The following is a 57671-nucleotide window of genomic DNA, read 5'->3' on the forward strand; positions in this document are numbered from 1 at the left end:
AAAACCCCGGGCCACCCACCCCGCCACACCGCCCCGCCCTCCCCCCGCCCCCCCCCGTCGGGCCCCCCCCCACGTCCGGGTGCGGGTCCGTTCCCCTCCCGGCCGGCGCCGGCGCGTCCGGCTCAGCCCGTCCCGCGCGACCGCGCCACGATGTCGGCGAAGCGCTGCGCCCGGCGCGGCAGCCCGGCCGGCCGGCTGCCGATCAGGAACTCCCCGACCGAGGACTCCGCCGTCCAGTCCAGCCCGAGCGCCCGCGCCGCCGCGTCGGTGTCGCCGGAGCCGAGCCCGCACGGCGCCAGGCCCATCGCCGTCGCCACCAGGTACAGCGTCTGGTAGACCACCCCGACGTGCTTGAGGGTCAGCGCGTACGCGATCTGGCTGTACTTCCAGGAGAGCCGCCCGAACCGCGAGGTGACGGTGAGCAGCACCTGCGGGTCCACCGTGCAGCCGGTCGCCCGCCACGCCGCCGTCATCAGCTCGCGGAACGCCGCCTCGTCGGCCGGTCCGGTGAACGGGCGGGGGCGCAGCCGGTGGGCGGCCGCGTCGTAGCGGTAGACGCCGGGCACCAGGCCCTCGCAGCGGATCACCGAGAGGTAGACCTCCAGTTCGCCGGTGGCGCCGCCGGCCGGGTAGGCGCGGTCGACCACGTCGTAGCCGTGCGGGTCGTCCGGGTCGCCGGGGATGATCCGGCGGATCCTGGCCACCCGGTAGAGCAGTTCGGCGAGCTGGTCGAGGGTGACCGGCGTCGCCGCGTAGGAGCGCACCGAGCTGCGGCCCTCCAGCACCTCGCTGAGCAGCGGGTCGCGGGCGAGCACCGCGTCCCAGTCGGGCACCGGCAGGTCGATCGCGGTGCCGTCCTCGCGCGCGCCGGGTCCGGGGACGGCCGGCAGCTGGGCCGTCCCGGGGTGCGCGAACAGGCCGCCGCTCGGGTAGTCGTGCCGTCCCGGGCGGCTGCGGGCGTGGAACAGCAGGTCGTGGAAGTCCCACAGCGGGGGCTCGCCGGCCGCGCCGTCGTCCAGGAACCCGGCGCCGGCCAGCAGTCCGGCCAGTGACCTGCCCTCGGCGGGGCCGAGCCCGGCGAGGGCCGCGGCCTCGTCCACCCGGCGGGCCGCGGTGACGGCGGCCACGAACGCCCCGGCCGCTGGCCGGTGCAGGGTGAGCCGGAACGGCGCCGTCGGGGACTCCAGGACACACGCCCCCGCGTGCTCCTCCGGCAGCCGGCGCAGGTAGGCGAAGCGGGAGAGCACCGCGGTGTCCAGCTGGGCGGGACCGGCGGGCAGGCCCGCCGAGCGGGCGATCGGGACGGCGGTGGCGAGCGGTTCGCCGAAGGTGTCGGCGAGGCTGGTGGTGACCAGGTACGGGAAGCGCCGCAGCAGGTGCAGCAGCCGTCCGCCGTCACCGAGCCGGCCCAGCTCGTCCAGGTCGGCGCTCTCCCTGGTGAGGGCGTCGAGCCGGCGGACGGTCTCGGCGCCGAGCGCGTGCACCCGCTGGCGGCCCCAGGGGTGGCTGAGTTCGAGGTCGTCGCCTTGCGCGGTGACGACGACCTCGGGGCGCAGCCGCAGCAGCGTCCGCGGTGGGGCGCCGTCGGTGGCGAGGCCCAGGGGCGGCTGTTCGGTCACGGTCATCGGGGTACCTCATTTCCGGCTGGGCGGGCGCCGCGCGCCTCCCGGCGAGGGGCGGCGGCGCCCGGCGGCGTCAGATGAAGATCGGGACGGGGTTGAGCTCCTCCTCCGGGGTGGGCCGGTCGAGCCACCCGAGGGCGAGCGGGACGTCGTAGAGGCGGCCGGGGGCGAAGCGGGCCCAGAAGTGCCGCATCCCGGGGACGATCACCTTGGCGACCGGCAGGCCGACGTCGGGGCGGGTCTGGTCGAGCACCAGGAACTCCATCCCCCGTTCCTCGACCAGCCGTCGGGCCAGCGCGAGGTCCTCGGCGAGGTCGGGTCCGGCCAGCCGCGCCCAGCGGCCGGGGCCGGCGGCGGGGGCGGCCGGGTCCGGCAGCAGGTACGGTTGGCCGGCCACGGTGGCGCTGGTCCACCAGGCCTTCTGCTCCGGGTCGGCGCCGGTGTAGTCGACCCGTCCGGTGGCGTCGCCGGCGACCGGGCCGAGGAACTGGTTCATCTCGGTGAGCGCCCTGGTGAGCGCGATGTGCGGGTCGAGGTGGGCGCCGAAGGCGATCAGCACGTCCTCGACCGGCTTGTCGGTGCGCCGGGAGAACGCCCCGACCACCGGGATGCCGAAGTCCGAGGTGAGGTCGAGCGCCCAGATCTCCCGGTTCAACCCCCGGTAGACCTCGCGCAGTTGCCCGATGTACGGGTCTCCGAAGGCGTCCAGGTCGACGGCCGGGCGGCGCACCCGGTTGTACCACCACAGGGCGACGGCGTCCCGCTCGACCAGTTCCAGGAAGCCCTGGAGGGCGGCGTCCTCGAAGGACGTCCCGGCCGCGCAGCCGTTGGAGTCCCCGGCCGCGAAGAAGCCGTTCGCATGCCGGTAGCCGTAGTAGAGCGACATGGTGGGCAGCCAGCGGGTGCGCCCCTCGGTGAGCGACCAGGCGGGCGACCACTCGATCCGCTCGTCCTCGCGGAAGCGCTCGGGCACCGTGTTGAACATCGAGCGCTTCTCGTTCCAGCGGGCCCGCTCGGCGTACTGGCGGTCGCTGTAGAGCAGGGTGCGGGCGGGGTGGACGGCGTCGTCGCCGAGTTCGCGGAAGCTCGCGGTGCGCCGGGCCTCGTCGCCCTGGAAGACGCCGGAGTGGCGCTCCATCGCCTCGCCGAGGGCGCTGGCCCTGGCCTGCACGTCGGTGCGGCCCTTGCCGCAGCTGAGCGCGCGCAGTCCGGTGCGCAGCTGGCGCAGGTCGCCGCTGTGCCGGGAGAGGTTCTGCCCGGAGACGTACACCCGCAGCCCTGCCGGGGTGCGTCCGGCGGGGACCAGTGAGGTCACCACGCCGGTGACCGGGGAGAGTTGGTGGCGGTAGCGGTCCAGCATGTCCTCCGGGGAGGCGGAGCGGTGGCCGCCGTCGGAGGTGAAGGCCTTGGCGCGGGACTCGAAGGCGACCGGGGCCAGCTGGCGGCGGGCCATCAGCCCGGCGTCGCCGCAGGCGCCGCACTGCGGGCGGCGGACCAGGCGGTGGCGCTCGGTCTCCAGCAGCACGGTGTCCAGGGTGAGCACCACCGGCTCGGCGGGCCGGAGCCCGGCCAGCCACTTGGCGGTCTCCAGGGCGGCGAGCTGGACGCCGGTCTGCAAGGTGGGCGCCAGCCCGGCGCCGGCCGTGGGGATCGGGCCGTCCTGGCCGAGCCGGTGCCGGAGGTAGCTGAGCGACTGCCGGTTGGCGGACAGCCGGTGGGCCAGGCACTCCCAGCAGCCGGTGGCGCCCTCGGCGCCGTCCGGTCCCGGCACGAACACCGGGCCGACCCAGACGATCGAGCCGACCGGGCGGGCGAGCAGCCAGGGCCGGCCCGAGGCGCGGGCGGCCGCGTCCCGCTCGGCGAGGCCGGGGTGCAGGTAGTCGTCGGTGAGGGCGACGGTGAACCCGGCGTCCGGCGTGACGGTGACCCCGGCGGCGGCCAGCGCGGCGAGGAAGGGCGCGGCGTCGATGTCTCCGTACACCTCGACCCTGACGGTGGCGGTGCGCAGCGTCTCGGCGGCCGCCGCGCCGTCCAGGCCGGCCATCGCGAAGTACGCTGCGGCGGCCGGGTCCCGGGGCCTGGCGGCCTCGGTCAGGTAGCCGCGTTCGCGCAGCCGCTCGACGGCGGTGCGGACCCGGTCGGCGGGAACGGTGGCGGCCAGTTCGCGGCCGATCTGCTCGGCGGTGCGGGTGCCGTCCAGCAGCGGGGCGAGGTCCCTGGCGAGGCGGCCGTCGACCACGGAGACGCCGCGCTCGGAGACCAGGTAGAGGGCCTCGTCCTCGACGACGTACGGGGTGTAGTGGGGCTGGAAGCCGATGGCGGGTGCGGGTGTGTCGGGCATGGCTGGTCCCTGGGGATGGTCGGTGGTCCTCGGTGGTGGTCCTCGGTGGCCCTCGGCCGTCGGCGGCGGTCCTCGGTGGTCCTCAGTGGTCCGGGGACGGCTGCCCCGGCTCAGCGCAGCGTGGCGAGCGGGGCGGCGGCCGGGTCGAGCAGGCGCAGCAGCAGCAGGCCGACGGCCGAAGTGCCGTCCAGGGTGCCGAGGTTGATCCGGTCGTCGGCGACCCGCTCGGGGTACCAGCTGCCGGTGGCGCGGTGGCGGGCGATCAGCTCGCCGGCGAGCAGCCCGGCCGCCTCCCGGCCGTCGTAGAACGGCCCCGGCAGCAGCGAGTCGGCGCCCTCCGGCAGGGTGTGCAGCAGCCCGGCCTCGGCCGCGGTGAGCGCCTCCCCCGCGGTGGCCACCAGCTCCCGCCCGCTGCGCGCGGCGATCCGGTGTTCGCTCACCTCGGGCGCCAGCAGGTCCAGTTCGTCCGGCGCGACGACGGCGGAGCCGAGTGCGGTGGCCGTCTCCAGGCAGGCGAGCCGGCCGGAGCGGGTGGCGGTGGCGAAGCGGTGGGCGCGCAGCCGTTCGCGGACGGCGTCCGGTGCGGCGAGCAGTCCCGACGCCTCGGCGGCGGTGCGGGCGAGGGCGGCCGCGATGGAGTCGGCGCCGGTCGGCACCAGGCCGAGGAAGCCGTCGCCGATCCCGTCGCCCTCCTCCTGCGCCGCGCCGAAGCCCTCCAGCAGCCCTGCGGCCAGGGCGCGGACGCCCTCGTCGGTGGGCCCGTGGCCGGCGCCGGCGGTCCGGCGCAGCCGCAGCAGGTTGAGCAGCAGTCCGGCGCGGCCGAGCGGGGCGTCGTCCCAGGAGTCCCGGGCCGGGCGTCCCGGCCGGGCCGGCGCGGGGGCCGCGACGGCGAGCGCCCCGGGCACCAGCGCCTGGGCGGCGGCGGTGAGTTCGGGTGCGCCGAGCAGGGCAGCGCCGCGGGCCAGGGCGTGGATCAGCGAGCCCGGTCCGGCCAGGCCGCCGGGCACGGGGTGGCCGCCGGCCAGCCGGGTGTCGGCGGCGAAGCCGAACGCGCGGGGGGCGTCCGGGTCGATGAACGAGGCGGCCTCGGTGAGCAGCCGGTGGGCGGCGCGGTGGAACCGGGGCTCGCCGGTGGCGGCCCACAGCTCGGCCAGGTACACCGCGAGCCCCGGGGTGCCGGTGACCAGGTCCAGGCCGAGCACCTCGACCTGGCGCAGCCCGGTGCCCGGGTACCAGCTCTGGCCGAGCCAGCCGGTGCCGCGCCGCTCGGCGAGGACGGCGTCGCCGATCCGCACCGCGTGGTCGAGCAGTTCGCCGTTGGAGGGCACCGAGGCGCGCACCGCCCTGGACGGCTCCCGCTCGCGGTCGGTGCCGGTGCGGGCCGCGTCCAGGCAGCCGGTGAGCACCGCGACCTGGCCTTCCAGGTCGAAGCCGGCCAGTTCGGCGACCCGCTCGCCGAGCCGCTGCCACCCGGTGCCGAGGAAGTGCCCGGGGATCTCCCGGCCGTCCGCGGTGAAGACCGAGGAGGAGGTGGTCAGCGAGCGGAAGAAGGGGATGTCGAGCTCGCGGAAGGCCTCGATCTCGGCGAGCACCACCTCGGCCAGGTCGGTGCGCCCCGGCACCTCGGCGAGCACCGGGGTGGTGCCGTGCAGCGCGCCGGCGAGCACGGTCTCCCTGGTGGCGCCGGAGTCGAGGGCGAGCGGGCTGGTGGAGGCCCTGAGGATCTTGTAGCCGTCCCAGGTGTGCCGCCAGATGTAGCGCACCCAGATGCCCCTGAACCCGGCCAACGGACCCTCGGGGTGGGCGAGTTCCTCGCGCAGCCGGCACAGGGCGGCGTGCATCTCGCGGTAGCCGGCGACCACCTCGTCGGTGTACTGCCAGGGGTCGGCGGTCTCGGTGCCGCCGTCGTCCGTCGCCAGCACCGGCCGGTACGGCGGCAGCGGCAGCGCGGGCACGCCGGGGGCGACCTCCAGGCTGCCGAGCCGGGACAGGCAGCCGATGTCGAGGGTGGTGCGGCCGCGCGCCGGGGTCCAGGACTGGAAGGCCATCGCGGTGCGCACCACGGTGGACTCCAGGTCGTCCAGCAGTCCGTGCTGCTCGGGCCGGACGGCCGGCGGCGGCTGGACCCTCGGGTAGAGCAGGCACTCCAGGTCGATCAGCGCGGGGTGCTCGCCGTCCGCGAGCAGGTTGTCCGCCCACAGGTCGCGGCCCTCCAGCAGCTGGACCAGCCGGACGGTCATGCCCAGGCGCCGGTAGAAGCGGGCGAAGCCGGAGCGGTCGGCGCAGGGCCGGTGCGGGACGAGCTCCTCCCAGCCGTAGTCCTCCTCGGCGGCGCCGGTCAGCGAGGCGGCGTGGCCGTCGTCGCCGCGGTCGCTGCGCAGCAGGACGGTGCGCAGCGGGAGGTCCAGCGACAGCTCCCGGTTGAGCCGCTCGACCAGGCCGAGGTAGGCGGTGGCGTGCCGCATGTCCTTGGGCTTGTAGACCACCGAGCGGCCGCCCGCGAAGTGCAGCAGGGCGACGGAGCGGCCGCCGGCGTGCCGGTCGCCGGCCTCGCCGCGCAGCGAGTCGAGCGCGCCCGGGTCCTCGCCCTGCCACATCCGCTCGACCAGCAGCGTACGGTCCGCGGCGAGCCGGGCGAACAGTTCGGTGTGGGTGTGCTGCCACTGCCGGCAGGCCGTCCCGACCAGGTGGGCCAGGCCGGGCAGCCGCTCCAGCCGGGCCAGCCAGCCCTCCCTGGAGGCGTCCAGGCCGCCGGCGGCGTCCCAGTCGGTGGCGCGCGGGCGGCCGGTGACGGACTGGAGCTCGTGGCAGAGCGCGAGGTTGGCGGCCTCGGTGAGCCGGCCGGTGAGCAGCCGCCCGAGGTCGGCGCGGGCCCGGTCGGTCAGCGGGACGCCGAGCACCCCGCCCGGCCCGTACGGCAGCAGGCTGTCGGCGGCGGCGGCGAAGGCCGCGGCGATCGCGCCCGGGGCGGAGGTGTCCGGGGTGGGCGCCACCGGCAGGCTGCGCAGGAAGGCGGCCAGCGCCAGCGCCCAGTCGGGCAGCGCGGCGTCGTCGGTGAGGACCACGGAGCGCAGGCCCTCGCCGAGCGGACGGCCGGTGGCGGCGAGGTGGTCCAGCAGGGCGGCGCCGCCGGCCGGGCTGCCGCCGCCGGCCCGGCGCAGCCAGGTGTCCACCGCGGCGCGGCGCTCGCGGCGGTCCTCCTGCTCGTCGGGGGCGAACGGCGTGCTGCCGTCCGGCCTGGCGGCGGCGCGTTCGGTGAAGCTCGCGGCGGCGGCGATCACCGCGCGCAGCCGTTCGTCGGCCCGGGGCGGGCCGGGGAGCAGCCGCTGCTCCCCGTCGTCGGGGCCGCTGACGACGCGCGCCTCGGGGGCCGGGGCGCCGTCGACGGCGAGCCAGGTGTGCAGGTCGAGCGACATCTCACAGCTCCTGGAGTCGGGCGAGTCGGGTGAACAGCGGGTCGTGGTCGAGGAGTTCGCGGTAGGTGCCGGTGGCCGTGAGCCGGCCGCCGGACAGCACGTGGATCCGGTCGGCGGTGCGGATGGTGCTGAGCCGGTGGGCGATCACCACCCGGGTGGTGTCCAGGCCGGCGACGGCGGCGGCGACCTGGCGCTGGGTCGCGTTGTCGAGTGCGGAGGTGGCCTCGTCCAGCAGCAGGACGGCGGGCCCGCGCACCAGTGCCCTGGCCAGCAGCAGCCGCTGCACCTGGCCGCCGGAGAAACCCTGGGCGTCCTCCCCGACCCTCGTCCCGAGACCGAGCGGCAGGCGCCTCAACTCGTCGGCGATCCCGGCGAGTTCGGCGGCCTCCCAGATCCGGTCGAGGGTGATCGCGTCCGGGTCGGCGCCGGCCAGGTTGTCCAGCAGCGAGCCGCGCAGCATCCGGCCGTGCTGGAGCACCGTGCCGATCCGGCGCCGCACCAGGCGGGCGTCCAGTCCGGCCAGGTCGCGGCCGTCGTAGCGCACCGCCCCCGACTCCGGCCGCTCGAAGCCGAGCAGCAGCCGGATCAGGGTGGACTTCCCGGCGCCGGACGGGCCGACCACCGCGACGAACTCCCCGGGCTCGGCGTGCAGCGACACCTCGTCCAGGGCGGGCGCGGTGCTGCCCGGGTAGCGGAAGGTCACCCGGTCCAGCGCGACCCCGCCGCGCAGCTCGCCGGGGTCGACGCCGGGGCCGGCCTGCGCCGGGCCTTGGCCGGTGCTGGTGCCGGTGCCGGAACCGGCCTGCGCCGGGCCGTGGCCGGTGCCGACCGGGGCGAGGATCGGCCGCAGCCGGTCCAGCACCGGGGCGATGCCGTACGCCGCCGAGGCCGCGTGGGTCACCTGGCCGATCGCCGCGGCGACCTGGCCGGCCGCCACCCCCGCGGCGATCAGGTGCCCGGACGGGGTGTCCCCCGCCGCCGTCGCCCCGGCCAGCAGGACCGCCAGCAGCAGCGGCTGAAGGCCCGCGGTGAGCGCGGCGGCGGCCGCGTCGCTGCGCTGGGCGGCGGCGTCCGCCCGCTTCTGGGCGGCGAAGGGCACCGCCCAGCGGGCGAAGGCCTGCACCTCGCGGCCCGCCGTCTGGATCTTGTCCACGCCGAGCAGCAGCCCGTACAGCAGGCCGTTGAGGTGTCCGTGCAGCGCGAACACCTCGCTCTCGTGGCGCTGGCGGCGGCGGCCGAGCAGGAGCAGCAGCCCGGTCACCGCCAGCACGGCGAGCAGCAGCAGCGCGCCGAGCCGAACGTCCACCAGCAGCAGGACGGTCAGGCCCGAGGTGGCGAAGACCGCCCCGAGCACCGCGCCCACCAGCACCTCGGAGAGCGCCTGCCTGGCCTGCGCAACCGCGTTCGCCCGGTGCACCAGGTCGCCGGTGGCGTAGTCGCGGAAGAACCGGGCGTCGTGACCGAGCAGACGGTCCCAGACGGCCGGCTCCAGCGCGGCCTGCACCCGGCCGGTGAGCCGGACGGCGGCGGTGTTGCGGACCAGTGACAGCAGCCAGGCCGCGACCACCGCCGTGCCCAGCAGCAGGGCCAGCCAGCGGACCGGGTGGCGGTCCGCGGCCAGCAGGTCGGGCAGCAGCACGCCGGTGCTCAGCGGCACCAGCAGACCGAGCAGGGCGGCGGCCAGGCCCGCCGCCGTGAGCCTGGCCAGGTCGCGCCGTGCGCCGGGGGTGCGGAGCACGAAGCGGACCAGGCCGGCCAGGCCCGTCTCCTCCTGCGGGAGCGGGAGGTAGAGCTGGAGCGCCCGGGTGGCCAGGGCCGGGCCCCGGTCGCGGCGGCCGCCGGGGTGGGCACCCGGGTCGACGCGGCGGTGGCCGCCGGACGGGCGGGGTACCAGGGCGACCGGCCGGCCGTCGTCGGCCGCGAAGCCGACCAGTGGTCCGGCCAGCCCGGCCGGGTCGCCGTGCCCGTCCCGGCCCTTCGGCAGGGACACCGTCCGGTGCCTGACCCCGGCCGCGCGCAGCAGCGCGGTCAGCGGGTCGGCGCCGTCGGGGCGGGCGGCCGGGGGGACGGGCAGGCCGAGCGCCGTCAGCACGGCCCTGGCCCGGTCCGCCGGGTCCGTCGCGCCTTCGCCGGCCTTCGCCAGCCGGGCGGGCGTGCCCGGGTGCCCGGGGCCAGGGTGCAGGGCGCCGAGCGCCTCGGCCAGGGCCGCCCGGTTGGCACGGACGGTGGCGTCCAGGACGTCGCCTCGGGTGGTCATTCCCCCTCCTCCTTCCTCGTCGTGGTGCCCGGCTTTCCTGCGGTGGCGGTGGCGGTGTCGGTGGTGTCGGCGGTGTCGGCGGTGTCGGCCGTCCCGGTCGCCGCCGGGGCGCCCGCCAGGTCCGCGACCAGCGTCCGGTACGGGCCCGGTACGGCGGCGAGTTCGGCCGGCGTGCCCTGCTGGACGATCCGCCCCCGGTCGAGGACGACCACCCGGTCCGCCGCCTGGACGGTGCTCAGCCGGTGCGCGAGCACCAGGCAGGCGGTGCCCCGGCGGCGCAGGTGCGCGTTGACCCGGGCCTCGGTGTCGGCGTCCAGCGCCGAGGTCGCCTCGTCCAGCACCAGCAGCACCGGGTCGATCGCCAACGCCCGGGCCAGTTCCAGCCGTTGGCGCTCGCCCCCGGAAAGGTTCCTGGCGTCCTCCTCCACCCGGCCCGCGTCCAGACCCCCGCGGCCGGCCACCAGGTCCGCCGCCTCGGCGTCCGCCAGGGCCCGCCGCAGCGCGTCCTCGTCGGCCGCCGGGTTCCAGAGCGTCAGGTTCTCCCGCAGGCTTCCCTCGAAGAGCCGCAACTGCTGCTCCACGTAGGCGATCCGCCCGGTGACCACGGCCCGCGGCCACTCCTCGCGCGGCCGGCCGTCCAGCAGCACCTCGCCCGACCAGGGGCGCAGCACCCCGGCGGCGATCCGGGCCACGGTGGACTTGCCGCTGCCGCTGCCGCCCACGACGGCGAGCCACTCGCCCGGGCGGACCCGCAGCGAGACCCCCTCGACGGTCGGCGGACGGTTCGGGTCGTAGCCGAACGCGACGTCGCGCAGCTCCAGTTCACCGCTCGGAGCCCGGTCGGCTCCGGCCGGCGGGGCGTCCAGGACGGGGGTGAGCCACGGGTCCGCCTCGGCCGACTCGACGTCCTCCAGCAGCGCGCTCTGCGCCCTCGCCATGGTGAACTCCGAGCCGATACCGACCAGTTGGGCGACCGGCTGGAGGAAGCCGTTCATCAGCAGCAGCACCGCCACCAGGGTGCCGAAGGACAGCGAGCCGCCGATCAGCAGCGAGGTGCCGATCACCACGACCGCCGCGGCGGCGGCCGAGTTGAGCGCCGCGGGCAGCGACAGCGGCACCAGCACCGCGCTCGTCACCCGCTGCCCGGTCTCCATCGCCCTGGCCTGCCAGCCCGCCCAGGAGCGGAAGAACGCGTCCTCCGCTCCCTCCGCCTTCAGGGTCTCGATCGCCGACACCCCCGAGAAGGCGACACCGTCCCGCTTGTAGTGCTCCGCGTGCAACCGGTGCAGCAGACCGCCACGGCGGCGTTCGGCCAGCCGCAGCGCCAGGACGTCCAGCACCGCGACGGCGACGGGCACCGCGGCCAGCCGCGGCTCCAGCAGGAACACGGCGCCCAGGTGCACGGCGGCCGCGGCGACCGCGGCCGCGGCGCCGACGGCGCGGTGCGAGAGCAGCACGGCCAGGCCGTCGTTCAGCTGCACCCTGGTGACCAGGCCGCCGAGCTGACGGCGGTGGAAGAACTCCCCCGGCAGCCGCAGCATCCGCCACAGGAAGCCGGCGGAGGAGCGTGCCGCCATCGCCTCCAACACCCGGTTCACCACCGTCTGCTGGAGCCAGGAGCCGAACAGCACGGTCGCCGCGACGCCCGCCGCGGTCAGGGTCAGCGGCACCGCCCAGTCCTGGGCCCCGCCCACCACGACCGAGGACAGGTAGGCGCGCAGCAGGAACGCCGCCGCCACCCCCGGCACCGCGAGCAGCGCCGCCAGCACCACCGCCAGCAGCAGCGCCCCGGTGTACGGGCGCAGCCGCGCGGCCAGCGCCCGCAGCAGCGGGAAGCGGCGTCCGCCGGCCAGGAAGTCCGGTCCCGGTTCGAAGCCGACCGCGATCCCGGCGAAGGAATCCCAGAACTCCTCCGGGGTCGCCGAGTAGCTGCCCATCGACGGGTCGTTGATCCGCACCCGGCCGCGCCGCACGCCCTCGTAGACGGCGAAGTGCGGCCCGGTGACCAGGACCATCGACGGCACGTGCAGCCGCTCCAGGCCCTGCAACCGCCCCTCGCCCCGGACCACCCGGCGGCCGCGCGCGACCAGCCCGTACCGGCCGGCGGCCCGCGCCACGGCGGCGGCGCTCACACCGTCCCGGCTGACCCCGCAGGCCCGCGAGGCCTCGTGCAGCGTCACCCGGCGGCCGAAGGCCCCGAGGACGACGGCCAGGCAGGCCGCGCCGCAGTCCTGTTCCTCCATCTGCGGGACGACGGGCGTGCGCAGATGGCGCCGGGGGCGGCTGGGGCGGCTGGGTCTCTCGGAGCTCTCGGAGCTCTCGGGGCGCTTCCCGTAGCCGCCCCCGCGCTCCTTCCGGTCCTCCCCTTCCGCCCGCTCCGCCCGCGGCTCCCCGACATCGAGGCTCATCGCCCGGCCTCCGTTCCGAACACGGCCTGGTAGGGGTGGCGGGCGCCGAGGTCGACCTCGGCCGTCAGCGGCACCGGTCCTGCCACCCGGCCGACGGAGCCGGGCAGTTCGGCGTACGCGCGCCACACCGGCGCGCTCCCTCCGGGCAGCCCCGGCACCGGGACGGCGAAGGTCCCAGTCAACGAGTCGGCCCGGACGGGCAGTTCGTCCACCGCCGTGATCACCGCGCGCACCGTGCCCGCGCCCGGCACCGGCACCCGCACCTCCCGCCCCGGCACCAGCTTGGCGGCCTGCGGCAGGTCGGTCGCGAAGAGCCGGACGGTGGCCGGCTCCCCGGTCTCGTCCAGCGCCATCAGCCCTGCCCCGGGCGCCACCTGTTCGCCGGGCGCGGCCAGCAGCGTCGTCACCGTCCCGTCGGCGGGGGCGGACACCGGCACCTCGGCCCCGTCGGGCGTGCGCAGCAGCGCCACCGGCTCACCGCGGGCCACCGTCCGCCCCGGCTCCGCCCGGAACCCGAGCACCGCACCGGCCTGGTCCGCCCGTACGGTCGTCGGCGCCTTGCCGTGTGCCACCACCGCCGGGACGGCCACGGTGGCGGGCAGCTCCCCGAAGACCACCCAGCCGGTTCCGGCCGCCACCACCAGCACCAGCGCCGCGACGGCCGCCAGGCCCCTGGCCCCGACCAGCCGCACCGGCCGGTCCTGCCCGGGCTCCAGCACGGCCGCCGCGCGCGCGGCGGCGACCGCCGCGACGGCGCCGCCGGGTTCGTCCTGGTGGCCCGTGGACTTCACGTCCGTCCCAGGCTCCTGCCCTGCGGTGACCTGGCCCTTCTCCCGCTCCGCCGCCTTCACGGCCGCCCCGCCCCCGCGCCGGCCGGCTCCCGCGGCGGGGTCCGGACGGGCAGTTCACGCAGGCCGCCGAAGACGAACTGCGGGGACCAGCGGACGGTCCCCTCGTCCAGCGGCGTGGTCAGCTCCCGTGTGGCGCCGGCCGCCGCGAGGGTGCGCAGCACCGCGGCGCCGGCCATCAGGGACAGCGGGGCACCGAGGCAGTGGTGCGGACCGTGGCCGAAGGCCAGATGGCGCAGTTCGGCCCGGTCCGGGTCGAAGCGGTCGGGGTCGGCGAAGCGGCGGGGGTCGCGGTTGGCCGCCGCGTAGAGCAGCAGGGCGACCCGGCCGGCCGGGATGACGGTTCCGCCGACCTCGACCTCGCGGGTGAGGGCGCGGGCGCTGGCGCGCACCGGGCTGCCGAGGCGCTGGGCCTCGTCGAAGACTGCCTCGGCCCGCTCCGGGTGCTCGCGCAGCAGCTCGGCGAGCCCGGGCCGGCGCAGCAACTCCCAGACGGCGACGGCGAGTCCGGAGGTGAGGGTCTCCAGCCCGTTGGCCAGGAGCATGACCACGAAGGCCAGCAGGTCCTGGTCGTCGAGCCGGCCCTCGGCCCTGGCCACGGTCAGCCGACTGATCAGGTCGTCGCCCGGCGCGGCGGCGCGGGCGGCGCAGAGTTCCTCGACGTACGCGCGGAACTGCTCGAACTCGGCGTCGAGTTCGGCGATCCGCTGCTCGTCGGTGGTGGTCTGCCCTTCGGCGGCCCGCTGCTCGTCGGTGGTGCGCTGCCCTTCGGCGGCCCGCTGCTCGTCGGTGGTGGTCTGCCCTTCGGCGGCCCGCTGCTCCCCGGCGGCCGGCCCGAAGTCGTCCAGCAGCGAGCGGGCGACCAGCCGGGCCCAGCCGGTGACGCGCTCCTGCTCGCTGTCCGGGATGTCCAGGATCGCACAGGAGACGGCGACCGGCAGCGGCACCGCGAGGTCCGCCACCACGTCGAACTCCCCGGCGCTCAGAAGGGGTTGGAGCATCCGGTCGACGGTCGCGGTGATCCGTCCACGCATCTGCTCCAGCCGGCGGGCGCTGAACGCCGTGGTGGCGAGCCGCTTCAGCCGGATGTGGTCGGCGCCGTCGCGCATCGGGAGCATCCTGGCGACGACCCGGGCGAGCGCGGTGGCGCCGCTGCGGGGCAGGCCGACCGCGGTGGGGTCGACCACGGTCCCCGGGTGGGTGAGGACGGTGACGATCTCGGAGTGGCCCGAGACGACGTGGACCCGCCCGAGGTCCAGGACGGGCGCCTCGGCCAGCAGCCGACGGTAGAGCGCGGGTGGGTCGTGCTGCGCGGCGGGCTCCTGGATGAACCGCGTCAGCGCGTGCCGGAGGCTGTCCATCGCCCGGCTCTCCTCACTGGTCAGGTCCTGCTTGCGGAACGGGGATCGCAGATCGCCGGGGAACGGCGGAGGGGTGCCGCGGTGGCCCCGCCGGAGCGGGCCCACCGCGGCACAGATCCCTTACTCCGCGGCGGTCTCGACCGCGTTGGAGACCGAGCTGAAGCTGGAGACCGGGCAGGCTGCGCAGGCCAGCGAGCTCACGCTGACACCCGCGTTGACGCCGTCCAGCTCCTCGATCTCGATGTCGAACTGCTCGTTCTCGGCGATCTCCTTGTTGTCCGCCATGGCGGTCTCCTCCCGGAACGGTCCGCCGGCCCCGGCGGGGCCGGTCGGATTCCTCGCCACCGTTTCCGCTTCCGGTTTTCCCGGCTGCTCCCGGCGACGAGGAAAACTATGCCCGGCCCTTTCCGAACGCCCCAGTAGGAGATGTCAGGAAAACCCCCATGGAAAAACTCACAGCCCTCGGCATGACATTTTGAATATGCTCTGACCTGCAATTTTGTCGCGCACTTGCGCTCTCTCCACCATCCCCCGCAGGCTGCTCCCATGACATCAGACAAAGGCCTTTCCGAGCGGCGGGAAAAGGCCGTGGAGGTGCACCGGCTGCACCATCGCCACGGCGACCACGAAGCCGTCCGGGGAATCTCCTTCAGCGTCCCGCACGGCGAACTCCTCGCCCTGCTGGGTACCAACGGCGCCGGCAAGACCACCACCCTGGAACTGCTCCAGGGCTACCGCCCGCCGACCGCCGGCACCGTCCGCGTCCTGGGGCTCGACCCGTACGCGCAGGGCACGGCCGTCCGGCGCCGCACCGGGATGATGCTCCAGGAGGGCGGCTTCTTCCGCGACCTGACCGTCCGGGAGACCGTCGACGCCTGGCGGACCTTCACCACCGGTGCCCGGCCCACCGGCGAGGCGCTGGAGCTGGTCGGACTCACCGACCGCGCGCGGACCCGGGTCGGGCAGCTGTCCGGCGGTGAACGACGGCGCCTGGACCTCGCGCTGGCGGTGCTGCGCACCCCCGAGGTGCTCTTCCTCGACGAACCGACCACCGGCATGGACCCGCAGGCGCGGCAGGCCACCTGGCAGACCGTCCGCGACCTGCGGGCGGCGGGCACCACCGTCCTGCTGACCACCCACTACCTGGAGGAGGCCCAGCAACTCGCCGACCGGGTCGCCATCCTGGACCGGGGCCGGCTCACCGCGCTCGGCACCGTCGCCGAGGTGCTGTCGGGCCGCGGCACCCGGATCACCTTCCCGCTCCCCGCCGGCGTCGGCGCCGACCGGCTCCCGCTCGTCCCCGGCGGGCACGCCAGGGTCGTAGCCGGAACGGCCGAGTACACCGTCGAGCGCACCGGGCCGGCGCTGGCCGCCCTGCACGGCTGGGCCGCCGGCCTCGCCGTCGAACTGGACGGCCTGGAGGTGCGCGGCGCCTCCCTGGAGGACGTGTTCCTGGACCTTCCCGGGCTGGAACTGCCCGGAGCGGAGCCGCCCGAGGCGGCGAGGCCCGGAGCGGAGCCGCCCAGGACTCGGGAGGTGTCGGCCCGGTGAACCGTTCCCCGATCGCCCCCGCCACCCCCTCCTCCTGGATGGCCCTCCCCTCCTGGACCGGCTACGCCCTCGCCCAGTTCCGGCTGTCCTGGAAGGTGTTCTGGCGCAACCGCCGCTCCACCTTCATCGGCTTCCTGCTCCCCGTACTGCTGACCCTGGCCGTCGCGGCGCCGCTGCGCGGCCGGGAGATCGCCGGCGTGCCGGCGGCCGGGTACGTCGCGCTGGGCTTCGTCGGCTTCGCCCTGGTGACCGTGTTCATCAACCTGCTGAACGGCCTGGTGGCCCGACGGGACGACCTGGTGCTCAAGCGCCTGCGCGGCACCGAGGTCCCGCCCGACGCGGTGCTGGCCGGGCAGTTCGGCGCGGCGGGCGCGGTGCTGCTGGTCCAGACCGTCCTGCTGGGCGCGCTCGCGGTCGGCTGGTTCGGCGCGCCGCTGCCCGCCGACCCGCTGCTGCTGCTCGTGTTCCTCGCGGCGGGCTTCGCCCTGTTCGCCCTGCTGGCCGCGGCACTGTCCGGGCTGACCCCGAGCGCCGAGGCGGCCCCGCTGGTGGCGACCCCGGTGCTGCTGCTGTCGATGTTCGCGGGCGGGGTGGCGACCCCGCTCGGCTCGCTCCCCGGCTGGTTGCAGGCCCCGGCCCACGCGCTGCCGCTGACCCCGGTGGTCGAGGGGCTGCGCACCGCCTGGTTCGGACGGGCCTTCGGCACGGAGACCTGGTCCGGGCCGCCACTGCCCGAACTCGGCCTGTTCGGCGGCTGGCCCCACACGGTGGGCTCGCTGGCCCTGCTCGCGGCCTGGACCGCGGGTGCCGCGATGCTCACCCGCCGGCTCTTCCGCTGGGAGCCCCGCCACGGCTGACCGCCGGCCCTCCCGATCCGGAGCCTTCCCCACCCGGGGACCGCTCCGGACCGGCCCGGGCCTGCCTACGACCGTGTCCTCAGCCCACACCGAGCCCGGCGTCCGGCGTCTTCCCGGACTGCGCCTGCTCGATCCGCTTGACCAGCATCACCGCGAGCCGCCGCGTCCTGGCCACGTCCACCGGGCCGCCCTCGCTGGTCACGCTCGCCACCACGGTGCCCGAGCGCAGCACGATGCCGACGCCTTCCCCCTCGGCCAGGGGCCCCTGGAAGGCCTGGCTCTCGCTGCCCAGCGCCGGCATGTCCAGCTTCGTGAACTGCCCGGCGGCGTACGAGGCGTAGCTCTCCTTCAGGCGCTGACCGGCCGCGTCCCGGCTGGGCAGGGTGTCCACCAGGAAGCGGACCACCACGTCCCCCGAGGAGAACCGGACGGACCCGCTCAGCGGCTTCCCGGCGCAGGAGGCGGCGGCACCGGCGCAGGTCACCTTGTGGTCGGCGGTGTCGACCCGGCGCTTCTCCTCCTCCCACCCGGCCATCACGGTGGCGTCCGGCAGCACCTGCGCGACCACCTTGTCGTCCAGCAGCGCCGCCTCCAGGTCCCCGCGCGGCGCCTCCGCGGCCGCCGGCGCAGCCGGGGCCGACGCGGACCCCGACGCCGCCGGAGCCGTGGCCCCGGTCTCGGTGGCCGCCGCCGAGGCGGGCGCGGACGCAGCCGCGGACACAGCCGCCGACGCGGACCCGGACACCACAGCCGCCCCCGCCGTCGCGGCCGGCCCCGACCCGGACCCCGCCGGAGCGACCGCCCCACCGGCACTCTTCGACCCCCCGGAGGAGCACCCCACCAGCACACCCGTCAGCATCCCGGCCACCGCCACCGCGGCAACCACCCGCCGACCACCCATCCCCATCGCCCTCCCTCGACCTGTCAGTGACCCCTCAACATAGCGACCACCCGACCCCCACCCCGCCCCGGGGCCGCCCCGCGAACTTCCCATCAGACTGTCCGATCGTGCGACTATCCTCCCGTCCCATGTCTACCGACGATCCGCCGACAGCGTTCGCACGCACCCGCGATGCCCTCACCCGCTCGGACCTGGTCGGCCTGCTGGGCTCCCTGCACACCCACCGCAACGCCACCGCCGGACGCCCGAGCCGCCACCAGCCGCTCTCCCTGTTCTGGGCGATCACCCGCGTCGCGGCGGACCGGCCCCGGCTGGCGCCCTGGTCCGAATTCAGCGGCGAAGTCAAGCCGCTGCTGGAGGAGTTCGGACTGAAGGGCTCCCGGCCGACGCCTCAGTACCCCTTCTGGTATCTCCAGGGCAGCGGCCTCTGGGAGGTGCACGGCGTCTCCGGTTCCGACGGCCGCTCGATGCCGGACACCGCGTTCTTCAACCGGAACCAGCCGACCGCGGGCCTGACCGAGGAGGCCACCGAGCTGCTGCGCGCCCCGGCCACCCGGCTGGAGGCCCTGATCGTCCTACGCGACCGCTACCTCCACGACATCGACCTGTCGGCCCTGTTCGACCACGTCGGGATGCCCGGCTACACCACGGCGGGCAGCCTCACCGACCGGCCGGCGGACGAACCAGAGGAAGCGTCCGTCCCTCCGCAGCGGTCCGGCGGCCCCGCCCCGCGCAAGGAGGCCGCCACCTCCCGGATCGTCCGGAACACCGCCCTGGCGAACCGGGTGAAGGAGATCCACGACTTCCGTTGCCAGGTGTGCGGTACCCGGCTGGCCTCCCGCCGAAGGCCCTACGCCGAGGCGGCCCACATCCAAGGCCTCGGCAACCCCCACCAGGGCCCGGACGAACTGCACAACCTGCTGTGCCTGTGCCCGAACCACCACGTGCTCTTCGACGGACTGGAGATCCACGTCAACGCCGAGGGCGTCGTGCGCGAGACCCACGGCAACGGTGATCTCGGCCCGCTTCGCCGCCACCGGGACCACCCCGTCGACGAGGCGTACCTCCGCTACCACCGGAACCTGTGCGGCCTCAACCACTGAGCAGCGCCCGCACGGTACCGCCCCCGGAACGCCGGCGGGGCGGTGACCGACCGGTCACCGCCCCGCCCTGCTGCTCCTCTGCCTGCCCTACCGGTGGATCAGACCGCCGGGGCCGGGAAGGTCGGGTACTCGACGCCCGAGATGTACTGCACGACCCGGACGACCTGGCACGAGTAGCCGAACTCGTTGTCGTACCACAGGTAGAGGATCGCGTTGTCGCCCTCGACCTTGGTCGCGCCGGCGTCCACGATCGAGGCGTGGCGCGAGCCGATGAAGTCGCTGGAGACCGCGTCGGGCGAGTCGGTGTAGTCGATCTGACGCTTCAACGGCGAGGTCAGCGAGATGTTCCGCAGGTACTCCAGGACGTCCTCGCGGGTGGTCTCCCGCTTCAGCTGGAGGTTGAGGATCGCGATGGAGACGTCCGGCACCGGGACGCGGATCGAGCTGCCGGTGATCTTCGCCTGGAGGTCCGGCAGGGCCTTGGCGACGGCCGAGGCGGCACCGGTCTCGGTGATCACCATGTTCAGCGGCGCCGAGCGGCCGCGGCGGTCGGCCTTGTGGTAGTTGTCCAGCAGGTTCTGGTCGTTGGTGAACGAGTGGACGGTCTCCACGTGGCCGCGGACCACGCCGTACTCGTCCTCCATCGCCTTCAGCGGCGGGACGATGGCGTTGGTGGTGCAGGAGGCGCAGGAGATGATCTGCTCGTCCGGCTTGATCATGTCGTGGTTGACGCCGTGCACGATGTTCGGGACGTCGCCCTTGCCCGGCGCGGTCAGCACGACCTTGGCGATGCCGGGGCGCAGGTGCTTCGACAGGCCCTCGCGGTCGCGCCAGCGGCCGGTGTTGTCGATCAGGATCGCGTCCTTGATCCCGTACTCCGTGTAGTCGACCTTGGTCGGGTCGTCGGAGTAGATCACCGTGATCTCGTTGCCGTTGACGACGATCTTGTTGTTCGCCTCGTCGACGGTGATCGTGCCCTGGAACTGGCCGTGGATGGAGTCCCGGCGCAGCAGCGAGGCCCGCTTGACCAGGTCGTCGCCGCCGCCGTTGCGCACGACGATGGCCTTCAGCCGCAGGCAGTTGGCCGAGGCCTTCTCGACCAGCAGCCGGGCGACCAGCCGGCCGATCCGGCCGAACCCGTACAGCACGACGTCCTGCCCGGACCGGCGCTCCAGCTTGTTCTCACCGGTGGCGCCGGCGACGGCCTGGGCGGTGAACTCCGCCACCGACAGCCCGCGGTCGTCCGCCCGGTACGTCGCGGCGAGCATGCCGAGGTCGATCTGCGAGGGGCCGAGGTCCAGGGTGGTCAGGGCCTCCAGGAACGGCATCGTCTCGGTGACCGAGAGCTCCTCGCCGGCTATCTGCCGGGCGAAGCGGTGCGTCTTGAGGAGGCTGACCACCGACTTGTTCACCAGGGACCGGCTGTGGAGCAGGACGGTGACGTCCCGCTCCCGGTGCAGCCGCCCGATGATCGGGATCATCGACTCCGCGATCTCCTCGCGGTTCTTCCAGTCCGTGAACACGTCGTCGTTGACAGTCACAAGTCCATCTTTCGAGCTGAGGGTGTTGCCCACATGGTAGCTTCGCCCGCCCGCGCCCCGACCGCCGGTCCCTCCCCCACCCTCTCCACCCGAGCCCCCCACCTGCGCCTTCACCCCTCACCCCGCTCCGCGAAGGTGATCACCGCCACCTTCAGCCGCCCCCGGGCTCGCGGGGGCGGCGGCCCGTGGAGACGGCTCAGGCGTCCTCGTCCAGGGCATCCGTCAGCCGGTCGCGGAGGCGCAGCGCACCGGGATCGGTGAAGTCGCCGATCAGGGTCAGCGCCTCGCGTCTGTGCTGCCGCACGATGTCCTGCGTCCCGCCGCCCTCCAACGAGTCGGCGAGGTGGCCGAGGGCCACCGCCCACTGCCACCGGTCACCCAGGTCACGGTGCACGGCGATGGCACGGCGATGGAACCCGCTCGCCTCCTGGGCCCGGCCGAGTTCCAGGTACGTCCGCCCGGCACCGTCCCAGGCGAGTGCTTCGCGGCTGCGGTCGCCGAGGCTCCGTTGCAGGACGGCTGCACGCTGGTAGGAGGCGAGGGCGTCGGGGAGTCGGCCCGCCGCGCGTTGGGCATCTCCGAGCTGCGCCAGCCAGTACGCCTCCGCGACGGCGCTGTCGAGGTCCACCGCGAGGTCGACGGCGCGCTGAGCGCTCTCCAACGCCTCGTCCGTCCGCCCGCCGTCGAGCTGGATCCGGCTGAGGATGCGTAGCGCGTTGCCCTCGGCCCAACGGTCGGCCGCCTCGTGGAACGCCTCCAGGCCCGCACGGGCCGCCCGCTCCGCGTCCGGGAGCCGGCCGAACTCCGCCTGGGCCTCGGCGAGGTTGACCGCCGTCCGTGGCTCCCAGTAGGCGTCGCCGAGGGCCTGGAACAGAGCACGAGCCCACTCGAAAGCCTCCTGGGCACCCGGGAGTTCGCGCCTGCGCAACCTGAGGAGGCCGAGTCCGTTGAGGGTCAGCGCTTCGCCTGCCGGATCGTCGATTTCACGGCGGATGGCGAGTGCGGCCTCGTACTGTTCGGCGGCCTGGTCGAGGCCGCTGGACTGGGTGTACGCCATGCCCAGACTCTCGTGCAGCTCCGCCCGCGCATGTCTGTCGTTGCCGCGCCGAGCGGCCTCCAGGCCCAGACGCGAGGTCGCGAACCAGTCCTGGAAGGTGTTGCGCGACATGTAGAAGGCCCGGAGGACGATGGCGAGTTGCCAGACGTACTCATCCAGGCCCAGGGCAGCCGCGGTCCGCGTCGCCGAAGCGAGGTTGTCCCGCTCCGCCTCGAACCACTCCCGGGCGGCAGCCGCATCACTGAAGGCCGCGGCCTCCACCGCGGGGTCGAGCGGGGCGAGCGCGACCCGGGGCTCATGGGGAGCAGTGCACGCCTGGGCCGCGTCGGCCGCGTGGAGGTACCAGGCCAGCGCCCGCCGGACGGCCCGCTCGCTCTCCTCCGGCTCCTGTTCACGCTTCACCTGGTCGACGGCGTAGGCGCGCAGCAGGTCGTGGAACCGGTAGCGGTCCGGTGCGGTCTGCTCGACCATGTGCGTCGCGACCAGCCCGTCGAGCAGCCGACCCGTCTGCCGCGCGCTGCTCGCGACCAGCGCGGCCGCGGCCGCGGTACTGAACTCACCGGTGGGATGGAGGCCGAGCATCCGGAAGAGCCGTGCCGCGCCGGCGGGCAGTGCCCGGTACGACCAGGCGAAGACGGAGCGAACCGCCTCCGACTCCTCCTCGTCCTCACTGGACAGCGCGTCCCACAGGCTGGATTCGTCCCGCAGGTCACGGATCAGGTCGTTCAGCAGCATCCGCGGCCGGCCGGCCGCGCGTTCGGCCGCGATGCGCAGGGCCAGCGGCAGGCGGGCACAGAGCCGGGCCAGCTGCGCGAGCTCGTCCGGATCGTCCCCGCCCCGGTAGTCCGCCGTGACCGCGCGCAGCAGTTCGACGGCGTCGTGCTCCGCCAGTACCTCCAAGGTCAGGTGCCTGGCCCCCTCCCGCACGCCGAGGCCGGAGAGGCGGTGCCGGCTGGTCGCCACGACCAGGCACCCGGGAACACCCGGCAGCAACGGGCGGACCTGGGCGGCGCTCGATGCGTTGTCCAGGACGATCAGCATCCGGCGGCCGGCCACCAGGGAGCGGTAGGCCGATGCCATCGCCTCGGGGTCGGTCGGTATCGCCGGCGCCGGCACGCCGAGCGCGCGCAGGAACCGTTCCAGCACCTGCGCGGCGGCCACCGGCTCCTGCGGATCGTAGCCGTGCAGGTTCGCGTAGAGCTGCCCGTCCGGGAAGCGATCACGGACGGCGTGCGCCCAGTGCAGGGCCAACGAGGTCTTGCCGACTCCGGCCGTGCCGGTGAGCACCAGGACCTGGGCCGCGAGCGGGTGCTCGGCCAGCAGGCGGTCCATGGCTTCCTGTTCCACGATCCGGTTGACGAAGCCGCGGACGTCCGTGGGCAGTTGCCGGGGCACCGACTCGCCGTACCGGGCGGCAGGGGGCGGCGCCGCGTGGAAATGGACCGGTCCCTGGATGTCCCGAGCCTGCACGACGTGCCCGGTGGAGGACCCCGACAGCGACGAGCCGACGCTGCCGGGGGACACCTCGGGGCTCCCTCGCTCCACCGTTCAACCCTCCACCGGGACGCGGGCCGTGAGGGTCTCGATGCCCTCGCCGTGGTCGTACAGGCGGGCGATGAACTCCGCCACCCGTGCCCTGGCCGTGTGACCGGTGGAGCGAATCGCTCCGCTCAGGACGCCGGCCTCGTCGTACGCGACGCGCACGCGCGGCACGGCGTCGGGATCAGCGTCCCAGGGCTGGCGCATCATGCCTCCGGAAGGTCGCGTGAGCGGCTGGCTACACACCGTACAAATCCGCTCGACTCCACGTCAACGAAATACCCACCCGCCCGACCGTGATGGCACGTCGGTCCGCTGTCGGCCGGTGCCGGATACGCGGCTCCGCGCACGACGGGCCGAAGGGGAGATCGCCGCCGCCACGCGCTGGGGCAGGGCGGACATCCTGTCCGGCGCCGACCGGCTCGCCGAGCGGGCGATCGACCTGTGGCCGGCTCCCGTCGGTTCCCCGGCGGCCGTCCGCCCGTGCCGCGGGTGATCACTCGGCCAGTACAGTGAGGCGGACTGCCCGGCCGCGCGGGCGGGCAGGGGCGCGAGGGGGCCGGGGTGGCGACGCTGGGCATGCACCGGGACTTCCTGATGGAGTTCGCGGCGCTGGAGAAGCCGGTGCAGCGGCGGGTCTTCGAGACCTTCGAGAAGTTCACCGAGGCCACCCACGCCGGCCTGCACCTGGAGAAGCTCACCAACCAGCGGGACCCCCGGATACGGACCATCCGGATCACCGACTTCTGGCGCGGGGTCGTCCTCAAGGCCGACCGGGGCGACGGCTACCTCCTGCTGAAGGTCCTCCCGCACGACAAGGCCAACGACTGGGCCTGCAAGCACCGGGCCTCGGTCAACGCCGCCACCCAGGGCGTCGAGATCCGCAACGACGTCGCGCTGGAGCGGGCCTCCCGGTCGCTGAAGGTGCTGGCCGCCGACGAGCCCAGGAGGCTCTTCGCCGACCGCTCCGACAAGGTCCTGCGCAGCCTGGGCGTCGACGAGGAGATCCTGCCGATCATCCGGCTGCTCCCCGACGAGGCCCACCTGGAGGCGCTCCACCGCGTGCTACCGGAGCAGCAGTTCGACGTCCTGATCGGCCTGGCGAGCGGGATGGAGCCGGCCGAGATCGACCGCGAGATCGTCCGGGCGTACGTCCGGACGGCCACCCCCGCGAGCGTCGGACAGCCCGCCGGCGGACTGCTCTCGGCCATGGTCCGCGCGCGCGGCAGGGTCGCCCTGGTCTCCGGGCCCGACGAGCTGCGGGAGATCCTGGCCCGCCCCTTCGACGCCTGGCGGATCTTCCTGCACCCGGCCCAGTACCGGGTCGCCTACCGGGAGTCGTACAACGGGCCGGCCCGGGTGACCGGCGGTCCCGGGACCGGGAAGACGGTGGTGGCCCTGCACCGGGCCCATCACCTGGCCCGCCGGCTGCCGGCGGACGCGCCTGACGGATCGATTCTGCTGACCACCTTCTCCGAGGACCTCGCCGCGGAGCTGGAGCGCTGCCTCGCCCTGCTCGTCACGGACGAGCGGAGCCGGGCGAAGATCCGGGTGGTCACCGTCGACGCGCTCGCCGACGAGGTCCTCCGGCGCACGCGCGGCGGCGCCCCGCAGAAGGTCCTCTTCCAGCAGCACGCGGTCCTCGCCCGCTGGGGACGCGTCGCCCGCCGGCTCGGCTCGGAGTTCACCGACGTGTTCCTCGACCAGGAGTGGCGTCAGGTCGTCCTGGCCCAGGTGATCGAGAGCCCCGAGCAGTACCTGCGGGCACCGCGGTCCGGCCGCGGCAAGGCCATGGGGCCGAAGGAGCGGGCCCGGCTGTGGCGCGTGGTGGCCGCGTTCGAGGAGGAGCTGCGGAAGGCCGGGGAGCTGACGTTCCTCCAGGTCTGCGCGCAGGCCGCACGGGTGCTCGACGAACGGGACGAGCGCCCGTTCCGGCACGTGGTGATCGACGAGGCGCAGGACCTGCACCCCGTCCAGTGGCGCTTCCTGCGCGCGCTCGTGGCCGCCGGGCCGGACGACCTGTTCCTCGTCGGCGATCCGCACCAGCGGATCTACGGGAACAAGGTCTCGCTGCGCTCGCTCGGCATCCAGGTGGTCGGCCGCTCCTCCCGCCTCCGGATCAACTACCGGACGACGCAGGAGATCCTCAGCTGGTCCGCCTCCCTGCTCACCGGCGAGCGCCCGGACGACATGGACGGCGGGACGGAGTCACTGGCCGGCTACCACTCGACCCTGCACGGCGCGCACCCCGAGGTCCACGGCCATCCCGACAAGGCCGAGGAGATCCGGGCCCTCGTCGCCCGCGTCGAGGAGTGGATCGCCTCGGGCGCGAGCCCCGAGGACATCGGAGTGGCCGTACGGAGTGGCCGGCTCGGCCGCGACATCGCCCAGACCCTGGAGCGGAGCGGGATTCCCGCCTCCCCCCTCGGCAACGCACCGTCCCCCGGCGTCCGGGTCGGCACCATGCACCGGATGAAGGGGCTGGAGTTCCGCTGTGTCGCCGTGGTGGGCGTGAGCGACGGCCTGATTCCCCTGCGCAGCGCGATCACCCCGGCGGACACCGACCCGCAGCAGCACCAGGAGGACCTCGACGGCGAGTTGAGCCTGCTCTTCGTGGCGTGCACGCGCGCCCGGGAAGCCCTCGCCGTCTCCTGGCACGGGGCACCCAGCCCGTTCCTCGAACCGGTCGTCGCGCAGCGGGTTCCGGTGCAGGAACGGTTCGGCGTCCTGACCCTCTGACACGGACGGACGGCTGGCCTCGCACACGGACGGCCGGCAGGCCGCCGGCCCGGCAGGTCGCCGACCCGCCGGCCGTCGGAATCCGCCCACCGCCTCCGGTCCGGCCGGACTTGCCCGGGGCCGCGGGCGGTGGGGTAATGGGAGGCGGCCGGTGTTCGAGCGTGTGACGAGCAGCTCCGGGAGCTTGGGATGAGCGGTGGGCCGGAACCGATCAGTGCCGAGGGCCTGCGTGCGGTGCGGGAGGAGTTGGCGCAGCTGCGGGCGGAGCGGGGGGAGGTGGCCGCGACGCTGCGCGGGGTGGAGCCGGTGGGGGACCGGGCGGACGCGGCGGACGAGTTGCAGCGGGCGTCGGAGGTGACCCGGCTGGACCGGCGGATCACCGAGCTGGAGGTGCGGCTGCGGGAGGCCGAGGTCGCCGGGGAGCCGTCCGCGCGGGTGGTGGGGGTGGGGTCGACGGTGACCGTGCGGTTCGACGACGGCGCGGAGGAGACCGTCGAGATCTCCGAGCTGGCGGAGGAGCGGGATCTCACCCTGGTGACCTTCGACAGCCCGCTCGGGAAGGCGCTGCTCGGGCGGCACGCCGGGGACACGGTGCACTACGACACCCCGGCCGGTGCGGCCAGCGCGGTGGTGCTGTCGGTGGGCGCCACGGCATAGCCCGGTCGGAATTCCCGATCGCATTGTTCAGGATATTCCGAGGGCATTTCGATGGCATGCCGGACAGTGCATTCGGGAATTCTTCGATAGGCGCCGCCTGTCAGCTCAAAGGAACGGCTTCTTTGACGCCCCGCGACGACGGACCACACACTGGACCTGCGGAGATCCAGGAATGGCCGGAAAGTCGGAAACGGGGCAGAACAGCGCATGGGCGGCACCGAAGATATTCCCGTTCCGCGCTCCGCCCGCCGCTGGTTTCCGGCGGCCGCCGCCGTCGCCGTCGCCGCCTGGGGCGCCAACCAGTTCACCGCGCTGGCCACCGTGTACCGGGCGCGCACCGACTGGTCGGCGCTCTCGCTGGCCGCGATGTTCTCGGTCTACCTGGTCGGCCTGGTGCCCGGGCTGCTGCTGGGCGGCCCCGCCGCCGACCGCTACGGGCGGCGGCGGACGGTGCGCGGCGCGCTGGCGCTGTCCGCCGCCGCCAGCGTGGTGCTGGCCCTGGCGGACGAGCCGGGCGTGTACGCCGCCCGGCTGGGCACCGGCTTCGCGGCCGGGCTGGCCTTCCTGGCCGGGACGGCCTGGCTGCGCGAGCTGTCCGGCCCCGGGACGGCACCCGAAACGGCGGCCCGCCGTGCGATGTACGCCACCGGTACGGGCTTCGCGGCGGGGGCGCTGGTCTCCGGGGTGGTCGCCGAGTGGCTGCCGGGACCGATGGTGCTGCCGGGCCTCGCCCACGCTCTGGGCTGTCTGCTGGTACTGCGGGCCACCCGCGGGCTCCCGGAGACCGCCCGGCGCGACCGCGGCACGCCACCGCACGGCACACCACCGCACCACACGTCACCACACCGCACGTCGCCGCAGCGCACCGCGGCCGTCCGCCACCCCCGGTTCCGCTACGTCGTGCTGCCCGCCAGCCCTGCCGTGCTCGGCGCCGCCACCGTGGCGTACGTGGTGCTGCCGCCGCTGGTCGCCGACCGGGTGCCCGGCTACGCGCCGCTGTTCAGCGGCCTGGTGGCGGCGCTGACCCTGGCCACCGGGGTGGTCGCCCAGCCCTTCGCCGCCCGGCTGGACGACGCGGACAGCGCCCGGGCCACCCTCACCGCGATGGCCACGGTGATCGCCGGACTGCTGCTCGGTGCCCTCGCCGTCGTCCGTGACTCGGTCGGCCTGGTGGTGGTGGCCGCCGTCGTCCTCGGCACCGGGTACGGGCTGACGCTCGGCGCGGGGCTGCACGAGGTGGAGCGGCTGACGGCGCACTCCTCCGAGCCGACCTCCGCCTCGCTCTACCAGAGCACCACCTCCAGCGGCTTCCTCACCCCGCTGCTGCTCGCCGGCACCGCCGGTCACGCCTCCTATCCGGCGCTGCTGGCGGGCATGGCGGCCATCGGCCTGCTCTGCCTGGCGGTCACCGCCGCCCACGGCCGCCGCCATCTGCCCGGCCCGTCGGGCCGGGACGACCTACCGGGTCAGGCCAGCGCGACGGGCCGGGACGGCCTGCCCGAGCAGACCAACCAACCCGACCAGCCCCGCCTGCCCGGCCCTCCCGGCCCGCGCGCCGCCGCCAGGAGGGAGGATTCATCCGTACAGACCGGAGCGACACCACCGAGGAGCCGACGACCATGGGCCGAGTGACCGTACCCCGCAGAGTGCTGCGCCTGCGCCAGGGCGTGCCCTCGTACCGCCCCGACACCCTGGCCGCCGAGGAGCCGATGGAGATCCGGGTCGGCGGGCGCCCGCTGACGGTGACCATGCGCACCCCCGGCAGCGACTTCGACCTGGCGGCCGGCTTCCTGGTCAGCGAGGGCGTGGTGCACGCCGCCGGGCAGGTCGCCGGCATCCGCTACTGCGCGGGCGCGACCGCCGACGGCGGCAACACCTACAACGTGGTGGACGTCCTGCTCGCCCCCGGCGTGCCCGCCCCCGACGCCTCGCTGGAGCGCAACTTCTACACCACCTCCTCCTGCGGCCTGTGCGGCAAGGCCAGCCTGGACGCGGTGCGCACCACCGCGCCGTGGAGCGTCGCCGAGGACGGGCTTCGCGTCACCCCCGCGCTGCTCTCGGCGCTGCCCGACCGGCTGCGCGCCGCCCAGAAGGTCTTCGACAGCACCGGCGGCCTGCACGCGGCGGGCCTGTTCGACGCCGACGGGCGGCTGCTCTGCCTGCGCGAGGACGTGGGCCGGCACAACGCCGTGGACAAGGTGGTCGGCCACGCGCTGCGCGAGGGGCTGCTGCCGGCTCGCGGCACGGTGCTGATGGTCAGCGGCCGAGCCTCCTTCGAGCTGGTGCAGAAGGCCGTGATGGCGGGCATACCGGTGCTCGCGGCGGTCTCCGCGCCGTCCTCGCTGGCGGTGGACCTCGCCGAGGAGACCGGGCTGACCCTGGTCGGCTTCCTGCGCGGCGACTCGATGAACGTGTACACCCGCACGGACCGCGTCGACACCGACCGCACCGGCACCGACCGCGTCGCCACGGACCACGTCGACACCGCCACCAGGGCCGAGTAGCAGATGCTCTTCCGCCAGCTGGAATACCTCGTCGCGCTCGCCCACGAGCGCCACTTCGCCCGTGCCGCCCAGGCCTGCCACGTCTCCCAGCCCGCCCTCTCCGAGGCCCTGCGCAAGCTGGAGGACGAGTTGGAGGTGCTCCTGGTGCGGCGCGGCCGCGCCTACGAGGGCCTGACCCCCGAGGGCGAGCGGATCGTGCTCCGGGCGCAGCGCATCCTGGCCGACCGGGACGCCCTGCGGGACGAGGTGGACGCGCTGCGCACCGGCCTGGGCGGACGGCTGCGGATCGGCTCGGTGCCGACCGCCTCGGGCGCCGTCCCGCTGCTCACCGCGCCGTTCTGCGCCGCCCACCCGCTGGCCTCCGTGGAACTGTCCACCGATCTGCGCTCCGACGAACTCCTGTGCCAGGTACGGAACTTCGAGATCGACGCGGGCATCACCTACCTGCCGGACCCGGGCGCCGACAACACCGGCAAAACCGACGACACCGGCAACACCCACGACACCCACGACACCCGCGACACCGACGGCCTGCGCGCGCTCCCGCTCTACGAGGAGCGGTACGTCCTGCTGACCGGCCCGGCCGACGAGCTGGCCCGGCACCCGCGGGCGACCTGGGAGGAGGCCTCCCGGCTGCCGCTGTGCCTGCTGGAACCCGGCATGCAGGGCCGTCGGGTGCTGGACGGGGTGTTCGCCGGCCTCGGGCTGGCGCCGGCGCCGAGCGTCGAGACCGATTCGGTGGCCTCGCTCTTCGCCCACGTCCGCACCGGCCACTGGGCGAGCATCGTCCCGTACGCCTGGCTGCACGTGTTCGGCGTGCCGCGCGGGATGCGGGCCGTCCCGCTGGCGGAGCCGGCGCACAGCGCGCCGATCGCCCTGGTGACCGCCGCCCGGGAGCCCGGCTCGGTGATGGCCCGCGCGCTGCTGGCGGTCGCCCGGCGGACGGATGTCGCCGCCGTCCTCGCCACCCTGCCGGAGGAGTGAGCGCTCGGCGCGCGGCCCCCGACCGCCGGACGTAGCGTCGACCCCAACGCCGGGTGCCCGACTCCCGAGCGACGGAAGGCGACCACCGTGACCACCTCCGACGACACCGCCCCCACTCCCCCACGGGAACCGCAGGGACCGCAGGGACAGCAGGAACAGCAGGAACAGCAGGGACCGCCACCGGAACAGCCGCGGAAGCGGCCGAAGAACGACGGCCCCTCCCCCGCCGGCCCGCCCCACGTCCAGCCGTACCACCACCCGGCCGCCGGCTGGGGAGCAGCGAAGAGCGTCACCCGTTTCCTGCTGCGCGAGGGCGCGTACCTGGACGGGCCGCGCGCGGTGATGCGGATGAACCACGAGGACGGCGGCTTCGACTGCCCCGGCTGCGCCTGGCCCGACGACACCAAGGGCCTGCACCTGGACATCTGCGAGAACGGCATCAAGCACGTCACCTGGGAGATGACCCGCAAACGGGTCGGCCGGGAGTTCTTCGCCGCGCACTCGGTGACCGAGCTGTCCGGGTGGAGCGACTTCGCGCTGGAGGACCAGGGCCGGCTCACCGAGCCGATGGTCTACGACGCGGACACCGACCACTACGTGCCGATCGGCTGGAAGGACGCGTTCGCCCTGGTCGGCGGCGCCCTGCGCGGGCTGGACGACCCGAACCGGGCCGCGTTCTACACCTCGGGCCGGCTCGGCAACGAGGCGACCTTCCTCTACCAGCTGCTGGCCCGCGAGCTGGGCACCAACAACCTGCCCGACTGCTCCAACATGTGCCACGAGGCCAGTGGCCGCGCGTTGCAGGCCGCGCTCGGCACCGGAAAGGGGACGGTCGACCTCAAGGACTGGGAGGTCACCGACGCGCTGTTCATCCTGGGCGTCAACGCGGCCTCCAACGCGCCCCGGATGCTCACCTCGCTCGCCGAGGCGTACAAGCGCGGCGCGCAGATCGTCCACATCAACCCGCTGGTCGAGGCGGCGGCGACCCGGACGATCATCCCGCACGACTTCACCGACATGGCGCTGAACCGGGCGACCCGCACCGGCACCCTGAACCTCCAGCCGCGGATCGGCGGCGACATGGCGCTGCTGCGCGGCATGGCGAAGGCGATCCTGGAGCAGTCCGCGACCGACGAGCGGGCTCTGGACCGGCTGTTCGTCGAGCGCCACACCAGCGGCTTCGAGGCCTACCGCGACGTCTGCGAGAGCACGCCCTGGGAGGAGATCGAGCGCCAGAGCGGGCTGGACCGGGCCGCCGTCCTCAAGGCGGCACGGGTCTACCGGGAAGCCGACCGCTCGATCTTCAGCTGGTGCCTGGGCGTCACCCAGCACGAGCACGGGGTGGACACCGTCCGGGAGATCGTCAACCTCCTGCTGCTGCGCGGCAACCTGGGCCGCGAGGGCGCGGGGCCCTCCCCGGTGCGCGGGCACAGCAACGTCCAGGGCAACCGCACCTGCGGCATCGACCACCGGCCCGCCGACGCGTTCCTGGACCGGCTCGCCGAGGTGTGCGGGATCGAGCCGCCGCGCGAACACGGGCTGGACACCGTCGGCACGATCGAGGCGATGCGGCGCGGGGAGATCGAGGTGTTCGTCGGCATGGGCGGCAACTTCGCGCTCGCCGCACCGGACACCCCGTACACCCACCAGGCCCTGGCAGCCTGCGAGTTGACCGTCCAGGTGAGCACCAAGCTGAACCGCAGCCACCTGGTGCACGGGCGGCGGGCGCTGATCCTGCCGTGCCTGGGCCGCACCGAGAAGGACCACCAGCGGGCCGGGGTGCAGTCCACCTCGGTCGAGGACTCGATGAGCATGGTGCACCTGTCGGTCGGGATGAAGCGCCCGGCCTCGCCGCACCTGCTCTCCGAGCCCGCGATCGTCGCGGGGATCGCCCGCGCCGCGCTGCCGGACAGCCCCACCCCGTGGGAGTGGTACATCGAGGACTACGACCGCATCCGCGACACCATGGCCCGGGTGCTGGACGGCTTCGAGGACTTCAACCGCCGGGTGCGGCTGCCGCTGGGCTTCCGGATCAAGCAGCCGGCCCGCGAACTGGTCTTCCTCACCCGCTCCGGCAAGGCCGAGTTCTCCACCGCCCCGCTGCCGGACGTGGTCCCCGCGCCCGGCACCCTGGCGCTGGGCACGATGCGCTCGCACGACCAGTGGAACACCACCATCTACTCGGACGACGACCGCTACCGGGGCGTGAAGAACCTGCGCACCCTGGTGTTCATGAACCCGGACGACATGCGCGAGCGCGGCCTGGCCGAGTTCGACCGGGTGGACGTCACCAGCACCGCCGGGGACGGCAGCACCCGCTCGGTGCACGGCTACCTGGCCGTCCCCTACGACATCCCGCGCGGCTGTGCGGCCGGGTACATGCCGGAGCTGAACGTGCTGTGCGCGATCGGCGACTTCAGCACCCAGAGCGACCAGCCGATCATGAAGCACCTGAAGGTGACCGTCGAACGGGCCGGAAGGACGGGCTAGCCGCCGGAAGGACGGGCCGGACGGACCGGACGGACCGGACGGACCGGACGGGCTAGTCGGAGGGCTGAGGCGTCCAGCGGTGCAGGCCCTTGCGGTCGTAGTAGCGGGTCATCCCGAAGCCGAACAGCAGGGCCAGCACCACGCCGACGCCGATCATGATCCACCCGCGGGTCAGCCCGGCGTCGGCCCTGGCGTCGAAGAAGAGGATCGCCCGGATGCCATCGCTGAGCTGGCGCATCGGCTCGAAGACGCTCAGGAAGCGGTAGAAGCCCGGCACCGCCTGGAGCGGGACGGTGGCGCCGGAGGAGGGCAGCGCCAGCGCGATGAAGACGAACATCGACACCAGCTGCCCGATCCCGCCGAACGCGGCGTTGATCGCCTGCACTCCGAGGCCCACGGCGAGGCTCGCGCAGTAGGCGAAGATCCAGAGCAGGGCCTGGTGCGGGGCGTCCATGCCGAGGATGCCGACCGAGCAGAGCAGCACCAGTGAGGTGGTGAGCAGCATGATCCCGGCCGTCATGACCATCTTCAGCAGCAGGGTCTGGGTGCGGCTGATCGGGACGGTCGGGCGGCGGGTGTGCCAGGGGCCCAGCTCGCTGTCGCTGTAGCCGAGCGCGCCGTCGACGCCGTTGTGGATGATGTTGCCGCCGATGAAGCCGGTCAGCACGGCCAGCAGGGTGTAGTAGAAGGCGCTCAGGCCGAGCCCGCTGTGGCCGCCGATCGGGTGGCCGACCCGGGTGGTGACGGCGATCGGGTCGGCGAGCAGCAGTCGCGCGGTGGCGCCGGTGTCCGGGCCGGGGACGCCGGAGGCGGGTACGGCGGCGAGCAGCTGTTTACCGGCTGCCAGCGAGGCCTGGTGGGCGGCGTTCTGGGCGATCTGCGCGGCGATCGAGGCGCCGAGGCTGCCCATGCCGGGGTTGGTCAGCACAGTGACGGCCGGCCGTTCGGTGGCCCCGCCGGTGGCCAGTGCGGTGACGGCGGCGCTGAAGTCCTTCGGGACGACGAGCGCGCCGTAGACCTTGCCGGAGGCGAGCTGCTCGCGCAGCCCGGCCGCGTCGACCTGCCGCCACTCGACGGTGCCGTCGGGGGTGCCGGCCACCACGGCGCCGGCCAGCTGGGCCCCGAGGGCGGCCGGCTGACCGGGCGGCGGCGGGCCCTGGTCCTCGTTCACCAGGGCGATCGGCAGCCGGTGCAGGTGCCCGCTCGGGTCGAGGATGCCGCCCATGTAGAGCAGTGAGAGGACGACGGCCAGCAGGCCGCACAGGAGGCTCGGGAAGAGCCAGAGCTTCGGGTGGCGGGCGAGCGTCAGCGCCCGCGCCTGCCGGGGGGACCCCTGGGAGTCTGCGGTCGCCATGCCATCCCTCGGGTTCGGGCACACCCTGGTGCCGCTGCGGGTACGGCGGGAAGTCGTTCCGTGACGGCCGGAGGGCCAAACCCCCGTCACCCGGCCGGCCGCCGTACCGAAGCACCCACAAAAGGTAAAGATTTAACCAAGTGCGCAAGTATCACCTCCGGGTGGGGCTAGGCTCTGACGAGTTGGGGTGAACCGGCGGTCGCGTTCCGCGGGCCGGTGAACTCCTTGCCGCGTCGATGACACGCACCACGGGGTGCGCCGGCCGGGAGGAGGCGAGAGACATGGATTGCAGTAGTCCGGGCCACAGTCGCCCCTACCCCCGCCTGTCCTCGTGCACCTCCGGCATGCGGTAACACCTTTCCCTGCACGATGTCCTGACGATTCGTCAGCTAAGACGCCACGTCGTTCCGCACGCGACTCCGCCATGCCCGCACGCCTTCGTCCGGGCCGCTCCGCCGCGCGCCGACGCGCCGTGCCCGCCCGCAGGGATCGCTGCCGCCTGCCTCCGACCCGCCCCGGGCCGCCCGTCCGGGCTCCAGGAGGAAACCCATGACCACTCAGACCGCCCCCGCCACCGCCACCACCACCACCCACGACTCCATCGACTCCCTCGACTCCACGGCGCCCGAGCCGCGTTCGGCCGTCCTCGACGACGCGCACGTCGGCGACATCAGGGGCGCGCTCGGCACCATCCGGCTCGACGACACCACACCCCGCCACGGCCTGTCGGCGCGGCTGAAGACCCTGCTCGCGGTCGTCGGACCCGGCCTGATCGTGATGGTCGGCGACAACGACGCCGGCGCCTTCTCCACCTACGGACAGGCCGGGCAGAACTACGGCACCCGGCTGCTGTGGACGCTGCTGATGCTCGTCCCGGTGCTCTACGTCAACCAGGAGATGGTGCTGCGCCTCGGCGCTGTCACCGGTGTCGGCCACGCCCGGCTGATCCTGGAGCGCTTCGGGAAGTTCTGGGGCGCGTTCAGCGTGATCGACCTGTTCCTGCTGAACGCTCTGACGCTGGTCACCGAGTTCATCGGGGTGACCCTCGCGGCCGGGTACCTGGGGCTGCCGAAGGCGGCCTCGGTGGTCCTGGCCGCCGGGATCATCATCGCCTCGGCGTTCACCGGCTCCTTCCGGCGCTTCGAACGGGTCGCCGTCACCCTGTGCCTGGGCTCGCTGCTGCTGGTGCCGGTCTACTTCCTGGTCCACCCGAAGACCTCTCAGCTGGCGCACGACTTCGTGGTGCCCAGCATGCCCGGCGGCGCGGGCGAGCTGGCGGCCGTGATGCTGGTGATCATCTCCATCGTCGGCACCACCGTGGCGCCCTGGCAGCTGTTCTTCCAGCAGTCCTACGTCATCGACAAGCGGATCACCCCCCGCTTCATGACGTACGAGAAGGCCGACCTCTGGATCGGCATCGTGATCGTGATCGTCGGCGCCGCCGCCATGATGGGCTTCACCGCCGCCGCCTTCGCGGGCACCGACGGCGCCGGCCAGTTCTCCGACGCGGCCGCCGTCGCCCGGGGCATCGAGGACAAGGCCGGCCGCCTGGCGGGTGTGCTGTTCGCCATCGCGCTGCTGGACGCCTCGATCATCGGCGCCTTCGCGGTCTCCCTGTCCACCGCGTACGCGATCGGCGACGTCTTCGGCATCAGGCACTCGCTGCACCGCGGGGTGAAGGGCGCCAAGGGCTTCTACGGGATCTACGCGGGCCTGGTCGTCGCGGCGGCGGCGATCACCCTGCTCTCCACCGACCGCGCCCAGGGCCTGATGACCCAGTTCGTCCAGGTGCTGGCGGGGGTTCTGCTGCCCTCCGCGACCGTCTTCCTGCTGCTGCTCTGCAACGACAGGGCCGTGCTCGGCCCCTGGGTGAACGGTCCCAGGACCAACGCCTTCACCTCAGCGGTGGTCGGCGTCCTGGTGACGCTCTCGCTGATCCTCACCGCCGCCGTGGTCTGGCCGGACATCAGCTCCGGGGCGATCCTGTGGATCATGGCCTGCTGCGGCGTCGCCGGGGTGCTCGTCGCCGGGTACTCCTTCACCTCCGGACGCCGCGGCACCAAGGAGGACCCCATCGACCGCACCGGCCGGGAGAACTGGCGGATGCCCCCGCTGGAGACCCTCGACAAGCCGGTGATGTCCACCGCCCGCAAGATCGGCATGGGCGCGCTGCGCGCCTACCTGCTGCTCGCGATGGCCATGGTCGTCGTCAAGATCGTCCAGACCGCGCTGGACCGCTGAGCCGTCCGGCCCGCCGCGTGCTCCCCCTCTGCCCGCCGTCCCGTCACGGAGGTGACCTGCCATGACCATCGTCGCCGTCTTCCGGCCCACCCGTCCGTCCACCGACCGGGGCCGACCGCGCTCCGCCCTCTCCACCCTCTTCACCGTCGGCCGACGGCTGGCGGCGAGCCCCCTGGAGACCCCCGTCCTCCAGGCCCTCCCGGCCCTCGCCGCGGACCAGGAGGACGGGGGCGCCGGCCCGGCGGGCACCGGCATCGGCACCGGCACCGGCGGGCTGCGGGCCCGCTGGCGGGCCGTCACCGCGCCGGACGGAACCACCCGGCTGGAAGCCCGCTGGCACCCCGACCGCTGAACGGCCCGCCCCGTCCGGGCTCCCGCCGCCACCCGACCAGACCCCGAAGGAGGACCCCTCGATGACCCGAACCGTCCTGTTCCCCCGGACCGGCCGAGGGACCGCGCTGTGCGGCGTCCTGCTGCTGATCACCACCGAGGGCCTCGCCGTCGGCCTCGCGCCCCACCCGCTGCGGCTGTTCCTGTCCGGCGCCTTCCTCGGCGCCTCGGTCGCCGGGCTGCTGCTCGCCCTGCTGCTGGCCGGCACCCGGCGGCGGACCGGCACTGCCACACCGGCCCCGCCGGTCACGGCGGTCACGGCGGTCACGGCGGACCGGAGGCAGCGCCGGGCCGGGCCGGCCCGGTAGCCCCCGGGCGGGACGCGGTGCCGGACGGGACGCGGACGGGTTTGCGTACGGACGTACCGAGGGAGCAGACTGCCCGGGTTTGCGCCGGAGGTACCGCCATGACCCTGCCGAAGCCCGCCCCGGGCCGGGCCCGGAGCCAGTTGCCGGGCCAGTCCCGGAGCCCGTTGCCGGGCCGGTCCCGGGGATCGCTGCCCGCGCGGGCGGCGAGCCGCCTCGGCGGGCGGGTCTGGGTCGACCTGGTCGTCGCGGCCGCCGTCCTGGTCCTGCTCTACCTCGTGCTGCGGCTCGGCCAGGGCGGTTCCGTCCGGTTCTCCACCGCCCGGGACGCCGCCGTCGACACCGACCCGGCCCGGCTGCCGTACGACGCGGCGCGCTCGCTGCTGCGGATGTTCGCCGCGCTCGCCGTCTCGGTCGTCTTCACCTTCTGCTACGCCTACGCCGCCGCCCGCAGCCGCCGGCTGGAGCGGGTGCTGATCCCTGCCCTGGACATCCTCCAGTCGGTGCCGGTGCTCGCCTTCCTGAGCGTCGCGGTCTCCGGCTTCCTCGCGCTCTTCCCCGGCTCGGTGCTCGGCCTCGAATGCGCCGCCGTGTTCGCCATCTTCACCTCCCAGGCCTGGAACATGACCTTCGCCTTCTACCAGGCGCTGGTCTCGTTGCCGACCGAACTCGACGAGCTGTCCCGCTCGTTCGGGTTCAGCCGGTGGACACGGTTCTGGAGGGTCGAGCTGCCCTCGGGCATGATCGGCCTGGTCTGGAACGGCATGCTCGGCTTCGGCGGCGGCTGGTTCTTCCTGGTCGCCTCCGAGGCGATCACCGTGGACGGCCGGCGGTACGCGCTGCCCGGGGTCGGCTCGTACGCCGGTGCGGCCATCGCCGCCGGGGACCTCGGCCGGGTCGGCTGGGCGATCGCCACCATGATGGTGCTGGTGATCGGCGTCAACTTCCTGTTCTGGCGGCCGCTCACCGCCTGGGCCGAGCGGTTCAAGAACGAGCAGTCCGAGGCCGCCGAGGTGCAGCGTTCGGTCGTGCTGGACCTGCTGCGCCGCTCCCGGCTGCCCGCCGCGCTCGGCGGGGCGCTGCGCCCCGCCGGACGGGCGCTGAACCGGGCCGGGCGGGTGTTCGGCACCGCCGGCCGCCCGACGGCCGGCCGCCCCGGCCGGCGCCGGGCCGGGGACCTGGCCTTCGCCCTCGTCCTGGGCGGCGTCGTGCTGTGGGGCGTCGTCGACCTCGGCCGCTACCTCGCCGGCCGCACCGGCCTCGGCGTCTTCGGCGAGCCGCTGCTGCTCGGGCTCGCCACCCTCGCCCGGGTGGTCGTGCTGGTCGCGGTGGCCACCGTGGTCTGGGTGCCGATCGGCGTGAAGATCGGCTTCTCGCCCCGGCTGACCAGGATCGCCCAGCCCGTCGTCCAGGTGCTGGCCGGCTTCCCGGCCAACTTCCTCTTCCCCCTGGTGGTCTGGCTGCTGCTGCGCACCGGGGTGTCGATCGACCTCGGCGGCATCCTGCTGATGGCCCTCGGCTCCCAGTGGTACATCCTGTTCAACGCGATCGCCGGCGCCATGGCCGTGCCCGCCGACCTGCGCGAGGCGATGGACGACCTCGGCGTGCGCGGCCGGCAGCGCTGGCGGCGGCTGATCATCCCCGCGATCTTCCCGGCGTACGTCACCGGCGGCATCACCGCCTCCGGCGGCGCCTGGAACGCCTCCATCGTCGCCGAGGTGGTCACCTTCGGCTCCACCACCCTGACCGCGACCGGCCTCGGCGCGTACATCGCCAGGGCCGCCGAACACGGCGACCACCCGCGCCTGCTCGCCGGGGTCGCGGTGATGAGCCTGTACGTCGTCATCCTCAACCGTCTGCTCTGGCGCCGGCTGTACCGGCTGGCCGAGCGCCGATACTCGCTGTAGTCCGGAGTCCGCCGATGCGCTTCCCGTTCCGCCGCCGCGCCGCCGCGCCCGTTCCCGTGCCCGTTCCCGTGCCCGTTCCCGTGCTCCAGGGCGAGGAGGAGGTGCTGCTGGAGGCCGTCGGCCTGACCAAGGCCTACGCCGGGGCGGCCGGCGAACTGCCGGTGCTCTCCGGCATCGACCTCACCGTGCGGGCCGGCGAGATCGTCGCCGTGCTCGGGCGCTCGGGCTCCGGCAAGTCCACCCTGCTGCGCTGCCTGGCCGGCCTGATCCCGCCCAGCTCCGGCACCGTCCGCTACCGCGGCACCCCGCTCACCGGCGCCAACCCCGGTACCGCGCTGGTCTTCCAGACCTTCGCGCTGCTGCCCTGGCTGACCGTCCGGCAGAACGTCGAGCTCGGTCTGGAGGCCCGCGGGGTGCCGCCCGGGGAACGCGCCCTGGCCGCCGCCCAGGCCATCGACCTGATCGGCCTGACCGGCTTCGCGTCCGCCTACCCCAAGGAGCTCTCCGGCGGGATGCGCCAACGGGTCGGCTTCGCCCGGGCACTGGTCGTGGAACCGGACGTGCTGATGATGGACGAGCCGTTCTCCGCCCTCGACGTGCTCACCGCCGAGAACCTGCGCGGCGAGCTGATGGAGCTGTGGGACTCCGGCCAGTTCCCCACCCGGGCCGTCGTCCTGGTCACCCACACCATCGAGGAGGCCGTGCTGATGGCCGACCGCATCGTGGTGCTCGGCGCCCGCCCGTACGGGACCATCCGGGAGACCGTCGAGGTCGCCCTGGAGCGGCCTCGGGACCGCGACTCGGCGGCCTTCGACGAACTGGTGGACCGGGTGTACCGGATCATGACCGGCCGGCCCATGGACCCCCGGCCGCCCGGCCGCGCCGGCTCCGATCCCGATCGGCGCACCGTCGCCGGCACCCCGCTGCCCCCCGCGAGCGTCGACGGCCTCTCCGGTCTCGCCGAGACGGTCGCCCACCGGGGCGGGAGCTGCGACCTGGCCGGGCTCGCCGACGAACTCGGCCTGGACATCGACGACCTGCTCCCCCAGGTCGACGCCCTCGACCTGCTCGGCCTCGCCGAGGTCCACGGCGACGACCTGCTGCTCACCGGGACCGGCGCCGCCTACGCCGGGGCCGACGCCCAGGACTCCCGCGCGGTGTTCGCGGCCGCGGCCCTGGAGGTCCCGCTGGTCAAGCTGATCGCCAACAGCCTCGGCGACCGGCCCGGCGCCACCGTCCGCACCGGCTTCCTGCGCGACCTCCTCGGCCGGCACTACACCGTCGAACAGACCGACCGGCAGCTGGAGACCGCGACCGACTGGGGCCGCTACGCGGGGCTCTTCGCGTACGACGCCGACCGGCAGGAGTACCGGCTGGAACCCCCGGCCCGCTGACCGGTCAGCCGGTCGCCGGGCGGTGGCGCACCGCGCGGGCGGTACGGGCGAAGGGCTGCGGGGCGGTCGCGCCGGCCGGGGCGGCACCGTCGCCGCCCCCGCCGTGACGGTCGGGCAGGTCCTGGGCGATCAGCGCGGCCTCGGTGAGCAGCCCGCGTACCTCGGTGGCCCGGTAGAAGATCCGCGTCCCCTCCCGCCGCGCCACCACCAGCCCGGCCGCCCGCAGTTTCGCCAGGTGCTGGGAGGTCGCCGCCACGTGCGCCCCCAGCAGCTCGGCCAGCTCGCTCACCGGCAGTTCCCGGGCGCTCAGCGCCCACAGCAGCCGGTAGCGCGACGGGTCCGCCACCGCCTTCAGCACCGCCACCGCCCGCTCCGCCGCGTCGGCGTCCCAGGCCTCGTCCCGCGTACCACCCATGAAGGGATCGTACCGAGGTGTGCCCGCGCGCCCGGAGCCGGGAATGCCCGGCCAGGGCGCCGGGGTGCTTCCACGCCGGCCGGGGCCGGGGCCGGGCCCCGGCCGAGGACCGGGCAGCGGGCGCCCGCCCTCTGGCCTACGTCAACGATGTCGGCATAGCCTCTCGGCATGAGCGATCGCGTAGTCCCCGAACCGCAGCGACGTCGGCGCCGCCCCACCAAGCAGGGCGTCGTCCTGTCCGCCGAGCTGATTGTCGCCACCGCGATCCGGCTGGTCGGCCGGCACGGCGCCGAGGCGCTCACGGTGCGGCGGCTCGGCGCCGCGCTCGGCGCCGACCCGAGCGCGGTCTACCGCTACTTCCACAGCACCGACGACCTGCTGCTCGCCGTCGCCGACGAGCTCATCGGCCGCGCCCAGCACGGCTGGCAGCCCACCGGCGACTGGCGCGCCGACCTGCGCGCCATCGGCCTGCGCATCCACGCCAGCTACCAGGCCCACCCGCAGGCCGCCATCCTCGCCGCCCACCGCACCACCGGCCGCGCCCACGAGATCGCCGCCGTCGAGACGATCCTCGGCATCCTGCGCACCGCCGGCTTCCCCGACCCGGAGGCCGTCCTGATCTACCACGCCTTCGTCGACCAGAGCCTCGGCTTCGCCGCCCTGGACGCCGCCGCCCTCGCCCTCCCGGACACCGCCAGGAACGCCGACCACCAGGTCTGGCAGGCCTCCTACGCCCGCCTCGACGCCGTCGGCCACCCCAACATCGCGGCTACCGCCCACCTGCTCACCGCCGACATGAACCGCAGCGGGTACCCGTGCGCCCTCGACCTGCTGCTGGAGTCCGCCGAGGCGCGGCTGCTGGCGGCGCGGGGCTGAAGGCCCCCGTGGCAAGGCCGGTGGTGGTGAGCCCCCGTGCGCTCACCACCGCCGGCCGGTCCGTCTCGCCTCGTCTCGTCTCGTCTCGCCCCGTCTCGCGGGCTCAGTCCGCCGCGTGCACCAGCCGCCCGCCGACGTAGGTGCGCTCCACCCTGGCGTGCGCGATCTCCTCCGGCGGGCCGGTGAGGATGTCCCGGTCGAGCACCACCAGGTCCGCGAGCCGCCCGGCCACCAGCACCCCGGCGTCGTCGTGCCCGTTCAGGTACGCGCTGCCGGCCGTGTACGCGGCGATGGCCGAGCCCAGGTCGAGCCGCTGCTCGGGCAGGAAGACCCGCCCGTCGGTGGCCTCCGGCTCCATCCGGTTGACCGCCACGTGCAGGCCCGCCAGCGGGTCCGGGCTGCTCACCGGCCAGTCGCTGCCCGCCGCCAGGGTGGCGCCGGCCCGCTGGAGGGCGCCGAACGGGTACTGCCAGGCGGCCCGCTCCGGCCCGAGGAAGGGGATGGTCAGCTCGTCCATCTGCGGCTCGTGCGCGGCCCAGAGCGGCTGGATGTTGGCGACGGCGCCCAGCTGGGCGAAGCGCGGCAGGTCGTCCGGGTGGACCACCTGGAGGTGGGCGAGGTGGTGCCGGGTGCCGCGGCGGCCGTTGGTGGTGCGGGCGGCCTCGACGGCGTCCAGCGCCTCGCGCACCGCCCGGTCGCCGAGCGCGTGGAAGTGCACCTGGAAGTCGAGCGCGTCCAGTTCGGTGACGTACCCGAGCAGCGCCGCCGGATCGACGAAGCTGAGGCCGGAGTTGGCCGTGGCGCAGCCGCAGCCGTCCAGGTACGGGCTGGTCATCGCGGCGGTGAAGTTCTCCGCGATGCCGTCCTGCATGATCTTCACCGAGCCGGCCCGGAACCTCCCGTGGCTCAACTCGTGGCGCCGCCGGACGAGTTCGGGGATCTGTTCGGCGCCGCGGTCCCGGTCCCACCAGAGCGCCCCGGCGACCCGGGCGGTCAGCGCGCCGGAGCGGGCCGCGGCCAGGTAGGCGTCGGACGGGTCCGGCTGGCCGTTGAACTCGCCGAGCAGCGCGTCCTGCCAGCCGGTGATGCCGAGCGAGTGCAGCAGCCGCTGGGCGCGCAGCAGTCCGTCCAGCCGGTCGGCGGCGGTCGCGGGCGGCAGCAGCCGGGCGACCAGGCCGGTGGCGCCCTCCTGGAGCGTGCCGCTCGGGGTGCCGTCGGCCTCGCGCTCGATCCGCCCGTCGGCCGGGTCGGGGGTGCCGGCGGTGACGCCGGCGAGTTCCAGCGCCCTGGTGTTGGCCCAGGCGCCGTGGTGGTCCCGGTTGGTCAGGTAGACCGGCCGGTCGGGGACGACGGAGTCGAGCAGTTGCCGGGTCGGCAGCCCGCCCTCGAAGCTCTCCATCGACCACCCGCTGCCGGTGATCCACTCCTGTTCCGGGTTGGCCTCGGCGTACTCCCGGACGCGCGCCAGGTAGTCGGCGACGCCGACCGTCCCGGTGAGGTCGCAGGACGCCAACTCGGCCCCGCCGAACACCGCGTGGATGTGGGCGTCCTGGAAGCCGGGCAGCAGCAGCTTGCCGGTGAGGTCGACGACCTCCGTCCCCGGCCCGATCAGCTTCCGGACCTCGTCGTGCCCGACGGCGGCGATCCGCTCGCCGACCACGGCCAGGGCGCTCGCCCGGGTGCGGGCGGCGTCGCCGGTGTGGACGGGTCCGCGGGTGAAGACCAGATCGGCCTCGGTCATGGGTGGTGCTCCGTTCTCGTGTGCTGGTGCCTGGCGTGCGTCGTACGGGGCTTAACCCGCGCGATCCCCCAGGAAGTACGGCGAGCGCCGTCGCCAGCGGGCCCAGGCCGCCGCCGGGAGTCCGCTGACGATCATCAGGATCACCACGGACAGCTCGAACCAGCCGTTGTCGGCGGCGAGTTCGAAGTGGTCCGTGGAGTCGTAGAAGGTCCAGGCCAGGTAGCCGCCGACGGCGAGCAGCGCCGCCGCGCCCAGCAGCGGCCCGACCACCGCGCGCAGCCCCTCCAGTGGGTCGGTGCGCAGCAGCCCGCGGAACCGGACGGCGGCCGCGACGGCGGTCAGCGCGTAGTAGAGCGCGACGATGATGCCGATCGCGTTGACCGCGGCCGAGATCAGGTCGTTGACGGTCGGGATGGCGACCGAGACCAGCGCCAGGGCGACGGCGACGGCGGTGACCAGCAGGGTGCCGGCGGCGGGCGTGGCGTGCCTGGGGTGCAGCCTGGTCCAGACCGGGCCGAGCACCCGATCGCGCCCCATCGCGTACATCCCGCGCGCGGTGGGGATCACCGAGGACTGCAGCGAGGCCACCGCGGAGAACATCAGCGCGATCAACGGCAGTGCCGCCAGCGGCTGTTGGGCCAGCTTGGAGCCGAAGTAGGCCAGCCCGTGGGCGCCGTTGTCGGCCAGCTCGTCCATCGGCAGCACCCGCTGGAACGCGGTACCGGCGAGCAGGAACAGCAGCAGCATCACCACCAGGGCGACCATGCCGCCCCGGGAGGCGTCCCGCGGGTCGCGCACCTCCTCACCGACGCTGAACACCGACTCGAAGCCCCAGTAGCAGAACACCGCCAGCACCATGCCCTGCGCGACCGCGTCGAAGGAGGGGATGTCGAAGGGGTTGAACCACTGGAGCGAGAACGGCTGGTCGCCGGCGAACAGCCCGTACCCGCAGAAGCCGAGCAGCACCGCGTACTCGAACACCAGCAGCGCCTTCTGCAACCGGGCCGCCAGGTCCAGCCCGCGCACCGCGACCAGTGCGGCGCCCATCAGCACCACCAGGCCGAGCAGGGTGCACTGGACGGTGGAGTCGGCGTCGAGCCGCAGCCCGGCGACGCTGCGCAGGTGTGCCTGGTCGAGCAGCTGGATGATCGAGGAGCCGGTGACGGTGGTGGTGTACGCCATGAAGACCACCGTCCCCACGGTGTTCACCCAGCCGGTCAGGAACCCCAGCCAGGGGCTGAGCGTGCGCCCGACCCACCGGTAGCTGCTGCCCGCGTCGGGCTCCACGGCGTTCAGCCGGCCGTACCCGCCCGCGATGGCGAGCACCGGCAGGAAGGCCAGCAGCATGATCGCCGGGAGGTGCAGGCCGACCACCCCGGCCATCAGGCCGAGGCCGATCCCGATGCTGCTGGTGGCGGCCGTGCTGGAGGCGGCGATCACCGCTCCGTCCAGCAGGCCGAGCGACTGGCGCATCGCGACGTGGGAGCCACCCGCGTCCGTTCCCGGGCCGCCGCCCGTGTCCTTCACCGTCGATGCCAACGGATCACCGCCTTGGTCGTGGTGTGCGCGTGTGGGGTGCGCGTGTGTGGGGGAACTCCCGCGCCGGTCGGAGGGGGTGACCGGGGCGGAAGTGCGTGCCATGAAACCGGCGGCGCCGCCACACGTCAATGCCGTTGTCATAAGCCCGGCAGCCGCCGCGTCCCCCTCCGGCTCCCCCCACCCCACCGCCGGCCCCACCGGGGGCCGGCGGTACCGGCGTTCCCGCCCGGCTCCACTCGACGCGATGTCGGCGCCGGGAGCCAGAATGGGATCATGCCCTCTCTGGAGACCACTCCGAAGATCCGCGCCCGGATGAGCAAGCAGCGCAGCCACGACACGGGTATCGAGGTCACGCTTCGCAGGACCCTGCATGCCGCCGGACTCCGCTACCGCGTGCACCGCAAGCCGCTCAAGGGCGTACGCCGGGAGGCCGATGTCCTCTTCGGCCCCGCCCGCGTCGCGGTCTTCGTCGACGGCTGCTTCTGGCACGGCTGCCCCGAGCACGCGACGTGGCCGAAGAACAACGCCGAGTTCTGGCGGGAGAAGATCGAGAAGAACCGTACGAGGGATGTCGACACGGACGCCCGCCTCGCCGAGGCCGGCTGGCTGTCGGTCCGCGTCTGGGAACACGAGAGCACCCCCGAAGCCGCGGAGCGGATCATCGCGCTGGTGCACGAGCGACGGGCGGGCGGCGGGCGGAAGACGGCACCGGAAGTGACCGAGTACGTCGCACCGCCCGTCGCCGGCTAGACTCTGGCCACATGACCAGCTCGGGCGCAGCCGCTTCATTCCTCGCAAAACCGCACATTCTGGACCTTTTCGCCGGTCCGGGCGGTCTTGACGTGGCCGCGGAGATGCTCGATGTGCCCTCGCTCGGGATCGAGTGGGACAAGAACGCCTGTGAGACGCGTTACGCGGCCGGGCTCAGGACGTGGCACGCGGACGTCAGCGAGGTCCGACAGAAGCGTTTCGAGGAACTCGATGCGGACCTGAACGTCCTGGCCGGCGGTCCGCCCTGCCAGACGTACTCGGTTGCCGGCAACGGGGCGGGGCGCAAGGCCCTGGAGAAGGTCGAGAAGCTGATCCACCAGCTGGTGGAGGGTGTCGGCGAGGCGGAGATCGACGAGCAGTTGGAGAGGATGGGCGGCGATCCCCGAACCGCCCTGGTCCTGGAGCCTCTTCGATACGCGATCAAGGCCCTCGATTCCCCGAACCGGAACCGGCGACCGTTCGACGTGATCGTCCTGGAGCAGGTGCCTGCGGTCAAGGCGCTCTGGGAGGTCTACAAGGAAGCGTTGGAGAAGGGCCTGCCCCGCGAGGGCGGAACGCCGGTCCGGTACAACGTCGCCGAGGTCAAGACCCTGCACACCGAGGCGTACGGCGTGCCGCAGACCCGGCGCCGCACGATCCTGATCGCGCGGCTCTCCGAGTACGACGCTCCCCGGCTCCCCGCCCCCACCCACCACGTCTTCGATCTGCGCAAGCCCGAGCAGGGCGGTCCCCAGGACATCAGGAGCGCACTGGACGGGGTCGCGGCGCCGCTGCTGCCCTGGGTCCCGATGGGGGATGTGCTCAAGGGCCGGGAGGCTCCCTTCGAGATCGTGTCGAATTACGGCAGCGGCGGTGACCCGAAGAAGCGCGGCATCCGGACGGACAGGCAGCCGTCGTTCACCGTCACCGGAAAGGTCTCGCGCAACGCCGTTCGACACCCCGACGACCGCATCCCCGACCCGGACCGCCTGACGATCCCCGAGGCCGGCATCCTGCAGACCTTCCCGCCCGACTATCCCTGGGACGGTGGCGACCGGTCCCAGCAGGTCGGCAACGCGGTGCCTCCGCTGTTCGGCATGCACGTACTGGCAGCGGCACTGAACATCCCTCTTCCCTCGGAGAAGGTGTTGCGGGAAAGCCGGGCCCGGCTCGACACGGAATCGACGAAGTACAAGAAGCTCCGTCTGGAAGGTTGCGACGCCGAGAAGGGCTGTGGCACCGACTGCCCGAAGCCCGAGGGTCAGGCTTCCTCCTCCACCGCTGCCACCTCCCGTCCCCGGACCAGCGCGTCCGAGAAGAGTTCGGCGAAGTAGTCCACCAGCAGGCTCACGGACAGCTCGGGCGCGGGCTCCTCGTCGGGGCCGATCGGAAGCGCGTTCCGTGACACCTGGCGGGCGGTCTCGGCCTCGTCGATCCAGTCGCGCAGCGGGCGGGAGTCGCGGTCGGCATGGTCGGGAGCGATCACGTCGTACATCAGTGTCGCCGCGGAGGCGTTGACGGCGCCTGCCAGGGCGTTGGCCTCCCGCCCACCGGTGATCGTGCCCTTGTCGATCAGCCGGACGATCGCCTGGGCGGTCGGCCGGTGGTTGATCACCGACATCCGCAGCGTCGTGTTGAGCATGTCCTGGATACCGCAGGCCTTGACCACCGGCTCGTAGTCCGGGCCGTCGCGGAAGAGCTCGGCCGCCCACCAGAGACGGGAGAAGGCCTGCTTGTGGTAAGGCCCCCGGAAGCGGTCGGCCGCCACCGCGACCGGCTTGCCGTCCTTGGGCTCGGCCGTGTGCCGCCAGACCACGTAGTCCGGGGCGACGCCCAGGGCCAGGTAGTTCCAGAAAGCGGGATCGGCCGCCTCTCGCCGGGTGAGTCGGAGCGCCGCGTGGAGGCGAGGGGCCAGCCAGGCGTCGGCCTGGGTGGCCTTGAGCCCATTGGCCCGGCAGTAGGCCATCGCATCCTCGACCAGGTCCCGGACGGGGCGCAACTCACCGCGTCGGTCGGCGTGCGGGAGCGGTTCGGTGACCTTGTTGAGGCTGATGCTCGGCACGTTCTCGCGGCCGGTGAGCAGGCCTTCGGTGACGAAGTCCGTCACCTCGGCACCGGGCAGCAGGGCGAGCCGCTCCGGGAGGTGGTCGGGCCGGTCGGTCATGCGTCGTCCCCCTGAGTGAGGCGTTCCAGGTCGTGGATGGTGGTGGAGAGCGTCCTGGGGACGCCGGCGCGGCGGGAGGCCGCGTAGTGGATCCGCGCTTGCAACTCCCCCCACCCGGCGGCGGACACTCCGGTGCGTGCCGTGTGGACCGCCCGCAGGGCGGCCTCCGGGTCGCGGTCCGCGTACACGTCGGGGAGCATCTCCCGGAGCACCTCGCCCTGCCACCCGTGCGGGAACACCGGGGTCCCGTCCTCCTCGACCTCCAGGTCGCCGACGGCGGAGTGGAAGACAGCCGTCCAGACCTCGGAGCACATCTGGGCGAGCAGGAGTTCCCGGACGGTCTTCTCCGGACCGCTGCCTCCGTCGGCGCCGATCAGGTCGCCGAGGCCGTCGAAGTCGGTGTTGACGCGCACGGCGGGGATCCGACCGGTGGTGTCGACCAGCCAGGGCGACTCCTTGAACCGCTGGAGCCGGCTCGCTCCGGACCCGAACCTGACCATCTTGACGTCGAGTTCGCGGGCGAGCGAGGGCACCGCCTCGGCCACGTCGACGAACCACTCCACGTCGGAGGTGGCGATCACCCGACCGGGCACTCCGTCGACGGTGGCGACCACGTGCACGGCGAGGGAGGCGCGGTCGAGGAGGTCGCACCGGTACAGGTACAGCTCGGCAGTCCGCTTCTGACCGTTCTCCGAGACCGAAGAGAAATCCACCGCCGTGCGGGTGTTGGTGGCACGTTCGGAGAGGATCGCGACGACCTTGACGTCCTCCCAGGGGCCGGAAGGATCCACCGCCTTGGCCGGGAGGTCGACGGAGAGACGGAGCCTGGCCTCGATCCAGTCGGGACGATCCTCGTCCGACCCGAGGGCGACGACGCGCTCGACCGTGGAGAGGTACTTGCTCTCCACGTCCTCCCACGGCTCGCCCTCGGCCTTGAGCTGGGCGCTGTCCACGCGCCAGGACACGTTGCCGGTGAGCCGCCGGTAGGGGTAGACCTTCACGCCTGCTCCCCCTTTCCGCTGCGGAGTTCGACCACGAGACCGGTGAGCTGGGCGCGGACCGGGTGACGGGAGACATCGGTGACACCTCGGAAGACGGCCTTGCGACTGCCCGCCGACAGGCGCAGGGCCCCGTCCACGACCTCGCATCCGCTGACCGCGACGAGACTCTTCCAGGGCACTGCGGGCCTGGGGCCGGAGCGCACGTCGAACTTGGCGACCGGCGTGATCGGTCGGTCCGTGGCCGCACCGGTCGGCACCCGGAGGTCCACGGTCACCGACCAGGCCCCGGTCTCGTCGATCAGGGCGTCCACGTTGTCCAGTTCGGGCAGCGCCGAGGCCGCCGTCTGACGCGTCCGCTTCGTCTTCGTTGCCCCGCCGACCTTGAGTCGGCCGGCGATCTTCGCCTCGCCCCCGTTGCGGCGCTTGGCCTTGGGCACGGCGACGAGATCGCGCACGGCGTTGTTCACCGCGGTGGTCAGGGAGTTGATGCGCCGGTAGGCGGAAGGCGAGTAGGAGAGTCGCAGCTCCTCGGTCTGGCCCCACTTGTTGTGCTCCGGCGGTTCGGAGGCCCGGAGGAACTCCTCGGCGGCCTCGGCACCGGGGGCGTCCTGGCCCGCCGCGCGGCCGGTGAGCAGGACGGCCTGGAAGAGGTTGGTGCCGATCGGCAGGTTGGGAACGGCACTGTCCTTGACCGTCATGCGGTTGCCCCGCATGGACACCACGCGGTTGGAGCGACCGTCGGCGTCCTCGGCTTCGGTGACCAGGACCACCGCCTCGTGCTCCACCCCGCCCCGCAACTGGCCGCCGTGGAGCGGCACCTCGATCCGCACCGTGGCCCGGGCGACCTGGCCCGGTCCGGTGAGCCGGTCGACGGTGGTCCCCTCCAAGAAGGCCCGCAGGGCGCGGGTGCGGGAAGGCTGGGAAGCGGCCGGATCCACGTGCTCCTCGGGAATGAGCACCTCACCGTTGCGATAGGTGCGGACGGACGCCTCCAGGTGCGGCTTGTGGTCGCCGCCACCGGTCATCGCGGCCCAGAAGTTGCGACCGAGCGCGTCCACCAGTCGCGCGTGCATGCGATGGACGGAGTCGTCGTCCTCGGTGGTCTCCTCCCCGCCCCCGGCATCGTTGACGGCCACCAGACTGGCCACGTCGTGGGCGCCCACGATGAGGAAGGACGTGCCCGGGGCCTCGCTCTCGCGAGTGAGGTGGAGCATTTCGACGGTCTCCTCGTCGGCCCACCAGGAACGGACCACCTCCGCGGATCCGTTGGCCGGGTCGACACGTCCGAACCAGGCCGGACCGGCGCACGCTCCGCCCTCCACCTCGCGCCAGGGAAGGTCCAAGCGGCCGATGAGTCGCCGCTCGGTGCGCCCCTCGTGGGGTTCGGAGAGTGTGGAGTTGATCAGCACGAGGCCGAGTCGACTGGTCGCCCACAGGGTGGCCTTGCCCAGGCCGTAGGAACCGCCCGCCCCGACGTCCCGCTTGTGGCTGTCGAGTTGGCGACGCACCACGGCGGCGAAGAGCCCGTCGCCGTAGTCGTCGCCGGTCAGTCCGGTCGCGTTGTAGTCGTCCACCCGGAGAAGCACCAGGCGGTCGTGCTGGTACATGTCGCGCAGTCCGGCCGCGATCGTCCGCGAGACCTTGCTCTGCTTCCCGCCCTCGGCGGTGAGCGCCTCGTAGTGCGGGCGCAGGCGATCCCATCGGATGGCCTCACGGAATCGGGCGAGAGCCTCACCGGTGAGCTCGTGGAGGGTGTAGCGTACGCGGACCGGCTCGACCGGATCGAGACGGGCGTCGAGACTGTTCTGAGTGGCCTCGCGGGCGAGCACCGAGACATCGGCCTCGAAGGCGAACGCCGCGGCGTTGCCGTACTCGCGCCCGCCGTCGACATGGGCCGGCCGGTGGTACCAGTCGACGGGCAAGCCGAGTTGGGCGTCGGAGCTGCGGGTGTGGATGGTCTCCAGATCGGTCTTGAGGTACGCGGCGATGGCCCGGATGGTCTCGTCCCGGGGCACGGAGCGGCCGACGATCCAAGCCGAGACGGCGGCCCGGGTCTTGCCCAGCTCCAGCGCCAGATCGGTCTGGGTCTTCCCTGCGTTCTTGAGCTGGCGCGCCAGCCAGGGGCCGAAGTCCTCAGCCGCCTTCACGTCCCACCTGCTTCCGGATGGCTTGTTTCACGAGGTGAGAGCCACCCTAGCGCATCACTGTTGACAGCGACATACTCTTGTCAACTGACACTTGACAGTGGTCACGCCCGACGGACACGAAGGCCGAACGCGATCGAATAAAAGGGTTTCGGAAGTACTCGCCACATGCCCGAATTACCCCGAAAAGCCCGATGAATCCCACTTCGACACGGGGTTGCTCGACCCCGGATTCCCTGTGCTAGGGTTCTTCCCAATTCCACAGCAGGCGCTGTGGAAGCAGCCCTGACACAGGGCCTGGCATGCCCGTTTTCCTGGGGGGAATTCCTTGCGGCCGCCTCCGGAATCCTTTCGCGGATTCCGTGGTTTGACGCGCCCGTTTTCCTCCTGCACCACCTCGCACCACCGATCGTGTAATTCCACGAAAGCGAAGCGAAAGCGCAGGTACCTCCGGTGTTCCCGCAGAACTTCCCGCTCGACCGCATGCGTTCCGTCGTCTCCGACTGCGACCGGTTCGCCGACGACCCGCACGCCCTGGACCTCTACCTCTTCCTGAACGACCTCGACCACGACATGGTCGCCGCCTACCGCAACGCCATCCGCGATGCCGCGGCCCGGGCACGTCGCCCCCGCCGGAACCCGGGACAGTGCCAGCGCATCACCGGCCGTACCTGCTGTGGCGTCATGTTCACGGTGCACCACCGCCACTGACGGCATCCCGAGACTTCGCACCACGACCCTCGACCCCCTCTCCTCCGCACCCGAAGTGGAACCATCCGTGGCCGATCCGCAGTCCCCCGTGATCCGCACCGTCGTCGAGCAGTCCCTCCGTGTCCTGGAGACCTACGCCGTCGACCCGGGCCTGATCCCCGAACACGCCAACGGCGAACGCCGCATCACCCAGGGCGGGTACGGCGACCGACAGCTCTTCGAACTCGTCCAGAACGCGGCCGACGAGCTGCGCGACGAGCCCGACGGCCGGATCCACGTCGTCCTCACCGGCACTCACCTGTACTGCGCCAACCAGGGCAACCCGGTGACGCCCGAGGGCGCCGAGACGATCCTGCGCATGAGCATGTCCCGCAAGCGCGGTGGGCAGATCGGGCGGTTCGGCGTGGGGGTGAAGTCGGTCCTGGTCGTGACCGACGCACCCGAGTTCTTCAGCCGCGAGGGCAGCTTCGGCTTCGACCGGGCCTGGTCGTACGAGTCGATCCGGAACGTGCCCGGGGTGCGCGAGCGACTCGGCGAGCAGTTCGAGGCGCCGGTACTGCGGATGGCCCGCGAGCTGGACATGGCGGCCGAACGCCTCAAGGACCAGGTGTTGGACGAACTGCTGGCGTGGGCCACCACCGTGGTCCGCCTTCCGCTGTTGCCCGGCGCCGCCGCCCGACTGGGCAAGGACATGCACGGCCACCAGGGCGGTGCCGGTCACGACAGCCGCGAGGAATTCCCGTCCGGATTCCACCTGTTCTCCCCGCACGTCGGCCAGGTGGTCCTGGAGGACCGCCGGCCCCGCCCGATCGCGCGCCGGGCCCTGCGCTCCGAGCAGACCGGCAGCCTGCACACGATCCAGGAAGAGCGGGTCGGCAAGCCTCCGGCAACCTCACGGTGGCGGGTCTTCACCCGCCCCTACGAACCGAGCGAGGTCGCCCGGCGCGACGCCGGCGAGTTGCACGGCCGGCTGACCGTCGAACTGGCCTGGGCGGTCCCGGCCTACGGGGCCGCGGACGAGCGGGGGCTGCTCAGCGCCACCGACGCCCGAGGGCGCGGCCGGTTCTGGTCCTTCTTCCCGACCAAGTACGAGATGACCCTGAGCGGCATCCTGAACGGGGCCTGGAAGACCAACGAGGACAGGCAGAACCTGCTGGACTCCTCGCCGTTCAACGTCGAGATGATCCGGACCGCCGCCGGCCTGGTGGTCGACTCGCTGCCCGAACTCGCACCGGCGGAGGACCCCGGCGCGTACCTCCCGCTGCTGCCGGGCCGTGCCAAGGTCGCGGAAACGATCAGTTGGGCCGACCGGCTGCTCACCGAACAGATCTGGGCCACCGTCGCGCTGCGTCCGTCGCTGCCGGACCAGGACGGCGTCCTGCGCGTGCCCGGCGGCCTGAACATCCATCCGGACCTGGGAAAGGACAGCACCGCGGTCAACCGCTGGCTGCGGGCCTGGCACGCGCACCCCGGACGCCCCCGAGACTGGGTGCACCCCTCGGTCGAGGCCACCGACCTGCGGGCCGGCAAGGTCCAGCACATCCTGGGCGCGGCCGGCCGGCGACGGGCCTCGGTCGTCGAGTGGCTGGAGGCGCTGGTCTCCGACGGCACGGCGGAGGCCTCGGCGTCCGCCATCCGGATCGTCGCCGACATGATCGCTTCCAACGCCTCCTGCGCCGCCGAGGCCCGTAGGGCCGAGATCGTGCTCACCGAAGAGAAGGGGATGGTCGCACCGCTGGGCGGCAAGGTGTACCGCCGCACCGACGAGGACGGCCTGCCGGAATCGCTGGACTACGTGGACCGCGTGCTGTCCGACGACCCTTCGCTCCACTCCGCCCTCACCACCCTCGGCATCCAGGAAGCCGACGTCCGGGGCCGCTTCGTGAGCGTCCTCGACCAGGGCTTCGGCTCGTACGGCCCGCAGGAGTGGACCCGCTTCTGGGAGCTGTTCCATCGGGCGGGCGCCGCCGTGGTGGGCCACGAGGTGACCGCGCGGGTGCCCGCGCCGATGGAGACACTGATGGTACGGACGGCGGACAACCGCTTCCGCGCCATGCGCGACTGCCTGTTGCCCGGCGTCGTCGTCACCCCGGAGAGCGACCCCGAGATCGCGGTGGACGTGCGCTTCCACTCCGACGACGCCGGCTTCTTCCGCGAGTTGGGCCTGAGAGACCGCCCGACCTCCGGGCACCGCCCTGAAGAGGAAACCTGGTTCGGCGAGTACCGGGAAGCGATCCACGCGGCCTACTGCCGCACGCTCGACGACCGGGCGAGCCGTCCGACCCTCGCCAGGACCAAGATCGACGGCTCTCCGGTCGGTGGCCCGCTGCACCTGCTGCCCCGCCTTTCCGAGAATGCCCGTGCGGCCTACCTGCGGGCGCTGCCCGAGGACGCCCTGGTGGCGCAGTGGACCTTGCAGATCGGGGCCCAGGCGGGCACCCGCTGCTCGGTGTTCTCCCCCATCCGCTGGATGCTCTCCCGGCACGGCCTGGTCGAGACCTCGCAGGGCCTCAAGCCTCTCAAGGAGGCCGTGGGGCCGCAGCTCGACGCCTACCGTGACGTGCTCCCGGTGGCGTCGATCAGCGGGGAGAAGGCCCGCAAGCTGGGGCTCGCCGACAGCGTCGAGAAGGTCCGTCCGAAGCAGTGGGAGCAGCTCCTGGAGAAGCTCCAGGAGAGCGAGGACGACACCTTCGTCGGTTCCACCTACGCGCTGCTGACCCGGTTGGAGATCCCCTTCCCCGAGGGATCGCTGACCCGGTGCCGGGTCGGCGACAGCTGGGACACCCGGGCGGACGGCGAGATCGCCGTCGCCGCGAACCCGGAGGAGTACCGCTCCCTGCAGGCCGAGCGGGTGCCCGCGCTGCTGATGCCGGACCAGGAGTCCGCCGACCTCATGGTCGAGCAGTGGGGCATGCTGCGCCACGACGACGTGGTCAGCCGGGAGACCCGACACGAGTCGAGCGTGGAGCCGGTTCCACTGGTCGAGGAGTTCCCGACGCTGCGCCAGAAGATGGGCAGCTCCGTCGGCACCTACTCCATGTTGCGCTGCTCCACGCTGGAGGAGGTCGTCCGCACCCCGCACGGCGCGCGGGCGAAGTCCCTGGAGAGCGCCCGCCAGGGAAGCGTGATCAAGGTCCTGGACTCGCTGGACCGGTTGGGCACGCTCCGGGCCGTGGACCGCGAGTTGGGCCTGCGGATGGGAGAGGCCGGCTGCCGGGCGCTCCTGGAGGCCCAGGCCCGCCAGGAGCAGGACGAGAAGGTGCGATCCGCGCTCAAGGCGATCCGCGAGGCCGAGGACGTGACGGCCAAGCTGGAACTGCTGATCGGCGCGGAGGCCCTGCGCGACCGGCTCCCCTCCGGCCTCATGGACGCCGAGCGCCAGGATCCGGACGGACAGGAGCCCACCGGTCGCCGGATCGCGCAGATGGCGTTCAACGCGCACGGCGACACCGTGCTCAAGACCCACGCGCGCGACATCCAGGAGCGCTTCCCGAGTGCCCCGTCCTCCTACACCGGCGGACCTGCGGCGGTCTCCTTCGTCGCCGAGCTCGGCCTGCCCGCGCCCTTCGCCGGGTACCGGGCTCCGACCCTCGAACAGAGCCTGACCGTGGAAGGCCCCCGGGACTTCCCTCGCCTGCACGAGTACCAGGAGCGTCTCGCCCTCAACATCTTCGAGATGCTGGACCGACTCGCCCCGCAGCGCGCCATGCTCTCGCTGCCCACCGGTGCCGGCAAGACGCGCGTCACCGCCGAGGCCGTCATCCGTTGGGTCAAGCAGACCGGCGAGCTGAAGGGCCCGATCCTGTGGATCGCCCAGACTGAGGAACTGTGCGAACAGGCCGTGCAGAGCTGGCAGTTCGTCTGGAGCAAGGCCGGCGCGCAGGAGCGACTGACGATCAACCGGCTGTGGACCTCGAACGAGGCAGCCCCGGTCACCGACGGACCCCAGCTCGTGGTGGCCACCGACGCCAAGCTGCGGGTGTGCCTCGACACCGACCGCTACGCCTGGCTGCGGGAGGCCGCCCTGGTGGTGGTCGACGAGGCACACGTGGCGACCAGTCCGAGCTACACCGAGATCCTGAGCCTGCTCGGACTGACCCAGCACCGGACGGATCGGCACCTGCTCGGTCTCACCGCCACCCCCTTCCGCGGCCACAACGAGGAGGAGACCCGCCGGCTGGTCAACAGGTTCGGCGCACGACGGCTGGACGAGGGGGTCTTCCCCTCCGACGACGCCTACGGTCACCTCCAGGAGATCGGCGTGCTGGCGCGCGTCGAGCACCGGGAACTGACCGGCGGCACCATCGAGTTGTCCCGCCAGGAGCGGGAGAGTGCCGAGCAGTTCAGCCTGCTGTCCAAGGCCGCCGAGCAGCGGCTCGCGGAGGACCACGACCGCAGCCGCCGCATCGTCGAGGAGGTCGCGGCGATGGACGAGAACTGGCCCGTGCTGGTGTTCGCCACCTCCGTGGAACACGCCAAGCTCCTGGCGGCCATGCTGATGGACCAGAAGATCTCCGCGTCATCGGTGGACGCCACCACCTCCGACAGCGACCGCCGGACCCGGATCCGGGACTTCCGCGACGGTCGGGTGCGGGTGCTGACCAACTACGGCGTGCTCACCCAGGGCTTCGACGCCCCGGCCACGCGCGCGGTCGTCGTCGCCCGCCCCGTCTACAGCCCGAACGTGTACCAGCAGATGATCGGACGAGGTCTGCGCGGCCCGCGCAACGGCGGCAAGGACACCTGCCTCATCCTCAACGTCCGCGACAACATCCGGAACTTCGACACCGCCCTCGCCTTCACGCAGTTCGAGCACCTGTGGAGCAACCGATGACCGTCCACCCCGAGGACGGCCCCGTCCTCACCACCGAGCAGCAGGCCGTCGTGGACCGGCCGTGGAACACCCGACTGCTGGTCACCGCCGGGGCGGGGACGGGAAAGACCCACACCCTGGTGCGCCGGATGGACGCGCTCGTCGGACACATCGACCCGGACGAGGCGCTGGAGGCCTCCGAACTGCTGGTCCTCAGCTTCTCGCGCGCCGCCGTCCGGGAGTTGCGGGACCGGATCGCCCGGCACGGCGAGCACGCACGGCGGGTACGGGTGCAGACCTTCGACTCCTGGGCCTACTCCCTGCTGCTCCAGGCGTACCCGGACGGGGAGTGGGCTGCGCTCTCCTTCGACCAGCGGATCCGGGCGGCCACCGACGCGATCGAGAAGGGCGCGCTGGAGTCCTTGGAGGCCGGCCCACCCACACACGTGATCATCGACGAGGTGCAGGACCTGGTGGGCGCCCGCCGGGAGATGGTGGAGTCGTTGCTCGACCGACTCCAGGACTCCTGCGGGTTCACCCTGGTCGGCGACTCCGCCCAGGCGATCTACGACTTCCAGATCGAGGACCCGGAGGAGTTCGCCGATCGTGCCGACCTCTTCCTCCGCTGGGTACGGATCTCCTACGCCGACGACCTGGAGGAGTTGCGACTGACCCGCAACTTCCGGGCCGTCACTCCGGAGGCGCGCACCGCGCTCCCGCTGGGCCCCGCCGTCCAGGCCGTCGGCAGCGCCCCCGAGGGGGCGGACACGGCCGCCGAACGTCTCCACGGGGAGCTGCGCGGGCTGCTGTTCGACCTGCCCGACCTGGGCTCGTTCACCGACTCGTTCACCCTGGACACCCTGCGGTCCTTCCCCGGCACCTGCGCGGTCCTGTGCCGCGACAACCGACAGGCGCTGGTCGTCTCGGAGCTGCTGCACACCCAGGGAGTCCCGCACGCCCTGCGTCGCCCGCTCCGGGACCGGCCGGTGCCGTACTGGGTCGCCGAGGTACTGCGTCGGACCGCGGCCGCCACGCTGTCCGAGGAGCGACTGCGCGAACTGCTCGCCGCAATCCCGCTGCCCGAGGGCACCGACCCCGACCGGGTGTGGCGTTCCCTGCGACCGGCGGCACGCGGCGCCGGCCGGGGCACCCTCGACGTGGTGCGGCTGCGTCGTCTGGTGGCGGAGCGCCGGTTCCCCGACGAGCTGGCCGACCCGGAACCGGCCCGGCTCGTGGTGTCCACGGTGCACCGTTCCAAGGGCCTGGAGTTCGACCGGGTGATCGTGCTCAACCCGCCGACCGTCGCCGAACTGCGTCGGCGCACCGAAGCACCCGACGTGCCCGCCGAGGCCCGCGCTCTCTACGTGGCGATGACCCGGGCGCGGGAGGACCTGTACCGAGTCTCCGCGCCCGACACGGTGACGGTGCTCAGGCACAAGCCGACCGGACGGTTGTACCGGGGAGTCCCGAACCAGCGTCTGCAGTGGCGGCGCGACGGCGTCGAAGTGCGGGCCGGGGACGTGGACGCCCTGGAACCGGCCGACGCCCCCGGTGACGCCTCCGGCGCCCAGGCGTACCTGCTGGAGCGGGTGCGGCAGGGGGACTCGGTGTCGTTCCGGCTGCGCGACACCCTGCCCATGGGCTCCGAGCAGAGCCCTCGGTACGCGCTGCTGCACGAGGGACGGGAGATCGGCGACGCCTCCGAGGCCTTCCGGAGCCAGCTGCACTCCGTCCTCAAGGTCGGCTCGAA

Annotated in this window: 39 protein-coding genes (1 of these 39 only partly in view); 20 read left to right on the plus strand and 19 right to left on the minus strand. The window is 73.6% G+C overall.

Translation table 11 applies throughout. The features are described 5' to 3' along the window. Nucleotides 1-122 precede the first annotated feature (122 nt). The 8 genes from ACZ7C5_RS05845 to ACZ7C5_RS05880 all read right to left on the minus strand — a co-directional run bounded on the left by ACZ7C5_RS05845 (nt 123) and on the right by ACZ7C5_RS05880 (nt 14538). Complete coding sequence (locus tag ACZ7C5_RS05845) at nt 123-1625, minus strand: SagB family peptide dehydrogenase (RefSeq protein ID WP_401085112.1); 1503 nt, start codon at nt 1623-1625, stop codon at nt 123-125. A gap of 70 nt (nt 1626-1695) precedes the next feature. Further along, nucleotides 1696-3963, minus strand: a complete 2268-nt coding sequence (locus tag ACZ7C5_RS05850; RefSeq protein ID WP_470322064.1) for a TOMM precursor leader peptide-binding protein — start codon at nt 3961-3963, stop codon at nt 1696-1698. Nucleotides 3964-4073: 110 nt separating this feature from the next. Next, nucleotides 4074-7379, minus strand: coding sequence for a DUF4135 domain-containing protein (locus tag ACZ7C5_RS05855; RefSeq protein WP_401085119.1), 3306 nt, complete (start codon nt 7377-7379; stop codon nt 4074-4076). 1 nt (nt 7380) lies between these two features. Then, nucleotides 7381-9636: an ATP-binding cassette domain-containing protein gene (locus ACZ7C5_RS05860; RefSeq protein WP_470322065.1), complete on the minus strand. Its 2256-nt coding sequence runs from the start codon at nt 9634-9636 to the stop codon at nt 7381-7383. After that, complete coding sequence (locus ACZ7C5_RS05865; protein WP_470322066.1) at nt 9633-12044, minus strand: ATP-binding cassette domain-containing protein; 2412 nt, start codon at nt 12042-12044, stop codon at nt 9633-9635. The genes ACZ7C5_RS05860 and ACZ7C5_RS05865 overlap by 4 nt, the downstream gene beginning before the upstream one ends. Continuing rightward, on the minus strand, nt 12041-12835 hold the full coding sequence (locus ACZ7C5_RS05870; RefSeq protein ID WP_470322067.1) for a biotin/lipoyl-containing protein: 795 nt from the start codon (nt 12833-12835) through the stop codon (nt 12041-12043). Before ACZ7C5_RS05870 ends, ACZ7C5_RS05865 begins: the two co-directional genes overlap by 4 nt. Nucleotides 12836-12891: 56 nt before the next feature. Further along, entirely contained in the window at nt 12892-14253 is a 1362-nt protein-coding gene (locus tag ACZ7C5_RS05875) for a cytochrome P450 (protein ID WP_470322068.1), read from the minus strand. 120 nt (nt 14254-14373) lie between these two features. Further along, the gene (locus ACZ7C5_RS05880) at nt 14374-14538 is read right to left on the minus strand and encodes a thiocillin family RiPP (protein ID WP_188296352.1); all 165 of its coding nucleotides are present in this window, start codon (nt 14536-14538) and stop codon (nt 14374-14376) included. 261 nt (nt 14539-14799) lie between these two features. Between ACZ7C5_RS05880 and ACZ7C5_RS05885 the strand changes: the two genes are divergently transcribed. Further along, nucleotides 14800-15804, plus strand: a complete 1005-nt coding sequence (locus ACZ7C5_RS05885; RefSeq protein WP_401085135.1) for an ABC transporter ATP-binding protein — start codon at nt 14800-14802, stop codon at nt 15802-15804. Beyond that, a complete protein-coding gene (locus ACZ7C5_RS05890; RefSeq protein WP_401085138.1) occupies nt 15801-16661 on the plus strand; it encodes an ABC transporter permease in 861 nt (286 codons plus the stop codon). Before ACZ7C5_RS05885 ends, ACZ7C5_RS05890 begins: the two co-directional genes overlap by 4 nt. A 79-nt stretch (nt 16662-16740) precedes the next feature. On the opposite strand, the gene ACZ7C5_RS05895 is transcribed toward ACZ7C5_RS05890, so the two are convergent. Beyond that, nucleotides 16741-17382, minus strand: a complete 642-nt coding sequence (locus ACZ7C5_RS05895; protein ID WP_470322069.1) for a hypothetical protein — start codon at nt 17380-17382, stop codon at nt 16741-16743. A gap of 308 nt (nt 17383-17690) precedes the next feature. Between ACZ7C5_RS05895 and ACZ7C5_RS05900 the strand changes: the two genes are divergently transcribed. Continuing rightward, nucleotides 17691-18665 carry an HNH endonuclease gene (locus tag ACZ7C5_RS05900; RefSeq protein WP_470322070.1) on the plus strand — a complete coding sequence of 325 codons (975 nt, stop codon included), beginning with the start codon at nt 17691-17693 and terminating at the stop codon, nt 18663-18665. Nucleotides 18666-18763: 98 nt separating this feature from the next. Here the strand turns inward: ACZ7C5_RS05900 and ACZ7C5_RS05905 are convergent, their stop codons facing one another. From ACZ7C5_RS05905 to ACZ7C5_RS05915, 3 genes are all read right to left on the minus strand, one after another. Continuing rightward, complete coding sequence (locus ACZ7C5_RS05905) at nt 18764-20206, minus strand: glyceraldehyde-3-phosphate dehydrogenase (protein ID WP_470322071.1); 1443 nt, start codon at nt 20204-20206, stop codon at nt 18764-18766. A 196-nt stretch (nt 20207-20402) separates the two neighbouring features. After that, nucleotides 20403-22787: an ATP-binding protein gene (locus tag ACZ7C5_RS05910; RefSeq protein WP_470322072.1), complete on the minus strand. Its 2385-nt coding sequence runs from the start codon at nt 22785-22787 to the stop codon at nt 20403-20405. A gap of 24 nt (nt 22788-22811) precedes the next feature. After that, complete coding sequence (locus ACZ7C5_RS05915; protein ID WP_470322073.1) at nt 22812-23012, minus strand: hypothetical protein; 201 nt, start codon at nt 23010-23012, stop codon at nt 22812-22814. A gap of 354 nt (nt 23013-23366) precedes the next feature. Between ACZ7C5_RS05915 and ACZ7C5_RS05920 the strand changes: the two genes are divergently transcribed. From ACZ7C5_RS05920 to ACZ7C5_RS05945, 6 genes are all read left to right on the plus strand, one after another. Beyond that, entirely contained in the window at nt 23367-25541 is a 2175-nt protein-coding gene (locus ACZ7C5_RS05920; protein WP_470322074.1) for a UvrD-helicase domain-containing protein, read from the plus strand. A gap of 189 nt (nt 25542-25730) precedes the next feature. After that, nucleotides 25731-26198 (plus strand): GreA/GreB family elongation factor, encoded by a 468-nt coding sequence (locus ACZ7C5_RS05925; RefSeq protein ID WP_470322075.1) that lies wholly within the window; start codon nt 25731-25733, stop codon nt 26196-26198. 207 nt (nt 26199-26405) lie between these two features. Further along, a complete protein-coding gene (locus tag ACZ7C5_RS05930; protein WP_470322076.1) occupies nt 26406-27830 on the plus strand; it encodes an MFS transporter in 1425 nt (474 codons plus the stop codon). After that, a complete protein-coding gene (gene fdhD / locus ACZ7C5_RS05935; RefSeq protein ID WP_401085159.1) occupies nt 27818-28702 on the plus strand; it encodes a formate dehydrogenase accessory sulfurtransferase FdhD in 885 nt (294 codons plus the stop codon). Before ACZ7C5_RS05930 ends, fdhD begins: the two co-directional genes overlap by 13 nt. Before the next feature lie 3 nt (nt 28703-28705). Continuing rightward, nucleotides 28706-29686, plus strand: a complete 981-nt coding sequence (locus tag ACZ7C5_RS05940; RefSeq protein ID WP_401085162.1) for a LysR family transcriptional regulator — start codon at nt 28706-28708, stop codon at nt 29684-29686. 87 nt (nt 29687-29773) lie between these two features. After that, nucleotides 29774-32176: an FdhF/YdeP family oxidoreductase gene (locus tag ACZ7C5_RS05945; protein ID WP_470322077.1), complete on the plus strand. Its 2403-nt coding sequence runs from the start codon at nt 29774-29776 to the stop codon at nt 32174-32176. A gap of 52 nt (nt 32177-32228) precedes the next feature. On the opposite strand, the gene ACZ7C5_RS05950 is transcribed toward ACZ7C5_RS05945, so the two are convergent. Beyond that, nucleotides 32229-33530, minus strand: a complete 1302-nt coding sequence (locus ACZ7C5_RS05950) for a YhgE/Pip domain-containing protein (RefSeq protein WP_401085165.1) — start codon at nt 33528-33530, stop codon at nt 32229-32231. A 549-nt stretch (nt 33531-34079) separates the two neighbouring features. On the opposite strand from ACZ7C5_RS05950, the gene ACZ7C5_RS05955 reads away from it, so the two are divergent. The 5 genes from ACZ7C5_RS05955 (at nt 34080) to ACZ7C5_RS05975 (ending at nt 39767) form a co-directional block, all read left to right on the plus strand. Further along, a complete protein-coding gene (locus ACZ7C5_RS05955; RefSeq protein ID WP_470322078.1) occupies nt 34080-35771 on the plus strand; it encodes an NRAMP family divalent metal transporter in 1692 nt (563 codons plus the stop codon). A gap of 61 nt (nt 35772-35832) precedes the next feature. Next, nucleotides 35833-36123 (plus strand): hypothetical protein, encoded by a 291-nt coding sequence (locus ACZ7C5_RS05960; RefSeq protein WP_401085171.1) that lies wholly within the window; start codon nt 35833-35835, stop codon nt 36121-36123. 61 nt (nt 36124-36184) lie between these two features. After that, nucleotides 36185-36469, plus strand: a complete 285-nt coding sequence (locus tag ACZ7C5_RS05965) for a hypothetical protein (RefSeq protein WP_401085174.1) — start codon at nt 36185-36187, stop codon at nt 36467-36469. A gap of 98 nt (nt 36470-36567) precedes the next feature. After that, the gene (locus ACZ7C5_RS05970; protein WP_401085177.1) at nt 36568-38373 is read left to right on the plus strand and encodes an ABC transporter permease; all 1806 of its coding nucleotides are present in this window, start codon (nt 36568-36570) and stop codon (nt 38371-38373) included. Between the two features lie 14 nt (nt 38374-38387). Beyond that, nucleotides 38388-39767 carry an ABC transporter ATP-binding protein gene (locus ACZ7C5_RS05975; RefSeq protein WP_470322079.1) on the plus strand — a complete coding sequence of 460 codons (1380 nt, stop codon included), beginning with the start codon at nt 38388-38390 and terminating at the stop codon, nt 39765-39767. Nucleotides 39768-39771: 4 nt separating this feature from the next. Here ACZ7C5_RS05975 and ACZ7C5_RS05980 read toward each other — a convergent pair whose 3' ends face one another. After that, on the minus strand, nt 39772-40182 hold the full coding sequence (locus ACZ7C5_RS05980) for an ArsR/SmtB family transcription factor (RefSeq protein ID WP_401085183.1): 411 nt from the start codon (nt 40180-40182) through the stop codon (nt 39772-39774). Between the two features lie 168 nt (nt 40183-40350). Between ACZ7C5_RS05980 and ACZ7C5_RS05985 the strand changes: the two genes are divergently transcribed. Beyond that, nucleotides 40351-41058 carry a TetR/AcrR family transcriptional regulator gene (locus ACZ7C5_RS05985; RefSeq protein ID WP_470322080.1) on the plus strand — a complete coding sequence of 236 codons (708 nt, stop codon included), beginning with the start codon at nt 40351-40353 and terminating at the stop codon, nt 41056-41058. Between the two features lie 103 nt (nt 41059-41161). Here ACZ7C5_RS05985 and ACZ7C5_RS05990 read toward each other — a convergent pair whose 3' ends face one another. After that, the gene (locus ACZ7C5_RS05990; protein ID WP_470322081.1) at nt 41162-42799 is read right to left on the minus strand and encodes an amidohydrolase; all 1638 of its coding nucleotides are present in this window, start codon (nt 42797-42799) and stop codon (nt 41162-41164) included. Nucleotides 42800-42850: 51 nt separating this feature from the next. Next, complete coding sequence (locus ACZ7C5_RS05995) at nt 42851-44272, minus strand: APC family permease (RefSeq protein ID WP_470322101.1); 1422 nt, start codon at nt 44270-44272, stop codon at nt 42851-42853. A gap of 339 nt (nt 44273-44611) precedes the next feature. On the opposite strand from ACZ7C5_RS05995, the gene ACZ7C5_RS06000 reads away from it, so the two are divergent. Both ACZ7C5_RS06000 and ACZ7C5_RS06005 read left to right on the plus strand, forming a co-directional pair. Next, nucleotides 44612-45088, plus strand: a complete 477-nt coding sequence (locus ACZ7C5_RS06000; RefSeq protein WP_470322082.1) for a very short patch repair endonuclease — start codon at nt 44612-44614, stop codon at nt 45086-45088. 11 nt (nt 45089-45099) lie between these two features. Then, nucleotides 45100-46422 (plus strand): DNA cytosine methyltransferase, encoded by a 1323-nt coding sequence (locus ACZ7C5_RS06005; protein ID WP_470322083.1) that lies wholly within the window; start codon nt 45100-45102, stop codon nt 46420-46422. Here the strand turns inward: ACZ7C5_RS06005 and ACZ7C5_RS06010 are convergent. The 3 genes from ACZ7C5_RS06010 to ACZ7C5_RS06020 are packed head-to-tail and all read right to left on the minus strand — an operon-like array spanning nt 46350 to nt 50400. Then, entirely contained in the window at nt 46350-47252 is a 903-nt protein-coding gene (locus tag ACZ7C5_RS06010) for a DUF6339 family protein (RefSeq protein WP_401085195.1), read from the minus strand. The genes ACZ7C5_RS06005 and ACZ7C5_RS06010 overlap by 73 nt on opposite strands. Next, a complete protein-coding gene (locus ACZ7C5_RS06015) occupies nt 47249-48253 on the minus strand; it encodes a hypothetical protein (protein WP_401085198.1) in 1005 nt (334 codons plus the stop codon). Before ACZ7C5_RS06015 ends, ACZ7C5_RS06010 begins: the two co-directional genes overlap by 4 nt. Continuing rightward, nucleotides 48250-50400, minus strand: a complete 2151-nt coding sequence (locus ACZ7C5_RS06020) for a helix-turn-helix domain-containing protein (protein ID WP_401085200.1) — start codon at nt 50398-50400, stop codon at nt 48250-48252. Before ACZ7C5_RS06020 ends, ACZ7C5_RS06015 begins: the two co-directional genes overlap by 4 nt. 450 nt (nt 50401-50850) lie before the next feature. On the opposite strand from ACZ7C5_RS06020, the gene ACZ7C5_RS06025 reads away from it, so the two are divergent. From ACZ7C5_RS06025 to ACZ7C5_RS06035, 3 genes are all read left to right on the plus strand, one after another. After that, complete coding sequence (locus ACZ7C5_RS06025) at nt 50851-51108, plus strand: hypothetical protein (RefSeq protein WP_401085203.1); 258 nt, start codon at nt 50851-50853, stop codon at nt 51106-51108. A gap of 67 nt (nt 51109-51175) precedes the next feature. Continuing rightward, nucleotides 51176-55942 carry a DEAD/DEAH box helicase gene (locus tag ACZ7C5_RS06030; protein WP_401085206.1) on the plus strand — a complete coding sequence of 1589 codons (4767 nt, stop codon included), beginning with the start codon at nt 51176-51178 and terminating at the stop codon, nt 55940-55942. Beyond that, nucleotides 55939-57671, plus strand: partial view of a UvrD-helicase domain-containing protein gene (locus ACZ7C5_RS06035; RefSeq protein WP_401085209.1) — the 5' portion only. Its footprint extends 184 nt past the window's final position; only the first 1733 of its 1917 coding nucleotides appear in the window; the start codon lies at nt 55939-55941; the stop codon falls past the right edge of the window. Before ACZ7C5_RS06030 ends, ACZ7C5_RS06035 begins: the two co-directional genes overlap by 4 nt.

The sequence above is a fragment of the Kitasatospora sp. NPDC036993 genome (genome assembly GCF_055607525.1).

Bases quoted from the DNA above. Each gene is read 5' to 3' on its own strand.
- ACZ7C5_RS05865 (WP_470322066.1), bottom strand. From the start codon at position 12,044: ATGAGCCTCGATGTCGGGGAGCCGCGGGCGGAGCGGGCGGAAGGGGAG.
- ACZ7C5_RS05930 (WP_470322076.1), top strand. From the start codon at position 26,406: ATGGGCGGCACCGAAGATATTCCCGTTCCGCGCTCCGCCCGCCGCTGG.
- ACZ7C5_RS05965 (WP_401085174.1), top strand. From the start codon at position 36,185: ATGACCCGAACCGTCCTGTTCCCCCGGACCGGCCGAGGGACCGCGCTG.
- ACZ7C5_RS05900 (WP_470322070.1), top strand. From the start codon at position 17,691: ATGTCTACCGACGATCCGCCGACAGCGTTCGCACGCACCCGCGATGCC.
- ACZ7C5_RS05985 (WP_470322080.1), top strand. From the start codon at position 40,351: ATGAGCGATCGCGTAGTCCCCGAACCGCAGCGACGTCGGCGCCGCCCC.
- ACZ7C5_RS05925 (WP_470322075.1), top strand. From the start codon at position 25,731: ATGAGCGGTGGGCCGGAACCGATCAGTGCCGAGGGCCTGCGTGCGGTG.
- ACZ7C5_RS05955 (WP_470322078.1), top strand. From the start codon at position 34,080: ATGACCACTCAGACCGCCCCCGCCACCGCCACCACCACCACCCACGAC.
- fdhD (WP_401085159.1), top strand. From the start codon at position 27,818: ATGGGCCGAGTGACCGTACCCCGCAGAGTGCTGCGCCTGCGCCAGGGC.
- ACZ7C5_RS05880 (WP_188296352.1), bottom strand. From the start codon at position 14,538: ATGGCGGACAACAAGGAGATCGCCGAGAACGAGCAGTTCGACATCGAG.
- ACZ7C5_RS05915 (WP_470322073.1), bottom strand. From the start codon at position 23,012: ATGATGCGCCAGCCCTGGGACGCTGATCCCGACGCCGTGCCGCGCGTG.
- ACZ7C5_RS05995 (WP_470322101.1), bottom strand. From the start codon at position 44,272: ATGCGCCAGTCGCTCGGCCTGCTGGACGGAGCGGTGATCGCCGCCTCC.
- ACZ7C5_RS05980 (WP_401085183.1), bottom strand. From the start codon at position 40,182: ATGGGTGGTACGCGGGACGAGGCCTGGGACGCCGACGCGGCGGAGCGG.
- ACZ7C5_RS05975 (WP_470322079.1), top strand. From the start codon at position 38,388: ATGCGCTTCCCGTTCCGCCGCCGCGCCGCCGCGCCCGTTCCCGTGCCC.
- ACZ7C5_RS05970 (WP_401085177.1), top strand. From the start codon at position 36,568: ATGACCCTGCCGAAGCCCGCCCCGGGCCGGGCCCGGAGCCAGTTGCCG.
- ACZ7C5_RS05860 (WP_470322065.1), bottom strand. From the start codon at position 9,636: ATGACCACCCGAGGCGACGTCCTGGACGCCACCGTCCGTGCCAACCGG.
- ACZ7C5_RS05950 (WP_401085165.1), bottom strand. From the start codon at position 33,530: ATGGCGACCGCAGACTCCCAGGGGTCCCCCCGGCAGGCGCGGGCGCTG.
- ACZ7C5_RS05875 (WP_470322068.1), bottom strand. From the start codon at position 14,253: ATGGACAGCCTCCGGCACGCGCTGACGCGGTTCATCCAGGAGCCCGCC.
- ACZ7C5_RS05845 (WP_401085112.1), bottom strand. From the start codon at position 1,625: ATGACCGTGACCGAACAGCCGCCCCTGGGCCTCGCCACCGACGGCGCC.
- ACZ7C5_RS05885 (WP_401085135.1), top strand. From the start codon at position 14,800: ATGACATCAGACAAAGGCCTTTCCGAGCGGCGGGAAAAGGCCGTGGAG.
- ACZ7C5_RS05990 (WP_470322081.1), bottom strand. From the start codon at position 42,799: ATGACCGAGGCCGATCTGGTCTTCACCCGCGGACCCGTCCACACCGGC.
- ACZ7C5_RS06010 (WP_401085195.1), bottom strand. From the start codon at position 47,252: ATGACCGACCGGCCCGACCACCTCCCGGAGCGGCTCGCCCTGCTGCCC.
- ACZ7C5_RS05960 (WP_401085171.1), top strand. From the start codon at position 35,833: ATGACCATCGTCGCCGTCTTCCGGCCCACCCGTCCGTCCACCGACCGG.
- ACZ7C5_RS06005 (WP_470322083.1), top strand. From the start codon at position 45,100: ATGACCAGCTCGGGCGCAGCCGCTTCATTCCTCGCAAAACCGCACATT.
- ACZ7C5_RS05940 (WP_401085162.1), top strand. From the start codon at position 28,706: ATGCTCTTCCGCCAGCTGGAATACCTCGTCGCGCTCGCCCACGAGCGC.
- ACZ7C5_RS06000 (WP_470322082.1), top strand. From the start codon at position 44,612: ATGCCCTCTCTGGAGACCACTCCGAAGATCCGCGCCCGGATGAGCAAG.
- ACZ7C5_RS05850 (WP_470322064.1), bottom strand. From the start codon at position 3,963: ATGCCCGACACACCCGCACCCGCCATCGGCTTCCAGCCCCACTACACC.
- ACZ7C5_RS05855 (WP_401085119.1), bottom strand. From the start codon at position 7,379: ATGTCGCTCGACCTGCACACCTGGCTCGCCGTCGACGGCGCCCCGGCC.